The organism is Actinosynnema sp. NPDC004786, assembly GCF_053601135.1.
Map to the genome: position 1 here is coordinate 1 of NZ_JBSGBG010000033.1, position 57671 is coordinate 57671.

At 74.5% G+C, this 57671-nt stretch carries 52 protein-coding genes; 36 read left to right on the forward strand and 16 right to left on the reverse strand.

Translation table 11 applies throughout. The annotated features are described in order from the left end of the window. Positions 1–971, reverse strand: a 971-nt coding sequence (locus ACWEFJ_RS26025) for a GNAT family N-acetyltransferase (RefSeq protein WP_449715338.1), incomplete at its 3' end; no start/stop codon positions are given. 37 nt (positions 972–1008) lie between these two features. Beyond that, a complete protein-coding gene (locus ACWEFJ_RS26030; RefSeq protein ID WP_378091233.1) occupies positions 1009–2415 on the reverse strand; it encodes a bifunctional phosphatase PAP2/diacylglycerol kinase family protein in 1407 nt (468 codons plus the stop codon). A gap of 107 nt (positions 2416–2522) precedes the next feature. Between ACWEFJ_RS26030 and pafA the strand changes: the two genes are divergently transcribed. The 3 genes from pafA (at position 2523) to ACWEFJ_RS26045 (ending at position 5400) form a co-directional block, all read left to right on the forward strand. After that, positions 2523–3881 carry a Pup--protein ligase gene (pafA, locus tag ACWEFJ_RS26035; protein WP_378091174.1) on the forward strand — a complete coding sequence of 453 codons (1359 nt, stop codon included), beginning with the start codon at positions 2523–2525 and terminating at the stop codon, positions 3879–3881. Between the two features lie 90 nt (positions 3882–3971). After that, positions 3972–4532 carry an ArsR/SmtB family transcription factor gene (locus ACWEFJ_RS26040; RefSeq protein WP_449715339.1) on the forward strand — a complete coding sequence of 187 codons (561 nt, stop codon included), beginning with the start codon at positions 3972–3974 and terminating at the stop codon, positions 4530–4532. Then, positions 4525–5400 (forward strand): SRPBCC family protein, encoded by an 876-nt coding sequence (locus ACWEFJ_RS26045; RefSeq protein WP_378091179.1) that lies wholly within the window; start codon positions 4525–4527, stop codon positions 5398–5400. Before ACWEFJ_RS26040 ends, ACWEFJ_RS26045 begins: the two co-directional genes overlap by 8 nt. Here the strand turns inward: ACWEFJ_RS26045 and ACWEFJ_RS26050 are convergent. Continuing rightward, positions 5387–6016 carry a response regulator gene (locus ACWEFJ_RS26050; protein ID WP_449715340.1) on the reverse strand — a complete coding sequence of 210 codons (630 nt, stop codon included), beginning with the start codon at positions 6014–6016 and terminating at the stop codon, positions 5387–5389. The two genes, ACWEFJ_RS26045 and ACWEFJ_RS26050, sit on opposite strands and share 14 nt — an antisense overlap. After that, positions 6013–6978, reverse strand: coding sequence for a sensor histidine kinase (locus ACWEFJ_RS26055; RefSeq protein WP_449715341.1), 966 nt, complete (start codon positions 6976–6978; stop codon positions 6013–6015). Before ACWEFJ_RS26055 ends, ACWEFJ_RS26050 begins: the two co-directional genes overlap by 4 nt. 138 nt (positions 6979–7116) lie before the next feature. On the opposite strand from ACWEFJ_RS26055, the gene ACWEFJ_RS26060 reads away from it, so the two are divergent. The 7 genes from ACWEFJ_RS26060 to ACWEFJ_RS26090 all read left to right on the forward strand — a co-directional run bounded on the left by ACWEFJ_RS26060 (position 7117) and on the right by ACWEFJ_RS26090 (position 12439). Next, a complete protein-coding gene (locus ACWEFJ_RS26060; protein WP_449715342.1) occupies positions 7117–7623 on the forward strand; it encodes a GlcG/HbpS family heme-binding protein in 507 nt (168 codons plus the stop codon). 248 nt (positions 7624–7871) lie between these two features. Continuing rightward, complete coding sequence (locus ACWEFJ_RS26065; RefSeq protein WP_449715343.1) at positions 7872–8858, forward strand: helix-turn-helix transcriptional regulator; 987 nt, start codon at positions 7872–7874, stop codon at positions 8856–8858. Continuing rightward, a complete protein-coding gene (locus ACWEFJ_RS26070; RefSeq protein ID WP_378091189.1) occupies positions 8855–9826 on the forward strand; it encodes a helix-turn-helix transcriptional regulator in 972 nt (323 codons plus the stop codon). Before ACWEFJ_RS26065 ends, ACWEFJ_RS26070 begins: the two co-directional genes overlap by 4 nt. A 19-nt stretch (positions 9827–9845) precedes the next feature. After that, positions 9846–10112, forward strand: coding sequence for a bacteriophage holin (locus ACWEFJ_RS26075; protein WP_378091191.1), 267 nt, complete (start codon positions 9846–9848; stop codon positions 10110–10112). A gap of 34 nt (positions 10113–10146) precedes the next feature. After that, the gene (gene tatA, locus ACWEFJ_RS26080) at positions 10147–10473 is read left to right on the forward strand and encodes a Sec-independent protein translocase subunit TatA (protein WP_378091193.1); all 327 of its coding nucleotides are present in this window, start codon (positions 10147–10149) and stop codon (positions 10471–10473) included. A gap of 119 nt (positions 10474–10592) precedes the next feature. Next, a complete protein-coding gene (gene tatC / locus ACWEFJ_RS26085) occupies positions 10593–11510 on the forward strand; it encodes a twin-arginine translocase subunit TatC (RefSeq protein ID WP_378091235.1) in 918 nt (305 codons plus the stop codon). A gap of 44 nt (positions 11511–11554) precedes the next feature. Beyond that, on the forward strand, positions 11555–12439 hold the full coding sequence (locus ACWEFJ_RS26090; RefSeq protein ID WP_378091195.1) for a diacylglycerol/lipid kinase family protein: 885 nt from the start codon (positions 11555–11557) through the stop codon (positions 12437–12439). On the opposite strand, the gene ACWEFJ_RS26095 is transcribed toward ACWEFJ_RS26090, so the two are convergent. Then, positions 12423–12908 carry a hypothetical protein gene (locus tag ACWEFJ_RS26095; RefSeq protein ID WP_378091197.1) on the reverse strand — a complete coding sequence of 162 codons (486 nt, stop codon included), beginning with the start codon at positions 12906–12908 and terminating at the stop codon, positions 12423–12425. The two genes, ACWEFJ_RS26090 and ACWEFJ_RS26095, sit on opposite strands and share 17 nt — an antisense overlap. A 128-nt stretch (positions 12909–13036) precedes the next feature. Here ACWEFJ_RS26095 and ACWEFJ_RS26100 point away from each other — a divergent pair, with 128 nt between their 5' ends. The 3 genes from ACWEFJ_RS26100 to ACWEFJ_RS26110 all read left to right on the forward strand — a co-directional run bounded on the left by ACWEFJ_RS26100 (position 13037) and on the right by ACWEFJ_RS26110 (position 18125). After that, the gene (locus ACWEFJ_RS26100) at positions 13037–15802 is read left to right on the forward strand and encodes a DEAD/DEAH box helicase (protein WP_449715344.1); all 2766 of its coding nucleotides are present in this window, start codon (positions 13037–13039) and stop codon (positions 15800–15802) included. 111 nt (positions 15803–15913) lie between these two features. Continuing rightward, a complete protein-coding gene (locus tag ACWEFJ_RS26105; protein WP_378091201.1) occupies positions 15914–16603 on the forward strand; it encodes a DUF4333 domain-containing protein in 690 nt (229 codons plus the stop codon). A 307-nt stretch (positions 16604–16910) separates the two neighbouring features. Beyond that, positions 16911–18125 carry a GNAT family N-acetyltransferase gene (locus ACWEFJ_RS26110; RefSeq protein WP_449715345.1) on the forward strand — a complete coding sequence of 405 codons (1215 nt, stop codon included), beginning with the start codon at positions 16911–16913 and terminating at the stop codon, positions 18123–18125. A 222-nt stretch (positions 18126–18347) separates the two neighbouring features. Here the strand turns inward: ACWEFJ_RS26110 and ACWEFJ_RS26115 are convergent, their stop codons facing one another. Then, the gene (locus tag ACWEFJ_RS26115; RefSeq protein WP_449715346.1) at positions 18348–19289 is read right to left on the reverse strand and encodes a 5'-3' exonuclease; all 942 of its coding nucleotides are present in this window, start codon (positions 19287–19289) and stop codon (positions 18348–18350) included. Between the two features lie 471 nt (positions 19290–19760). Here ACWEFJ_RS26115 and ACWEFJ_RS26120 point away from each other — a divergent pair, with 471 nt between their 5' ends. Together ACWEFJ_RS26120 and ACWEFJ_RS26125 are read left to right on the forward strand one after the other, a co-directional pair. Further along, complete coding sequence (locus tag ACWEFJ_RS26120) at positions 19761–20888, forward strand: M24 family metallopeptidase (RefSeq protein ID WP_449715347.1); 1128 nt, start codon at positions 19761–19763, stop codon at positions 20886–20888. Next, positions 20885–21334, forward strand: coding sequence for an Lrp/AsnC family transcriptional regulator (locus tag ACWEFJ_RS26125; protein ID WP_378091209.1), 450 nt, complete (start codon positions 20885–20887; stop codon positions 21332–21334). Before ACWEFJ_RS26120 ends, ACWEFJ_RS26125 begins: the two co-directional genes overlap by 4 nt. Before the next feature lie 6 nt (positions 21335–21340). Here ACWEFJ_RS26125 and ACWEFJ_RS26130 read toward each other — a convergent pair whose 3' ends face one another. Next, on the reverse strand, positions 21341–22108 hold the full coding sequence (locus ACWEFJ_RS26130; RefSeq protein WP_449715348.1) for an aminotransferase class IV: 768 nt from the start codon (positions 22106–22108) through the stop codon (positions 21341–21343). Positions 22109–22186: 78 nt separating this feature from the next. On the opposite strand from ACWEFJ_RS26130, the gene ACWEFJ_RS26135 reads away from it, so the two are divergent. Further along, positions 22187–23296, forward strand: a complete 1110-nt coding sequence (locus ACWEFJ_RS26135) for a GlxA family transcriptional regulator (protein ID WP_449715349.1) — start codon at positions 22187–22189, stop codon at positions 23294–23296. Between the two features lie 17 nt (positions 23297–23313). Beyond that, positions 23314–23940, forward strand: a complete 627-nt coding sequence (locus ACWEFJ_RS26140; RefSeq protein WP_378091215.1) for a DJ-1/PfpI family protein — start codon at positions 23314–23316, stop codon at positions 23938–23940. Positions 23941–24149: 209 nt separating this feature from the next. On the opposite strand, the gene ACWEFJ_RS26145 is transcribed toward ACWEFJ_RS26140, so the two are convergent. Then, a complete protein-coding gene (locus ACWEFJ_RS26145; RefSeq protein WP_378091217.1) occupies positions 24150–25094 on the reverse strand; it encodes an RNA polymerase subunit sigma-70 in 945 nt (314 codons plus the stop codon). A 98-nt stretch (positions 25095–25192) separates the two neighbouring features. Here ACWEFJ_RS26145 and ACWEFJ_RS26150 point away from each other — a divergent pair, with 98 nt between their 5' ends. The 4 genes from ACWEFJ_RS26150 (at position 25193) to ACWEFJ_RS26165 (ending at position 32657) form a co-directional block, all read left to right on the forward strand. Beyond that, positions 25193–26389 (forward strand): MFS transporter, encoded by a 1197-nt coding sequence (locus ACWEFJ_RS26150; RefSeq protein ID WP_449715387.1) that lies wholly within the window; start codon positions 25193–25195, stop codon positions 26387–26389. Beyond that, a complete protein-coding gene (locus ACWEFJ_RS26155; protein ID WP_449715350.1) occupies positions 26356–27654 on the forward strand; it encodes an MFS transporter in 1299 nt (432 codons plus the stop codon). Before ACWEFJ_RS26150 ends, ACWEFJ_RS26155 begins: the two co-directional genes overlap by 34 nt. Before the next feature lie 380 nt (positions 27655–28034). Then, the gene (locus tag ACWEFJ_RS26160; protein WP_449715351.1) at positions 28035–29282 is read left to right on the forward strand and encodes a diguanylate cyclase; all 1248 of its coding nucleotides are present in this window, start codon (positions 28035–28037) and stop codon (positions 29280–29282) included. Positions 29283–29393: 111 nt separating this feature from the next. Next, a complete protein-coding gene (locus ACWEFJ_RS26165; RefSeq protein WP_449715352.1) occupies positions 29394–32657 on the forward strand; it encodes a hypothetical protein in 3264 nt (1087 codons plus the stop codon). Here ACWEFJ_RS26165 and ACWEFJ_RS26170 read toward each other — a convergent pair. The 3 genes from ACWEFJ_RS26170 to ACWEFJ_RS26180 are packed head-to-tail and all read right to left on the reverse strand — an operon-like array spanning position 32635 to position 35620. Continuing rightward, positions 32635–33207, reverse strand: coding sequence for a DUF4865 family protein (locus ACWEFJ_RS26170; protein WP_449715353.1), 573 nt, complete (start codon positions 33205–33207; stop codon positions 32635–32637). The two genes, ACWEFJ_RS26165 and ACWEFJ_RS26170, sit on opposite strands and share 23 nt — an antisense overlap. Before the next feature lie 11 nt (positions 33208–33218). Further along, on the reverse strand, positions 33219–34163 hold the full coding sequence (locus ACWEFJ_RS26175) for a P1 family peptidase (protein ID WP_449715354.1): 945 nt from the start codon (positions 34161–34163) through the stop codon (positions 33219–33221). A gap of 35 nt (positions 34164–34198) precedes the next feature. Then, complete coding sequence (locus ACWEFJ_RS26180) at positions 34199–35620, reverse strand: pyridoxal phosphate-dependent decarboxylase family protein (RefSeq protein ID WP_449715355.1); 1422 nt, start codon at positions 35618–35620, stop codon at positions 34199–34201. Between the two features lie 19 nt (positions 35621–35639). On the opposite strand from ACWEFJ_RS26180, the gene ACWEFJ_RS26185 reads away from it, so the two are divergent. After that, a complete protein-coding gene (locus ACWEFJ_RS26185) occupies positions 35640–36917 on the forward strand; it encodes a carboxylesterase family protein (RefSeq protein ID WP_378091231.1) in 1278 nt (425 codons plus the stop codon). A 157-nt stretch (positions 36918–37074) separates the two neighbouring features. Here ACWEFJ_RS26185 and ACWEFJ_RS26190 read toward each other — a convergent pair whose 3' ends face one another. Beyond that, on the reverse strand, positions 37075–38760 hold the full coding sequence (locus ACWEFJ_RS26190; protein ID WP_449715356.1) for a DEAD/DEAH box helicase: 1686 nt from the start codon (positions 38758–38760) through the stop codon (positions 37075–37077). Positions 38761–39299: 539 nt separating this feature from the next. Between ACWEFJ_RS26190 and ACWEFJ_RS26195 the strand changes: the two genes are divergently transcribed. The 8 genes from ACWEFJ_RS26195 to ACWEFJ_RS26230 all read left to right on the forward strand — a co-directional run bounded on the left by ACWEFJ_RS26195 (position 39300) and on the right by ACWEFJ_RS26230 (position 47085). After that, positions 39300–39623 carry a histone-like nucleoid-structuring protein Lsr2 gene (locus tag ACWEFJ_RS26195; protein WP_449715357.1) on the forward strand — a complete coding sequence of 108 codons (324 nt, stop codon included), beginning with the start codon at positions 39300–39302 and terminating at the stop codon, positions 39621–39623. Positions 39624–39954: 331 nt separating this feature from the next. Further along, complete coding sequence (locus ACWEFJ_RS26200) at positions 39955–40662, forward strand: AfsR/SARP family transcriptional regulator (RefSeq protein ID WP_378088890.1); 708 nt, start codon at positions 39955–39957, stop codon at positions 40660–40662. Positions 40663–40670: 8 nt separating this feature from the next. Beyond that, positions 40671–41432: an AfsR/SARP family transcriptional regulator gene (locus ACWEFJ_RS26205; protein ID WP_378088892.1), complete on the forward strand. Its 762-nt coding sequence runs from the start codon at positions 40671–40673 to the stop codon at positions 41430–41432. Positions 41433–41626: 194 nt separating this feature from the next. Then, the gene (locus tag ACWEFJ_RS26210; protein ID WP_449715358.1) at positions 41627–42613 is read left to right on the forward strand and encodes a Gfo/Idh/MocA family protein; all 987 of its coding nucleotides are present in this window, start codon (positions 41627–41629) and stop codon (positions 42611–42613) included. A gap of 499 nt (positions 42614–43112) precedes the next feature. Next, entirely contained in the window at positions 43113–44150 is a 1038-nt protein-coding gene (locus tag ACWEFJ_RS26215) for a LysR family transcriptional regulator (RefSeq protein ID WP_378088896.1), read from the forward strand. Positions 44151–44505: 355 nt separating this feature from the next. Then, complete coding sequence (locus tag ACWEFJ_RS26220) at positions 44506–44778, forward strand: phosphopantetheine-binding protein (protein ID WP_378088898.1); 273 nt, start codon at positions 44506–44508, stop codon at positions 44776–44778. 67 nt (positions 44779–44845) lie between these two features. Continuing rightward, positions 44846–45892: a hypothetical protein gene (locus ACWEFJ_RS26225; RefSeq protein ID WP_449715359.1), complete on the forward strand. Its 1047-nt coding sequence runs from the start codon at positions 44846–44848 to the stop codon at positions 45890–45892. Beyond that, positions 45889–47085, forward strand: a complete 1197-nt coding sequence (locus ACWEFJ_RS26230) for an acyl-CoA dehydrogenase family protein (RefSeq protein WP_449715360.1) — start codon at positions 45889–45891, stop codon at positions 47083–47085. Before ACWEFJ_RS26225 ends, ACWEFJ_RS26230 begins: the two co-directional genes overlap by 4 nt. Here the strand turns inward: ACWEFJ_RS26230 and ACWEFJ_RS26235 are convergent. Then, entirely contained in the window at positions 47027–47803 is a 777-nt protein-coding gene (locus tag ACWEFJ_RS26235) for a hypothetical protein (protein ID WP_449715361.1), read from the reverse strand. The genes ACWEFJ_RS26230 and ACWEFJ_RS26235 overlap by 59 nt on opposite strands. Before the next feature lie 42 nt (positions 47804–47845). Continuing rightward, the gene (locus ACWEFJ_RS26240) at positions 47846–48760 is read right to left on the reverse strand and encodes a Gfo/Idh/MocA family protein (RefSeq protein ID WP_449715362.1); all 915 of its coding nucleotides are present in this window, start codon (positions 48758–48760) and stop codon (positions 47846–47848) included. 166 nt (positions 48761–48926) lie between these two features. On the opposite strand from ACWEFJ_RS26240, the gene sbnB reads away from it, so the two are divergent. From sbnB to ACWEFJ_RS26260, 4 genes are all read left to right on the forward strand, one after another. Then, positions 48927–49946, forward strand: a complete 1020-nt coding sequence (sbnB, locus tag ACWEFJ_RS26245; RefSeq protein WP_449715363.1) for a 2,3-diaminopropionate biosynthesis protein SbnB — start codon at positions 48927–48929, stop codon at positions 49944–49946. 36 nt (positions 49947–49982) lie between these two features. After that, positions 49983–51002: a 2,3-diaminopropionate biosynthesis protein SbnA gene (gene sbnA / locus ACWEFJ_RS26250; RefSeq protein ID WP_378088911.1), complete on the forward strand. Its 1020-nt coding sequence runs from the start codon at positions 49983–49985 to the stop codon at positions 51000–51002. A gap of 309 nt (positions 51003–51311) precedes the next feature. Then, positions 51312–52562, forward strand: coding sequence for a cation:proton antiporter (locus tag ACWEFJ_RS26255; protein WP_449715364.1), 1251 nt, complete (start codon positions 51312–51314; stop codon positions 52560–52562). 207 nt (positions 52563–52769) lie between these two features. Further along, on the forward strand, positions 52770–53360 hold the full coding sequence (locus ACWEFJ_RS26260; protein WP_449715365.1) for a hypothetical protein: 591 nt from the start codon (positions 52770–52772) through the stop codon (positions 53358–53360). A gap of 186 nt (positions 53361–53546) precedes the next feature. On the opposite strand, the gene ACWEFJ_RS26265 is transcribed toward ACWEFJ_RS26260, so the two are convergent. Together ACWEFJ_RS26265 and ACWEFJ_RS26270 are read right to left on the reverse strand one after the other, a co-directional pair. Further along, complete coding sequence (locus ACWEFJ_RS26265) at positions 53547–54590, reverse strand: LCP family protein (protein WP_449715366.1); 1044 nt, start codon at positions 54588–54590, stop codon at positions 53547–53549. Beyond that, the gene (locus ACWEFJ_RS26270) at positions 54587–55096 is read right to left on the reverse strand and encodes a SigE family RNA polymerase sigma factor (RefSeq protein ID WP_378088918.1); all 510 of its coding nucleotides are present in this window, start codon (positions 55094–55096) and stop codon (positions 54587–54589) included. The genes ACWEFJ_RS26265 and ACWEFJ_RS26270 overlap by 4 nt, the downstream gene beginning before the upstream one ends. 200 nt (positions 55097–55296) lie before the next feature. Between ACWEFJ_RS26270 and ACWEFJ_RS26275 the strand changes: the two genes are divergently transcribed. After that, complete coding sequence (locus ACWEFJ_RS26275) at positions 55297–56550, forward strand: DUF4032 domain-containing protein (RefSeq protein WP_378088920.1); 1254 nt, start codon at positions 55297–55299, stop codon at positions 56548–56550. Between the two features lie 27 nt (positions 56551–56577). Further along, a complete protein-coding gene (locus tag ACWEFJ_RS26280) occupies positions 56578–57576 on the forward strand; it encodes a YdcF family protein (protein ID WP_449715367.1) in 999 nt (332 codons plus the stop codon). The last annotated feature ends 95 nt before the right edge of the window (positions 57577–57671 follow it).

Genomic DNA, 57671 nt, shown 5'->3' on the forward strand with positions numbered 1-57671 from the left:
CGTGGTGGTGGGCGCGGTCGCGATGGCGGTGATCGCGTTCCTGCTGTTCCCCATGGTGGACAGCGGGAACGCGGCGTTGTTGACAGCGCCCAGGTCTGCGCCTCGACGTCACGCCCGAACAGGTGCTCGGGCGCGCTCGTCTCCAGGGTGAACCCGGCCCTCTCGTAGAGGTGCCGCGAGGCCGCCAGCCCCGCCACGGTCCACAGCACCACCCGCTCGTACCCGGCGCGGCGGGCGAAGGCGAGGCACTCGTCCACCAGCCGCCCGCCGATGCCCAGGCCGCGCGCGGCGGGCTCGACCAGCAGCAGGCGCAGCTTGGCGGTGCGGTCGTCCACCCGCACGCAGAAGACCGATCCGACCGGCTCGCCGTCGACCTCGGCGATCCACGCCGCCTCGCGGTCGGGCAGGTGGCGCTCCCCGAACTCGCCCGCGACCCGCGCCACCAGCGCCTCGAAGGTCCGGTCGAACCCGCACTCCTCCGCGTACCGCACGCCGTGGCGGTTCACCACCCACCCCAGGTCGCCGGGCCGCAACGGCCGCAGCAGGTACGCCCGGGGCGCGCCCGTGAGCAGCCGTTCCACCTTCCGCATGGACGCCACCAGCGCGTCCCGGTCCGAGGGCGGCACGCCGTCGAGCAGCTTGCCGATCTCGACGTCGGAACGGGCGTTCAACTCGGCGAACACCGACTCGCCGCGCGGGGTGAGGGCGACGACGTGGCGGCGCTGGTCGCGCTCGGCCGGCGTGCGGGTGACCAGGCCGTCGCGGTCGAAGGCGGTCAGGATGCGGCTGAGGTAGCCGGCGTCCAGGCCCAGCGCGGCGCGCAGGTCGGGGACCTCGCACGGCCCCGAGGCCAGCTCGAACAGCACCCGGGCCTCGGTCACCGAGTAGGGCGAGTCCAGGTAGCCGCGGTCCAGCAGGCCGATCACGCGGGTGTAGAAGCGGGTGAACCCGCGGACGTCCGCGACCGTCATCGTTGACTCCCTCAACAGAACCGTTGACGGAGTCAACCTATCCTCGGGGTCGGTAGACGGCCAGGGCGGCCGGCCGGGACCGGAACTCGAAGACCGCGCCGGTCGGCCCCACCTCGCCGTCCGTCGCGATCGCCACCTCGCCGTCGCGCAGCCGCACGTCCAGCCACCGCGTCTCCAGGTGCCGGTAGGTGCGGCTGCGGTGCAGGGACCCGAGCAGCGCGCCGAGGAAGAACCGGGCCCGCGAGAACCGGGTGTCGGCGCGGATGTACCGCACGTCCATCAGGCCCGCGTCGAGGGCCGGCCGCATGGTCGGCGCGAAGCCCTTCGGCCGGTACGGGCCGTTGCCGACGAACAGCATCCACACCAGGTGCGGCTCGCCGTTCAGCTCCACCCGCAGCGGCCGGGACGTGCGCAGCACGCGGGCCAGCGCGATCGCCGCCGCGGGCCACTTGCCCCACCGGTCCTGGAGCTGCTCGCGCAGCCGCACCATGTCCGGGTAGCCGCCGAGGCTCGCGGTGTTGACGAACCAGCGCGGCCCGGAGCCGTCCACCGACACCGCGGCCAGGTCGACCAGCACGGCGTCGCCGTCCGCGACGGCCCGCGCGGTGTCCGCCAGGCCCCGCACGCCCACGTCGCGGGCGAAGTGGTTCAGCGTCCCGGCGGGCACCAGGGCCAGCGGCAGCCGGTTCGCCGCCGCCAGCGCCGCGACCGCGGCCACCGACCCGTCACCGCCCGCCACCCCCAGCGCACGCGGAGCGTGATCGGCGATCACCGTGTCGAGATCCTCGATTCCCACGATCGTGGCCTTGGGCCAGGTGCGCAGCAGATCCTCGGTCGGGTCGTCCGCGCCCAGCCCGGCGCTGGGGTTCACCACGACCACCAGCCCCTCGCCGTCGACCAGGGCGTCCGCCGCGTGGTGCTCGCGCGCCGACGCGGGCTCGGTGCGCCCCAGCGGCCACCAACGCCTGGTCAGCAGGGCCGCGCCCGCCCCGATCGCGGCGCCCGCGGCCACGTCGGACGGCCAGTGCACGCCCGTGTGCACCCGCGAGTACGCCACCGCCGCCGCGACCGGCGCGACCGCCGCCGCCAGCGCGGGCGACTCCATCGCCACCGCCGTGGTGAACGCCGCCGCCGACGCCGCGTGACCGGACGGGAACGACGACGACGTGGGCCGACGGGTCAGCCGCCGGGGCACGAGCAGCAGGTCGGCGGCGGGCCGGCGGCGCGGGAACAGGCGCTTGGCCACGAGGCTCGCGGTGAAGCTCGCGCCGCCGATCGCGGCCACCCCGCGCAGCGCCGCGCGCCTGGTCACGCCCTTGCGCACGGCCAGCACGGCGGCGATCACGAGCCACAACGCGCTGTGGTTGGCGGCCCGGGACAATCGCTTCAAACCGGCGTCCACCGGTGAGGCGCGCAGCGCCGCGGAACGGCTCATCAGGGTCATGTCCAGGCGGTTCACTCGTCGGAGCACATGAGAACGTTATCCGCGAAAACGGCGTGACGCCCGATTGGATCACTGAGGAAAGCTCCGAATGCGCCTACTGTTGAGGGATGCAGCGGCGGATCTTCGGCATTGAGACTGAGTTCGGGGTGACCTGCACCTTCCACGGGCAGCGCAGGCTGTCCCCGGATGAGGTCGCGCGTTATCTGTTCCGCCGGGTCGTCTCGTGGGGACGCTCGTCGAACGTCTTCCTGCGCAACGGCTCTCGGCTCTACCTGGACGTGGGCTCGCACCCCGAGTACGCCACGGCGGAATGCGACGACCTCGCCCAGCTCGTCACGCATGACAAGGCTGGTGAGCGGATCCTCGAGGACCTGCTCGTCGACGCCGAGCGCAGGCTCGCCGACGAGGGCATCGGGGGAGACATCTTCCTGTTCAAGAACAACACCGACTCCGCGGGCAACTCCTACGGTTGCCACGAGAACTACCTGGTCGCGCGGGCGGGGGAGTTCTCCCGCATCGCCGACGTCCTGCTGCCGTTCCTGGTGACCAGGCAGCTCATCTGCGGCGCGGGCAAGGTGCTCCAGACGCCGCGCGGAGCGGTCTACTGCCTGTCGCAGCGGGCCGAGCACATCTGGGAGGGCGTGTCCAGCGCCACCACCCGGTCCCGGCCGATCATCAACACCCGCGACGAGCCGCACGCCGACGCCGAGCGCTACCGCAGGCTCCACGTCATCGTCGGCGACTCGAACATGTCCGAGGTGACCACGCTGCTCAAGGTGGGCAGCGCCAACCTCGTGCTGGAGATGATCGAGCAGGGCGTGCAGTTCCGCGACTTCAGCCTGGACAACCCGATCCGCGCCATCCGCGAGATCAGCCACGACCTCACCGGCAGGCGCACCGTGCGGCTGGCGGGCGGCAAGGAGGCGTCGGCGCTGGACATCCAGCGGGAGTACTACGAGCGCGCGGTGGAGCACGTGGCCAAGCGCGCGCCGGACCCCATGGCGGAGCGGGTGCTGGAGCTGTGGGGCCGCACGTTGGACGCGGTCGAGTCCGAGGACCTGTCCAAGATCGACCGCGAGATCGACTGGGCCATCAAGTACCGGCTGATGGAGCGCTACCAGGCCAAGCACGGCATGGACCTGTCCAACCCGCGCATCGCCCAGCTCGACCTCGCCTACCACGACATCCGGCGCGGCCGGGGCATCTTCGACCTGCTCCAGCGCAAGGACCAGGTCGAGCGGGTCACCGACGACGGCGAGATCGAGGCCGCCAAGGACACCCCGCCGCAGACCACGCGGGCCAAGCTGCGCGGCGACTTCATCGCCGCCGCGCAGGCCGCGGGCCGCGACTTCACCGTCGACTGGGTGCACCTGAAGCTCAACGACCAGGCGCAGCGCACCGTGCTGTGCAAGGACCCGTTCCGCGCCGTGGACGAGCGCGTGGAGCGGCTCATCTCCTCGCTGTAGGGCGAGCGGCGGACCCCGGGCCGAGGGCGGCCCGGGGTTTCCCCGGCCCGATTGACAAAACAGTTTTTTACGTACAGGATGATTTTTGCGATGAGAGACGTCCTGTACCTGGAGCAGATCGAGCAGGCCGAGGCGCTGCTCAAGCCGCAGCGCATCGAGGTGCTGCGGCAGTTGGCCGAGCCGAAGTCGTGCACCGAGGTGGCCGCCGCGCTCGACCAGACCCCGCAGCGGGTCTACTACCACGTGAAACGCCTGGTCGAAGCCGGTCTGGTGACCCGCGTGGACGAGCGGCGGGTGCGCGGCATCACCGAGGGCGTGTACCAGGCCGGCGCGCGGTCGTACTGGCTGTCGCCCGCGCTGGTCGGCCGGCTCGGGCTGCGCCGCGCGCAGGACGAGCTGAGCCTGGGTTACCTGCTGGACCTGGTGGAACGGGTCCAGGCGGACATCGCGGGCCTGGACCGCACCAGGCCCGAGCTGCCGTCGCTGGGGGTGTCGGGCGAGATCCGGGTCCGCCCCGACCAGCGGCAGCGGTTCTTCGACGAGCTGAGGACGACCCTGCAGGACCTGTTCAGCCGCTACGGCGGCGCGGAGGGCGACGCCTTCCGCCTGGCCGTGGCGTGCTACCCGAAGGAGGAGGAGACCGATGAGTGAGACCGTGGTCCTTCGCGCCCGCACCACCGCGCCCGTCGACCGGGTGCGCCGGGCCGTGACCGACGCCGCCGAGCTGCGCGCGTGGCTGGCCGAGCACGCGGCCGTGGAGCTGCCCGACCGGTTCGAGTTCTGGGGCCGCCACACCCCGGAGGGCGACGCGCCGCACCAGGTCCTGCGGCACGTGGACGAGCACTCGCTGCGGTTCGACTGGCACGTGGGCGGCGAGGACACCTCGGTCGCGATCGGCTGGTCCGCGACCGACGACGGCACCGTGGTCACGCTGTCGCAGAGCCACTTCCCCGGCTGGGAGGCGGCCGTCGCCGAGGTCGGCGTGCTCGGCTACCTCTACACCTACTGGTGCCTGGCGCTGGCCAACCTGGTCGACCACCTCGAAGGCCGCCCGCTCACCCCGAAGGTCGACTTCACCACGGTCGAGATGCGCGGCGAGGTGCTCATCGACGCGCCGGTCGCCGCGGTCGCCCGGTCCCTGGTCGACGCCGAGCAGTACTCCCGCTGGTTCGGCGCGAAGATCGACATCGAGGCGTGGGAGGGTGGCCGGGTCGCCATGGGCGGCTTCGACGCGAACCCGCAGCCCGCGAAGGTGGTCGACTTCGAACCCGACCGGCGCATGGGCATCGACTGGGGCGGCATGGTGTCGACCTGGGAGCTGGCCGAGTCCGGCGGCGGCACCCGGCTGACGTTCGTGCAGAGCGGGTTCGACACCGGCCGGCCGCCGTACGGGGCGTGGGCGGGCTGGCTGTCGGGCGTGGCCGAGCTGCGCCGCTACCACGAGCTGCCCGACTGGCGGCCGATCTGGCTGCGGCCGGACGTGCCCGGCCTGCCCGACGGCGTGCTCACCGGGAGCTGAGGCGGATCAGCTTCAGCTCCACGGCGGTCCGCACGGCCGCCGTCCGGGTGTCCACGCCCAGCTTCGCGAAGATCCGCACCAGGTGCGTCTTCACCGTCGCCTCGCTGATGAACAACGCCCTGGCGATCTCCCGGTTCGACAGGCCGCGGCCGAGGTGGTCGAGGATCTGCACCTCGCGGCGGGTGACGGCGGGCGCCTGCTCCGGCCGCAGCAGCCGGCGGGCGATGTCGGGCGACAGCACGGTCCGGCCCGCGGACGCCTGGCGGACCGCGGCCGCCAGCTCCTCGGGCGGGCAGTCCTTGAGCAGGTAGCCCGTCGCGCCCGCCTCGACCGCCCGCACCACGTCCGCGTCCGAGTCGTACGTGGTCAGCACCACGACCTGCGGCGGGTCCGGCAGCGCGCGGACGCGCCGGGTGGCCTCCACGCCGTCGATCCCCGCGCCCAGCCGCAGGTCCATCAGCACCACGTCCACGTCCCGCGTCGCGGCCAGCCGCACCGCGTCCTCGCCCGTGGCCGCCTCGGCGACCACCTCGAAGTCGCGGGCCAGCAGCCCGGCCAGGCCGAACCGGACCACCGGGTGGTCGTCCACCACCAGCACCCGCAGCCGCCCGGTCACGGCGTCGGCACGCTCACGGCCAGCGCCGTGCCCTCGCCCGGCGCGCTCTCCACCGTCATCGTGCCGCCCAGCTCGGCGACCCGGTCGCGGATCGCGTCCAGCCCGTAGCCGCGCCCCGGCTCGGGGCGGACCGCCGCCGGGTCGAACCCGCGGCCGTCGTCGCGCACGTCCAGCGTCACCGCGTCGCCCAGGTACGTCAGCGTGACCACGGCGGTGGTGGCGTCGGCGTGCTCCCGCACGTTGGCCAGCGCGCCCTGCGCGACCCGCAGCAACGCCACCTCCACCGGCACCGGCAGCGGGTACGGCTCGCCCTCCACCTCGACCCGGTCGCACAGGGCGCGCAACGCCCCGGTCAGCGTGCGGCCCTGCAACGGCGACAGGTCGCGGACGAACCGGCGCGCCTCGGCGAGGTTGTCCCTGGCCACCTCGCGGGCCCGGGCCGTGTCGCCCAGCTCCAGCAGCAGCACGATGCTGGACAGGCCCTGCGCCAGCGTGTCGTGGATGTCCCGCGCCAGCCGCTGCCGCTCCTCCAGCGCGCCCGCCCGGCGCAGCAGGCGGCGCCGGTCGAAGAACACCGCCGCGGTGATCACCGCGACCCCGACCGGGCCGAGCACCAGGCTCGGCTCCACCACGTCGGCCAACCGGACCTGCGCCGACACCACCGCGACCGTCAGCACGGCGGCCAGCGGGACCACCACCCGCGGCCGGAGCTGCCGCAGGCACTGGAAGAACAGCGGGATCGCGCACCAGCCGAAGCTCGGGGCCGCCCACGACACCACCAGCCACAGCGCCAGCACGGCCGGCAGCGCGGCCGTCCACCGCACGCCGAACGGGTAGGCCACGCCCAGCAGGACGGCCGTGACCAGCACGGCGGGCGCGACGCCGTGGTACGCGACGTACCGCGCCGCCGACGCCGTCAGCAGCACGTAGAAGCCCGCGTGCATCGCCCGGTGCAGCCACACGGGGCCGACCCTAGGCCAGGCCGCGGCGCGCGGGGTCAACCGATGGGTTGAACCCGGTTCAACCGGAACCACCAGGTCGCGGCGGCGCGGGGCGGCGAGGCTCGAACCCGGAAGGAACCGGACGAGGAGGGTGTGGCGATGCGCAGGACCACGATCGCGGTGCTGGTGGCGGTGTCCCTGGCGGGCGCCGGCGGGTACGCGGTGGCCGACCAGCAGCACGGGCGCAGCCGGGTCGCGGTGCGGACGGCGACGACCATCACCGTCGACGCCGCCGTGCGGGCGGCCCGGGCGGCGCTGGACGCGGCCGAGAAGGAGGGGCAGCGGGTCACCGTCGCCGTGGTGGACCGGGGCGGCGACGTGGTCGTGCTGCTGCACGGCGACGGCGCGGGGCCGCAGACGGAGGAGTCGGCGCGGCGCAAGGCGTTCACGTCGGTGTCGTTCAACGCGCCGACGTCGGAGCTGGCCGGGCGGGTGACCGGCGCGGGCGCGACGCTGCGGGACATCCCCGGCACGTTGTTCCTGGCCGGTGGCGTGCCCGTGGTGGCGGACGGCACGCCGGTCGCGGGCATCGGGGTCGGCGGCGCGCCCAGCGGGGACCTGGACGAGCGCTTCGCCCGGGCCGGCCTCACCGCGATCGGCGGCTGACCGGTCGGCGGCGGTCGGGAGCCGCGACCGGCCCCGACCGCCCCCGACCGACCCACCCCCACCGGCCTGACTCGGACTTCACCGCGCGACCGGACATCGGCTGATCAATCGTTTTCCCTGCTCAGGACATCGCAGAGCCACCTGACCCGGAATGCGGCACCCCTCGGCAATCGGCTGAATGGACCATTCACCCGCGTTCCGGACGGGGACGGCGTCATCCGGCGTTCGTCCGGGGTTAGGGTTCCGGTGTGGCCATCGCACGTGCCGAACGGCTCGTCAACCTGGTGCTGTGCCTGCTGTCGACCCGGCAGTACCTGACCGCCGAGCGCATCCGCGCCATCGTCCCCGGCTATGCCGACGCCCCGACGGACGAGGCGTTCTTCCGCATGTTCGAACGCGACAAGACAGAGCTGCGCGACCTCGGCGTGCCGCTGGAGACGGGCCGCAGCGCGGGCTTCGACGCGATCGACGGGTACCGCATCGCCCGCCGCGACTACGAGCTGGGCGACATCGACCTGGAGCCCGACGAGGCCGCCGCCGTGGCCCTGGCCGCCCGGCTGTGGGACTCGCCCCAGTTCACCGGCGCGGCCCACGGCGCGCTCATCAAGCTCCGCGCCGCGGGCGTGGACGTCGACCAGGACGTGCACGTGCCGGTCGAGCCGAAGGTCCGCACCACCGAACCGGCGTTCCCGCCGCTGCTCGCGGCCGTGCGGGAGGGGCGCGTGGTCGAGTTCGACTACCGCCGCCCGGCCCCGGTCGAGGTCCGCACCCGCACCGTCGAGCCGTGGGGCGTGGTCGCCTGGCGCGGCCGGTGGTACCTCGTCGGGCACGACCGCGACCGCGACGCGCCCCGCTGCTTCCGGCTGTCCCGGATCGTCGGCGACGTGCGCGCCCTGGGCAAACCGGGCGAGGTGCGGTCCCCCGAGCAGTTCGACCTGCTGTCGTTCGTGGTCCGCAACCAGCCCGCCGGCGACCAGGCGCCCGCCACGGCGCGCCTGTGGGTGGCCAAGGGGCGGGCGCAAGGGGTGCGCCGGCGGGCCCGCGTGCTGGGGGAGCGGACGTTCGACGGCGAGCCGGGCGACCTGCTGGAGATCGAGCTGCGGTTCCCCGACTCGGCGGCGACCTGGATCGCGGGCTTCGGCCCGGACGTGGTGGTGCTGGAGCCCGAGGTGCTGGCCAAGACGGTGCGGGAGAAGCTGCTGGGCGCGCTGCGCGGTGCGGGGGTGCGCGCGTGAACGCCGCCACCGACCGGCTGCCCCGGCTGCTCGCCCTGGTGCCCTACCTGCTGGCCCGCCCCGGCATCCCGATCGACGAGGTCGCCGCCGACTTCGAGGTCACGCCCAAGCAGATCCGCAAGGACCTCGAACTGCTGTGGATGTGCGGCCTGCCCGGCTACGGGCCGGGCGACCTGATCGACCTGTCGTTCGAGGGCGACACGGTGACCGTGACGTTCGACGCGGGCATGAGCAGGCCGCTGCGGCTGACCGCCGCGGAGGCGACGTCGCTGCTGGTGGCGCTGCGCGCGTTGGCCGAGACGCCCGGCGTCGCCGACCAGGCCGCGGTGCAGCGCGCGGTGGCCAAGATCGAGGCCGCGGTCGGGCAGGCGCAGCCCGCCGGCGTGGCCGTGGGCCTGGCCCTGCGCGAGGCCCCCGAGACCGCCCGCGTGCGCGACGCGGTGTCGGACGGCGTCCGCCGCGGTCGCGCCCTGCACCTGCGCTACTACACCCCGTCCCGGGACGAGGTCACCGAACGCGTCGTGGACCCGATGCGGATGCTGCTCGTGGACGGCCGCGGCTACCTGGAGGCGTGGTGCCGCGCGGCGGACGGCGTGCGGTTGTTCCGGCTCGACCGGATCGACGCGGTGGACGTGCTGGACGAGCCGGCCGCCCCGCCGCCCCACGCGACGCCCACCGACACCTCCGAGGGGCTGTTCCAGCCCGACCCGTCGCAGCGCACGGCCGTGCTGGTGCTCGAACCCGACGCCCGCTGGGTGGCCGAGTACTACCCGACGGACGGCCTGGTCGAGCTGCCCGAGGGCCGGGCCAGGGTGCTCATGCGGTACGCCGACACCGCCTGGATGGTCCGGCTGCTGCTCGGCCTGGGCGGCGAGGTGCACGTGGAGCAGCCGCCCGACCTGGTGGCGGAGGTGGCCCGGCAGGCGGAGGCGGCGTTGCGCCGGGCGGATCACCTCCCGGCAACCTAGGGCAAGTACGGTGGGTCCCGTGCCGTACTTGCCGATCCTGGTGTTGATCGTCCTCGGGGTGGTCGTGCTGGTCCTGACCGCGTTCCGGGTCATCGGGTCCTTGCGCCGCTTCCGCGCCGCCAGCAGTCTGGTGGGTGACAGGGTCGGCGACGGCGTCGGTCTGCTGCGGGCGCGGTTCGCCGCGCTCGGGGTGGCCGTCGCGCAACGGCGTCCGGATCACGCCCGCCAGGGCAAGCCCCGCGTACCATCGGTGGACCGGGGGAGACAGGAGGACAACGGTGCCTAACCTCGGACCTACCGAGCTGATCATCATCGCCGTGGTGATCATTCTGCTCTTCGGCGCGAAGAAGCTGCCCGACATGGCGCGCTCCCTCGGCCGTTCCGCGAAGATCCTCAAGGCCGAGACCAAGGGTCTGCGCAGCGACGACGAGCCGCAGCAGCAGGCCGCCCAGCAGACCGCCGTGCCGCAGCCCGCGCCGCAGCAGCTGCCGCCGGCCCAGCCGCAGGTGGTCCAGCAGCCGGTCGCCCAGCAGCCCGTCGTCCAGCCCCAGGTCGCGCAGCCCCAGGTGGCCCAGCCGCAGCCGGTGCAGCCGCAGGTGGCCCAGCCCGTCGAGCAGCCCGCGCAGAACAAGCAGAACACCAACTAAGCCGCGTCAACGAGAGCGTAAGGACGGTCCGCACGGTGGGGGCAAGTCCGGCCCGGTGGTGGGCCCAGCGCCGGGAACGCCGCAAGATCACGAGTCGTCGGGGCAACCCGGACGGCACCATGTCGTTGAAGGACCACCTCTACGACCTCCGGCACCGCCTGGGTCTGGCGCTGCTGTTCATCGTGCTCGGCGCGATCTTCGGCTTCATCTGGTGGGACGTGCGGTTCTTCGGCCTGCCGGACCTCGGGGCGATCGTGGTCGACCCGTACTGCGGGATCCCGGAGACCCAGCGGCTGACCCAGGCGGGGCAGGGCTGCCAGCTGCTCCAGACCAAGCCGTTCGAGGTCTTCATGATCCGGCTGAAGGTCGGCGCCGGCGCGGGCATGGCGCTGACCGCGCCGCTGTGGCTGTTCCAGGTGTGGCGGTTCATCTCGCCGGGCCTGTACGCCCGGGAGCGGCGGTTCGCCATCGTGTTCGTGGCGTGCGCGTCCGTGCTGTTCGTGGCGGGCGCCACGCTGGCGTTCTACGTCGTGCCGCAGGGCCTGGCGGTGCTGGTGAGCTTCGGTGACGAGCAGTTCATCACCGCGCTCACGGCGGGCGAGTACGTCAGCTTCGTCATGGCGCTGCTGCTGATCTTCGGCGTGAGCTTCGAGCTGCCGCTGATCGTGGTGATGCTCAACCAGGTCGGCGTGCTGAGCTACGAGAAGCTGAACAAGTGGCGGCGCGGCATCGTGTTCGGCCTGTTCGTCTTCGCCGCGTTCGCGACGCCGGGCACCGAGCCGATCTCGATGGTGGCCCTCGCGGTCGCGCTCGTGCTGCTGTTCGAGGTGGCCATCCAGATCGCCCGGGTGCACGACCGCCGGGTCGAGCGCCGGCGGAAGGCGGAGGGCCTGGACGAGCTGCCGGACGACGTGGCCGCGCCGTTCGACTACACGCCCTCGGTCGTGGAGGATCCGTCACCCGATCCGGTGCCGAGTTCGGGCACGCAGCCCACGCCGGAGCCTCCGGGGCGGGTGCGCTATGACGACGTCACCTGAACGGAACCGCTCGATCGGGTGAAGCCTTTGTAGGCTTCCCGACCATGTCGACGTCAACGCGGGCGGCCCTGCTGGTGTGCCCCGCCTCGGGCAAGGGCAGGGCCGCGCGCATGGCGGGCACCGTCGCCGAACGGCTGCGCGCCGTGGTCGACCGGCTCGACCTGCACGTGGGGGCGACCGCCGAAGGCACCGCCGAGGCCGCGCGCCGCGCCGTGGACGACGGCGTGGACGTGCTGGTGGTCCTCGGCGGCGACGGCGGCGCGCACCTCGCCGTGCAGGCGTGCGCCCAGTCGCCGACCGCGCTCGCCGTCGTGCCCGCCGGCACCGGCAACGACCTGGCCGGCGCCCTGGGCACCCACTCGGTGGACGACGTGGCCCTCGCCCTCGCCGGCGGCGCCCGTCGCACCCTCGACCTCGGGCGCGTGGAGGGCGGCCCCTGGTTCGCCACCGTGCTCTGCGCGGGCTTCGACTCCGCCGTCAACGAGCGCGCGAACGCGATGCGCTGGCCCGCCGGACCGCGCCGCTACGACCTGGCGATCCTGGCCGAGCTGGCCGCGCTGCGCCCCCGCCGGCTCACCGTCGAGACCGACGACGACGTGCTGGAACTGGACGCGCTGCTGATCGCGGTCGGCAACACCACCAGCTACGGCGGCGGCATCCCGGTGTGCCCCGACGCCGACGCGACCGACGGCCTGTTCGACCTCACCGTGGTGCGCGCCGCGCCGCGGCGCACCCTGCTGCGGATGCTGCCCACGCTGCGCACCGGGCGGCACGTCGACCACCCGGCCGTGCGCACCCTGCGCGCCCGGTCCGCGCGCCTGTCCGGGCCGCCCTGGACCGCCTACGCCGACGGCGAACGGCTGTCGGCCGTGCCGCTGACCACGACGTGCGTGCCGAACGCCCTCACCGCCGTCACCGGTGGTGGCTGAGCACGTCCCGCCTGCGCCACGACGCGTGCGGCTCGGACGTGCCGCGGTCCCACAGCCACCCGGCCACCGCCAACACCCCGTCGGCCGCGGCCAACGGCGTGTCGTGCGCCGACTCGACCGTCTCGATCTCGTGCCTGCCGCAGTCCCGGATCGCGTCGCAGCGGACCGAGATCTCGCCCTCCACCTGCCACGGCGGCGGCGGGGAGACCACGTCGCGGTGCGGGTCGCGCGGCAGCGACACGTGCACCCGGAACGCCACCTCGTCGATCTCGGCCAGCGCCGACAGCCCGGCGTAGGGCGCGCCGGGCAGGTGGTCGAACACCAGGCCGGTGCCCGGTCTGCCCAGCCGGACCGCCAGCCGCTCGACCCGCGCGCCCGCCCGCCGCAGCCGGTCCAGCACGGGGTCCACGTCGACCAGGTCCGGGAACACCCACCGGAGGTCGCCCTCCGCCAACGGAATCGCCTCCACGTCGGACGAGTGTGCCGCACCCCGAGTACCGGTGGTCTTTATAGCTTCAGTGTTGATTAAAAGAAGCTCGTCCGATCCCGGTGCGGATCTGAAGCGATTTTGTCGGCCCCGTGTGACAGCCTGGACAGGTGTCAAGCACTTCGCGGTCTCCCGCCGACTCGTACGCGGACTTCCGCCGCCGCGCCTCCCGGCCCAGGCTGGCCGACTTCCTGGGGGTCCTCTCCTTCGAACTCGACCCGTTCCAGCAACGCGCCTGCGAGGCGCTGGAGGACGGGCACGGCGTGCTGGTCTGCGCGCCCACCGGCGCCGGCAAGACCGTCGTCGGCGAGTTCGCCGTGCACCTCGCGCTGTCCGAGGGCAGCAAGTGCTTCTACACGACACCGATCAAGGCGCTGTCGAACCAGAAGTACGCCGACCTCGTCGCCCGCTACGGCGCCGGCAAGGTCGGCCTGCTCACCGGCGACACGTCGGTCAACGGCGACGCGCCCATCGTCGTCATGACCACCGAGGTGCTGCGCAACATGCTCTACGCCGGCTCCTCCACCCTCACCGGCCTCGCCTACGTGGTGATGGACGAGATCCACTACCTGGCCGACCGGTTCCGCGGCCCGGTGTGGGAGGAGGTGATCCTGCACCTGCCCGAGTCCGTCCGCCTCGTCGGCCTGTCCGCCACCGTCAGCAACGCCGAGGAGTTCGGCGAGTGGCTCGTCGAGGTGCGCGGCGACACCACCGTCGTCGTGGACGAGCACCGGCCCGTGCCGCTGTGGCAGCACATGCTCGCCGGCGGCCGCATGATGGACCTCTTCGCGGGCGACGGCCCCGACGGGCACAACCGCATCAACCCGCAACTGCTGCGCCACACCGACGACCTGTCCCGCTTCCACGTGCCGTGGAGCCGCGGCCGCAACAACAAGGACCAGCGCGGCCGGCCACCCCGCGGCTCCGGCTTCAAACCGCCGTCCCGCGTCGACATCGTGCAGCGGCTCGACGGCGCGGGCCTGCTGCCCGCCATCGACTTCGTCTTCAGCCGCGCCGGCTGCGACGCCGCCGTCACCCAGTGCGTCCGCGCCGGCCTGCGCCTCAACTCCGCCGACGAGGTCGAGCAGATCCGCGAGGTCATCGAGGAGAAGACCAAGGACCTCCCGCAGGGCGACCTCATGGTGCTCGGCTACTGGGAGTGGCGCGAGGCGCTGGAACGCGGCATCGCGAGCCACCACGCCGGCCTGCTGCCCGCGTTCAAGGAAACCGTCGAGGAGCTGTTCGTGCGCGGCCTGGTCAAGGTCGTGTTCGCCACCGAAACCCTCGCGCTCGGCATCAACATGCCCGCCCGCACCGTCGTGCTGGAGAAGCTCGTCAAGTACAACGGCGAAGCGCACGTCGACCTCACCCCCGGCGAGTACACCCAGCTCACCGGGCGCGCCGGGCGGCGCGGCATCGACGTCGAGGGCCACGCCGTCGTCGTGTGGCAGCCCGGCGTCGACCCCAAGGCCGTCGGCGGCCTCGCCTCCACCCGCACCTACCCGCTGCGGTCCTCGTTCCGGCCCGGCTACAACATGGCCGTCAACCTCGTCCACCAGCTCGGCGCGGCCGCCGCCCGCGACCTGCTGGAGCAGTCGTTCGCCCAGTTCCAGGCCGACCGGTCGGTGGTCGGCCTGGCCCGCCGCATCGAACGCAACCGCGAGGCGCTCCAGGGCTACGCCGAGGCCATGACGTGCCACCTCGGCGACTTCACCGAGTACGCCTCCCTGCGCCGCCGCGTCGCGGAGCGGGAGAAGGCGCTGGTCCGCCAGAACACCTCCGCCAAGCGCGCCGAGGCCGCCGCGTCGCTGGAACGGCTGCGCAAGGGCGACGTGATCGCCGTGCCGTCCGGCCGCCGGTCCGGGCTCGCCGTCGTGATCGACCCGGGCCTCGAACCGCTCGGCGAGGCCCGGCCGTTCGTCGTCACCGAGGACCGCTGGGCCGGGCGGCTGTCGTCGGCGGACTTCCCCGTCGCCGTCGAGGTGCTCGGCAAGATGCGCCTGCCCCGGCAGGTCGACACCCGGTCCCCGAAGTCCCGGCGCGACCTGGCCGCGTCGCTGCGCGCCACCGGCATCGTCGCGCCCGCCACCCGCCGGCGTCGGTCCAACGCCGACGACGACGCGGAACTGGCCACCCTGCGGCGGGCGTTGCGCGCACACCCGTGCCACGCCTGCGAGAAGCGCGAGGAGCACGCCCGCTGGGGCGAGCGCCACCACCGGCTGCTCGCCGAGACCGAGCAGGTGGAGCGCAAGGTCGCCGCCACCACCCACTCGCTGGCCCGCGAGTTCGACCGCATCCGCGGCCTGCTGCGCGAACGCGGCTACCTGCACGCCGAGGAGAGCGGCCCCGGCGAGGAGGTCACCGCCCACGGCAAGCGGCTCGCGCGGCTCTACAGCGAGTCCGACCTGCTGGCCGCCGAATGCCTGCGGCACGGCGTGTGGCGCGACCTCGACCCGGCCGAACTGGCCGCCGTCGTGTCCGCGCTGGTGTACGAGGCCCGGCGCGACGGCCCGCTGGAGACGCGGCTGCCGCCCGGCAAGGTGTCCGACGCGTTGACCGCCACCGCCCGGCTGTGGGCCGAGCTGGAGGACGACGAGCGCCGGCACCGGCTCGACCGCACCCGCCAGCCCGACCCGGGGTTCGCGTGGGCGGTGTACCGGTGGGCGCGCGGCGAGTCGCTGGAGAAGGTGCTGTCCGCCGCCGAGGAGAACGGCGCGGAGCTGGGCGCGGGCGACTTCGTCCGGTGGTGCCGCCAGGTGATCGACTTCCTGGACCAGATCCGGGACGTCGTCGGAGGGGGCGATCCGGTCGGCGCGGCCGCCCGGAAGGCGGTCGACGCGCTGCGCCGCGGGGTGGTGGCGATGGCCACCGTTTGACAAAGCTTTGCGGGGCGGGTGCGTACGGTGCGCACTCCTGTGGTTTGATCGCGCCCGCAAGCCGTGAACAGCTTGTCCAGACCGTTCCAGACCTACCGTCGGAGGCCGAGCATGACCAGTCCGTACGGACCGTCCGGAGGGAACGACCCGCAGCAGCAGTGGGGCCAGCAGCAACAGCCCTACGGCGGTGGGTACCCCGGCACGCCGTCGGGTGGTTTCCCCGCTCAGCAGCCCAACCCCTACGGGCAGCCTGACCCGTCGCAGCAGCAACAGCAGTGGGGTCAGCAGCAGCCGTACCCGCAGCAGTACCCCGGCGGATACGACCCGAACAACCCGCAGTCCAACCCGTACGGGCAGCCGCAGCAGAACCCGTACGGGCAGCCGGGGCAGTTCGGCCAGCCGGGCCAGCCGGGGCCGTACGGGCAGCAGCCGGGGCCGTACGGGCAGCCCGGCCAGTACGGCCAGCAGCCGCCGCAGAAGAAGTCGAGCGCGGTGCTGTGGGTCGTGGTGGCGCTGGTCGTGCTGGTGGTCGCCGCCGTCGGGATCACCGGTTTCGTCACGCCCGGGTTCTTCAACACCAAGGTGTTCGACCAGACGGCCGTGCAGAACGGTGTCGTCGGGGTGCTGAAGGACGACTACAAGATCTCCGACGTGGAGGGCGCGACGTGCCCCGCGGAGCAGGAGGTCAAGCCGAACACCACGTTCGAGTGCACGGTGAAGGTCGGCGGCAAGGACAAGAAGGTCAAGATCACGGTGAAGACCGAGGACGGCGAGTACGAGGTCGGCCAGCCCGCCGGCTGACCCTTCGTCCCACCGGGGCCACCCGCGCTGATGGCGCGGGTGGCCTCGTCGTACCCCGCTCTTGCCGTCTTGCCGTCTTGCCGTCCTGGCGGCTTCGCCCCTCGCCGCCTCTGCTCGCCGCCTCCGCTTCTGCCTCCGCTTCCGCCTCCGCAGTCCGCTCTTCGCTGCCGCTTGGCGACCGGGTGGCCCGGGTCCGTCGTCGCCCGCGCTCCCCGCGCTCCCCGCGCTCCCCGCGCTCCCCGCGTGACCGCCGGTTGTGACCAAAACTCGTTAGCGAAGCAAGCGATCTGTCGGGCACCATGCGGAGGTGACCGACCACGACATCCGCGTCCTGGACGACTCCCAGTACCGGACCGCCCACACCCTGTTCCGCGGCACCCTGCACCACCCGCCGGCCCCGGACGACACGTGGAAGTTGGCGCAGGAGTCGTACGAGGAGGGCCGCGCGCTCGGCGCGTTCGCCGACGGCGAGATGGTCGGCACCGTCCAGTCCTTCCCCTCCCACCTGGCCGTACCCGGCGGCGGCGTGGTGCAGCACGGCGCGGTGAGCCGCGTCGGCGTGCGCGCCGACTGGACGCGCCGCGGCGTGCTGAGCGCGTTGCAACGCGCCCAGCTGCGCAATATGCGCTCGACGGGCGACGTGGTCGCCACCCTGCGCGCCTCGGAAACCGCCATCTACGGCCGCTACGGCTACGGCGTCGCCACCAGGTACCGGTCCCTGACTATCGACCGCCGCCGTGCCGCCCCCCGCACCCACCCCGTCGGCCGGGTGCGCCTGGTCGAGAGCGAGGTGGGGGAGCGGATCGCGCGCGAGCTGTTCGACGACCTCTCCCCGCGCCGGCCGGGCACGATCTCCCGCTGGCCCGCGTGGTGGAGCCTGAACTTCCGCCGCTCCACGGCCGAGGACAACTACCGCATGGCCGTGCGCTCGGCGTCCCCCGGCGCGCCGGACGACGGCTACGTCGTGTTCAAGGTCGTACCCCGCGACTACGGCTCCAGTGACAGCAAGCCGACCACCCTCGCCGTCACCGACCTGTGGGCCCGCACCGCCGAAGCCTGGGCCGACCTGTGGCTCTTCGTCCTCGGCATCGACCTGGTCGAAAAGATCACCGCCCACGGCCGCCCGCTCGACGAACCCGTGCCGTGGCTGCTGGGCGACCGCCGAGCGTGCCAGGTGGCCGACGAGGACGACGAGACCTGGCTCCGCCTGCTCGACGTCCCGGCCGCCCTGGCTGCTCGCACGTACCGCCCGGCCGAGCCCGTGGTGATCGGCGTGCGGGACACGTACCTGCCGGACAACGCCGGCTCGTACCGGATCGCGCCGGACGGCGTGACGCGGGTGGACGACGCGCCCGAGCTGGTGCTGGACGTGGACGTCCTGGCCTCCACGTACCTGGGCGACGTGTCGTTCACGACCCTCGCCGAGACCCGACGCCTCGACGTCGTGGACCAAGCCGCGTTGGAGCGTGCCGACGCGCTGTTCGCGGTGCCCCAGGCGCCGTGGTGCGGCACGTACTTCTGACACGCCACCACACACCGGCTTGCCCACGCGGCTGTTCGCCCGCACCAACGCGTTCAGCGAGCACCCGCACCGGCGTGGCCGCGCCGCCAGCCTGCACATGCGCCCGCCTGCGGTCCACCGATCTCGCAGCCGGTCGATCCCACAGCGCCGGTGGGTTCCGCTGACAGGGCGGGCCGCGACCGGTGGGGCGCGTCGTGCTGCGAGCGGTGTGCGGTCCGGTGGTTAGCGGCGTTCCAGCGCGGCCACCAGCCGGGGCAGTGAGCTGCCCAGGCCCCAACGGCGCGTCAGCTCGGCGACCCGGTCGGGGTCGACGGGTGCGGTGGGCACGGGGTCGGGGCGGTCCATGACGACCTTCGCGTCGGTCGCCACGTTGACTACGGTCGGCGCGACGGCGAGGTAGTCCTGGGCGTTGAGCAGCGCGGTGCGGGCGCGGGCGGTGAGCTTGCGGTCGCGGCCGTCGTGGACCGCGTCGAGCACGGCTTGCAGGGAGCCGAACTCGCTGATCAGCTTCGCCGCCGTCTTCTCGCCGATGCCGGCCACGCCGGGCAGGCCGTCCGACGGGTCGCCGCGGAGCACCGCCATCCCGGCGTACGCCCGGCCGGCGTCCTGCACGGGCAGCGCGTACTTGGCGGCCAGCTCCTCCGGCCCGAGCAGCTCGGCCTTCGCCCAGCCGCGGCCGAGGTAGAGGACGCGCACCGGGGTCGGCTCGTCGCGGACGACCTGGAACAGGTCGCGGTCGCCCGTGATCACCTCGACCGGGTCGGTGGTCTCGCGGGCGGCGAGGGTGCCGATGACGTCGTCGGCTTCGTAGCCGTCGGCTTCGGCGGTCGCGATGCCCACCGCGTCGAGCACGTCGAGGATGATCGGGACCTGCGGGGTGAGGGTGTCGGGGACGTCCTCCTCGCCGTCGACGCCCTCGGCGGCGACGCGGTGGGCCTTGTACGACGGGAGCGCGGCGACGCGGAACTCCGGGCGCCAGTCGGCGTCGAGGCACGCGACCAGGCGGCTCGCCTTTCGGTCGGTGATGACCTTGGCGATCGTGTCGACGAACCCGCGCACCGCGTTGACCGGGGTGCCGTCCGGTGCGGTCATCGACTCGGGCAGCGCGTAGAACGCCCGGAAGTACAGGCTGGCGGCGTCCATCAGGACCAGCGGGTTGCTCACCCTGGACAGCTTGCCAGAGAGCACCGACGGGGCGGGTCGCTCGGCTCGGTCCTGTGGATAACTCCCGATGTGGGCGGCGGCGAGGTCAGCGGTGAGCCCGGTGGCGGCGGGGAGAGCGAGGGTGGCGGGGAGCCCAGGGGTGGCGGGGAGAGCGGGGGTGGGGAGAAAGCGGGAGGGGCAGGTGCGGGGTGGGGGTGAGGGGGTGGGGAAGGGATGAGGGAGGGGAGTGGGTGGGCGGGTTGTGGGTGTGGGAGGTGGTTGGCGCGGCCTCGTTGTTCCAACCGACGTTCGAGGTTGTGGGAAACGGCGTTATTTTTCATGGCAATTCGGTGACACGGCCAAGATCACCCATTGGGGTGACGGGGTGTGGAGTGTGTGAGAAGGGGAGGAAGGGGTGCCGGCCTGGGGAAAGAGTGCTGTGGTGGTCGGATGTGGCGTGCGGCCGGTCGGGCACCACTAGGCTTCACTTCCATGTCGACCCAAGTCGTGCCCGGCGACGTGGACGCCCTGCGCGCCCGCCTCGACCGGGCTGCCGCAGCGGCCGCCGTGGCCGGTGTGGACGCGTTGCTCATCTCGCCCGGCTCGGACCTGCGGTACCTCCTCGGCGCGGGCGGGACGTCGTTCGAGCGGTTGACGTGTTTGGTGGTGCCCGTCGGCGGGGTTCCGGTGTTGGTGGTGCCGAAGCTGGAGCACCCCGGCTACGCGCACACCCCCACCGCCGAACTGGGCGTCGAGGTGGCCACCTGGGTGGACGGCGAGGACCCGTACGCGCTGGTCAAGAAAGCCCTGAAGGGCAACCGCACGGCGGTGTCGGACATGATGCCCGCGCTGCACGCCCTCCGGCTCCGCGACGCCCTCGACGGCGACCAGGTGCTGGCCGGCCCGATCCTCCGCGAACTCCGCATGCGCAAGGACGTCGCCGAGGTGGCGTCCCTGCGCGCGGCCGGCGCGGCGATCGACCGGGTGCACGCGCGGATGGGGGAGTGGTTGCGGCCCGGGCGGACGGAGGCCGAGGTCGGCGCGGACATCGCCGCCGCGATCGTGGCCGAGGGGCACGCGTTGGCCGAGTTCGTCATCGTCGGCTCGGGGCCGAACGGGGCGTCGCCGCACCACGACGTGTCCGACCGGGTGATCGAGGCCGGTGACGTGGTGGTCGTGGACATCGGCGGCCCGCTGGCCGACGGCTACAACTCCGACTCCACCCGCACGTACGTGCTGGGGGAGCCGCGCGACGCCGACGTGTGGGAGACCTACGCCGTGCTCCAGGCCGCGCAGCGGGCGGCGGTCGAGGCGGTCCGCCCCGGCGTCACGTGCGAGGCGGTGGACGCGGCCGCGCGCGACATCATCGCCGACGCCGGGTTCGGCGAGTTCTTCGTGCACCGCACCGGCCACGGCATCGGGCTGGACGTGCACGAGGACCCCTACATCGTCGGCGGCAACGACCTGCCGATCGAGCCGGGCATGGCGTTCAGCGTCGAACCCGGCATCTACCTGCCCGGCCGGTGGGGCGCGCGGATCGAGGACATCGTGATCGCGACCGCCGACGGCGTGGAGAGCGTCAACAACCGACCGCACGAGCTGGTGGTGTTGCCCGCGTGACGAACCTCGAGCCGACAGACCGGGCGATCCTGCGGGAGCTGGCCGCCGACGGCCGGTGCAGCTTCACCGACCTCGCCGAACGGGTGGGGCTGAGCGTGTCGGCCGTGCACCAGCGGGTGCGGCGGCTGGAGCAGCGGGGCGTGGTGCGCGGTTACGCGGCGCGGCTGGACGGCGACGAGATCGGCCTGCCGCTGACCGCGTTCATCTCGCTGACCCCGATCGACCCGGCGGCCCCGGACGACTACCCGAAACGGCTGGAGCACCTGCCGCAGATCGAGGCGTGCTACTCGGTCGCCGGCGACGCCTCCTACGTGCTGCGGGTGCGGGTGGCGTCGCCGACGGCGCTGGAGGAGCTGCTGCGGCAGATCCGCGAGGTGGCGAACGTGTCCACCCGCACCACGGTCGTGCTGTCCACCCCGTACGAGGACCGGCCGCCCGCGGTCTGACCCCCGCTAGTCGACCGGGTCGGCGGGGATCGCGTCGTAGGCGGCGCGGACGCGGGCCGACGCGTCGTCGGCGAACCCCACGTCGAACCCCACGTCGAACCCCACGTCGTCGATGCGGGACACGCCGACCACGCCGATCGAGTTGGCCAGGAACGCGCCCCGGTAGCGGCCGACGTCGGCCAGGCGCACCACCTCCCGGCGGGACGGCAGCTCCCGTTCGAGCAGCCGCATGGTGATGCCGTGCAGCCAGTCGGCGCGCGGCCACACCACGTCGTCGCCGTCGAGGAACCCGATGTTGGCGACCGCGCTCTCCACCACCACGCCGTCGGTGGTGAGCAGGGCGTCGTCGTACCCGGCCCGCGCGGCCCGGTCGCGGTGGTGGAGCTGGCCGAACCCGCCGAGGTGCTTCACGTGCGGCAACGGGCGCGTGTAGGCGACGGACATCAGGCGTTGCGGTGTCGTCGGCGGCGGGGTGGGCGGGCGCACGGCGACCATCACCGACGGCTGGTCGAGGCCGAACACGACCACGCGCACGGCCGCGTCGCGCACGTCGTCGCGCAGGGCGTGCGCGATCAGCCGGCGGACGCGGTCGCCGTCCAGGCCCGTGCGGTACAGCTCGCGGTGGGCCCGGTCGAGGCGGCGCAGGTGCAGGTCGAGGCCCTTCACCCGGCGGTCGCGGACCTGCATCGCGGTGAAGTGCCCGTAGTTGGCCAGCAGGCCGGTGGCGAGCCGGTCGGTGGTCGGCGGGCCGCCGTCGATCTCGATCCTCAGCACGGGACCGACCGTAGCGTGGCGGGAATCGAGGGTCGGCGGTCGTTGCCGCCGGCGCGGGCGGCGGAGAGGGTGGGCGGTGTGGAACGCGAGGTGCTGGTGGTCGGGTACGACGGTGCGGCGTTGACCGACATCGCGGGCCCGGCGGACGTGTTCGCCGGCGCGAACCGGGCATGTCGGCCCGAGAGCGGGGCGCGGCAGGCCGAGGGAGCGGCGCAGGGCGGCCACGGGCCGGCGTCGGCCGCGGGCGGGGTTCGCCGGGCCGAGGGCGGGGTGCGGGGTGGCTACCGGGCGGCGTCGGCCGAGAACCAGAGCGAGGGTGGGGCGCGGGGCGGGTACCGGGTGCGGTTGGCGGGCCTGGGCGGCGGGTTCGAGGTGACCGGCGGGTTGCGGGTGGAGGCGGAGGACCTGCGGGAGGTGTCCGGCGGGGTGGACACGCTCCTGGTCGTCGGCGGCTTCACGTTCGCCGAGGCGGCGCGGGACGTGGAGTTGCTGGGCCACCTCCGCCGGGTCGCGGCGGGCGCGCGCCGGGTGGCCAGCGTGTGCACGGGCGCGTTCGTGCTGGCCTCGGCGGGCCTGCTGGACGGGGCGCGGGTGACCACGCACTGGGCCTACTGCGACCGGCTCGCCGCCGAGCACCCGTCGCTGCGCGTCGTGCCGGACGCGATCTACGTGCGGGACGGGCGGCTGGTCACCTCCGCCGGCGTCACGGCGGGCATCGACCTCGCCCTGGCGCTGGTGGAGGACGACCACGACGCGGCGCTGGCCCGGCTGGTGGCGCGGTGGATGGTGGTGTTCCTGCAACGCCCCGGCGGCCAGTCGCAGTTCAGCGTGCGGTCGCGGGTGCCGCCCGTGCGGGAGCCGGGGCTGCGGGCGGTGCTCGACGCGGTCGCCGACGACCCGGCGGCCGGCTGGACGGTCGACGGCATGGCCCGCCGCGCCGCGATGAGCCCCCGCCACTTCGCCCGGGTGTTCCCGCGCCGGGTCGGCGTGTCGCCCGCCCGGTACGTGGAACGGGTCCGGGTCGAGGCGGCGGCGGGCCTGCTGGAGTCGGGTGACGAGGGGCTGGACGTCGTGGCCCGGCGCTGTGGTTTCGGCTCGGCGGAGACGCTGCGCCGCGCGTTCCTGCGGGTGCTCGGCGTGACGCCGGGCGGTTACCGCGACCGGTTCCGCACCACGGGTGCGGCGTGAGCGAAGGGGGATCGGACATGGACGTCGCTTTCGTGCTCTACCCGCGGATGACCGCGCTGGATTTGGTCGGGCCGTACGAGGTGCTGGCCCACCAGCCGGAGGTGACGGCGCACTTCGTCGCCGCCTCACCCGACCCGGTGATCACGGACGCGGGGTTGGCGCTCGTGCCGACGACCACGTTCGCCGCGTTGCGCCGCGCCGACGTGCTCGTGGTGCCGGGCGGCGCGGGCTGGGCGGAGGTGCTGGCCGAGGGGGTGGTCGCCGACTGGGTGCGCGCGGTGCACCCGACCGCCACCTGGACCACGTCGGTGTGCAGCGGCTCGACGGTGCTGGCCCAGGCGGGCCTGCTGGACGGCCGTCCCGCGACGACGCACTGGGCGTTGCGGGACGAGCTGGCCGCGCTGGGCGCGGTGGTGAGCACCGACCGGGTCGTCGTGGACGGGTCCGTCGTCACCGGCGCCGGGGTGTCCGCCGGGATCGACCTGGCGCTCGCCCTCGTCGGCCTGATCTGGGGCGACGAGCGGGCCCGGTTCACCCAGCTGTTCATCGAGTACGACCCCGACCCGCCCTACGACGCCGGGTCGCCCGAGCGCGCGCCCGCCGACCTCGTCGCCTTCGCCCGCGGCGTGCTCACGGGGCGCTGACCGGGTCACCGCGACCAGCACGGCGGGCCGCCCGCCGTGCTGCCGCAGCTCCGCGACCGCCAACCCGGCCAGCGCGAGCACCGAGCCCTCCCCGAACCGCACGCCGGCCACCTCCAGCTCGCCGCCGACCACCACCACGAACGCGTCGCGCCACTCGTCGGGGTCGTAGGGCAGGGATCCCGTCACGACGACCACGCGGACGTCGAAGCTCACAGCGACGGGGGGAGGCCGAAGAGCGGGAACCGGTCCGAGGGGAACGTGATCACCTCGGCGATCCCGTCGCCCTCGACGCGCAGCACGTCCAGCGACACCGGCTCGAAGCGGTCCGCGCCGGGCTTGCGGACGTAGTTGGCGAGGGCCGGCTGCCGGTTCGCCCGGGTCTCCAGCACCTTCCACTCGCCGAACGCGTCCGGGCCCACCATCACCGGCGTCCACAGCTCGACCAGGACGTCGCGGCCGACGTGCCACTCCGGCTGCGGCGGCATGGTCCAGGTGACGTCCTCGCGCAGCGCCGCGGCCATCAGCTCCATGTCGCCGCGCTCGGTGGCCTCCACGATCCTGCGGACCACGGCCTTCTCGCGCGGGTTCGGCTCGCCCGACCAGTCGGCCCGCCGCGGCGGCAGGTGCTTGCGCAGGGTGACGCGGGCGCGTTGCAGGGCGCTGTTCACCGCGGGCACGGTGTCCTCCAGCAAGGCCGCCGTGTCGCTCGCGGGCCAGCCGAGGACGTCCCGCAGGACGAGCACCGCCCGCTGCTTGGCCGGCAGGTGCTGCACCGCGGCCAGGAACGCCAGCTCGATCGTCTCCCGCGCCACCACCTCGGCGTGCGGTTCGGCGTCGAGGAGGGCGTCGGGGAACGGCTGCAGCCACGGCACGTCGGCCGCGGGCATCTCCTCGGTCGTGGTGTGCGGGGGCCTGCGGTCGATCGCGTCCAGGCACGCGTTGGTGGCGATCCGGTACAGCCAGGCGCGGAACGACGAGCGCCCCTCGAACGTGTCGCGGGCCCGCCACGCCTTGAGGAACGTCTCCTGCACCAGGTCCTCGGCCTCGTCGAACGAGCCGAGCAGCCGGTAGCAGTGCACCCGCAGCTCGTGCCGGTACCGCTCGGTCTCCCGGGAGAAATCGACCGCCATCCGCGCATCCTCGCTCATGCTCACCCTCCGGGCTTGTACGGTGACGTGCCGGACGCACGTCGCGCACCATGTGACGTGCCGGGCCCGGGGAACTCATCGGTCGCGGCGGATCGGGGGTGCGCGTGGTCGGGGGCACGGGGTTCCGCGCGGTGTTCGCGGTGCCGGAGTTCCGGGTGCTGTGGTCGGCCGCGGTGCTGTCCACGGTCGGCGACCAGCTGGCCCGGGTGGCGTTGTCGGTGCTGGTGTTCCAGCGCACCGGGTCGGCGGCGTGGACGGCGTTGACCTACGCGTTGACGATGCTGCCCGCGCTCGTGTCCGGGGTGCTGCTGTCGGGTCTGGCCGACCGGTACCCGCGGCGGACCGTGATGGTGGTCGCGGACGCGGTGCGGGCCGTGCTGCTGGCCGTGATGGCGGTGCCGGGCGTGCCGTTGCCGCTGGTGGCGGCGTTGCTGGTGGTCGCGCAGCTGGCCGAGGCGCCGTTCGCCGCCGCCCAGGGCGCGCTGCTGCCGACCGTGCTGGGCGAGCAGTACGAGGCCGGGCAGTCGGTGCACCTGATCACGCACCAGGCGGGGCTGCTGCTGGGGTTCGTCGGCGGCGGTCTGGTGGTGGCGTGGCTGGGCACGTCCGGCGCGCTGCTGGCGGACGCGGCGACGTTCGCGGTGTCGGCGGTCCTGCTGCGCCTGGGGTTGCGGGCGCGGCCCGCGCCGGCCGCGGTGGCCGCCGCGCACGTCCGGATCCGGGCGGGCGCGGCGCTGGTGTGGCGGGACCGGCGGCTGCGGCTGCTGGTCGTCCTCGGGTGCCTGGCGCTGTTCACGGTGGTGCCGGAGGGGCTGGCCGCGCCGTTCTCGGCGGAGGTCGGGGCGGGCGCGGCGGGCGTCGGCCTGCTGCTGGCCGCCGACCCGGCCGGGATGGTGCTGGGCACCGTGCTGCTGCGGTTCCTGCCCGCGTCGACCCGCGTGCGGCTGCTGGGGCTGCTGGCCGTCGCGACCGCCCTGCCGCTGGTTGGGTACCTGCTCGCGCCGAACCTGGTGGGCGCGGTGGCGCTGCTGGCGGTGAGCGGCGTGTTCAGCGCCTACCAGGTGACGGCGGGCGCGACGTTCGTGCGGCTGGTGCCGGACGGGCAGCGCGGCCAGGCGCTGGGCTTCGCCCGCAGCAGCCTGGTCGCCGCGCAGGGCGTCGGCGTGGCCGCGGGCGGCCTGCTGGCGTCGGCGACGGGCTCGCCGACCACCGCCATCGCCGTGGCGGGCGTCGCGGGGGCGGTCCTGGCCGTCACCGCCACCGCCGCGTGGTCCCGCGTCGCCCCGGCCGCCGCGGCCTGAGCCGCCCGATCGGCCGACGCCGGGCCGCCGGGGACACCGGCATCCTGGACGTCGCCGGCGCCGACTGGGGGACGCCGACGGGCCGGTCGCCGGAGGGGGTCTGCCGCCGGGTGCTGTGGCGTGACCGGTCGTTCGTGCTGCTGTGGGCCGGGCAGACGGTGTCGCTCATCGGGTCGCAGGTCACGGTCGTGGCGGTGCCGCTGGTGGCGGCGTTGGCGCTGGGCGCGGGGCCGTGGGAGGTCGGGGTCGTGGCGGCCTGCGGCCGGGCGCCCTACCTGCTGTTCGGGCTGCCCGCCGGGGTGTGGGTGGACCGGTCGCGGCGGCGCGTGGTCGCCGGGGTGTGCGCGGTCGGGCAGGCGGTCGCCCTGGCGGTCGTGCCCGCCGCCGCGGCGGCCGGGGTGTTGACCGTGTGGCTGTTGGCCGCGGCCGCGGCGGTGGCCGGGACGTTCGCCGTGTTCGGGGACATCGCCGGGTTGGCGCTGGTGCCGATGGTGGTGCCGCGCGCGTCGCTGACCCGCGCCCAGGGCGCGGTGGAGGCCGGGCAGGCCACGGCGCAGGTCGCCGGGCCCGCGCTCGGCGGGTGGCTGGTCGAGGCGGTCACGGCCGCGGGCGCGGTGCTGGTCGACGCGGTGAGCTTCCTCGTCGCGGCGGTCGCGCTGGCGTGGGTGCGGGTGGTGGAACGGCCGCGGCCGGGCGGCACGGTGCGGGCCGGGGTGCGGGCGGTGTTCGGCCACCAGGGGTTGCGGCGGGTCACGCTGTGCACGGCCACGCACGTGTTCTGGTTCAACGCCTTCACCGTCGTGCTGCTGCTGCACCTGGTGTCGGCGTTGGGGTTCTCCGCGGCACGCGTCGGCGTGACGCTGTCCGTCGGCGCGGTCGGCGGGCTCGTCGGCGCGCTGGTCGCGGCCCGGCTGGGCGAGCGGTGGGGCCGCCGCCGCACGATGGTCGCCGCGGTCCTGGCCACCGGGGCGGGTCAGGCGCTGGTCGCGGTAGACGCCCTGCTGGTCGGCGCGGTGGCGCTGATGTGGTTCGCGTTGCAGGTCTACCACGTGCACCAGGTGCCGGTGCGGTACGAGGCCGCGCCCGCCGCCCTGCACGGGCGGGTCAACGCGACCATCCGCACCGCCGTGTGGGGCACCGCCCCGCTCGGCGCGCTGGCCGGAGGGCTGCTCGGCGACGCGGTCGGGCCGCGCGCCACGCTCGTCGTCAGCGGGCTGGGCGCGGCGACCGCGTGCCTGTGGCTGGTCCGGGCCCGGGTCGGGTGACCACCACCCGCCCGGGGCCCGCCGGCACCGCTTCACCAGATCTTGTCGCGCATGGCGGCGCACCTCCCTCCACGTAGCCGACCGGACGACCCCGGATCACCGGGTCCCGTCGCGCACAACCACACCTGCGCTCGGTCCCGGCACTGCTGTGACCGGCGGTTTCACCAGATCTTGTCGCGCACCGCGCTCACCTCCAGTGGGTCTCGTCACCCCGGTAGCGGCTGACATCGACGCAGGTCACCATTACTGTGACCCTCCGTCCGGACGCGATGACAGTCCGGACAAGACAGTCGTGAGGAACCATGGGCAGAGCGGGTTCGACGTCGTCGGGCGATCGACGCTGGTCACTATGGTCCCTGCCGCGCCCGGCCCTGGTGCACGTGCTGTCGGTGGACCTGCTCGCCGTCGTCGCGCTCGCCGCCGCGACCGCGTGGCCCGTGCCCGCCGGCTCGTGGACCCGGTTCGCGGTGCTGGCCGGCTGCGCCGCGCTGCACCTGCACTGCTCCCGCTGGATCGAGCGGATCCGCCGCGACCACAGCCACCTGCCGCACGTGGACCTGTGCAGCATCTGGATCCTGGCCGGCGCGCTGGTGCTGCCGCCGGCGCTCGCCGTCGCGCTGGTCGTGCTGATGTACGCGCACCGCTGGTGGGTCGTCGGCCGCTGGGACGCCTCGCGCCCACCGCACCGCAACGTGTTCACCACGTCGATGATGGTGCTGGCCACGCTCGCCGCGAGCGCCGTGGCGGGCGTCACCGGCCTGCGCGACCACCTGCACGCCGGAACGCCCGGCGGCGCGCTCGACCTCGTCGGCCTGGTCGGCGCGGGCGCCGCGCAGTGGCTCGTCAACACCGCCCTGGTGGCCGCGGTGATCCTGCTGACGGTCCGGCCCCGGTCGGTGCGCGACGCCGTCGGCAGCGCCGCGGACAACCTGCTCGAAGCGGGCCAGCTGGCCCTGGGCGGGTTCGTCGCGCTGGCCGTGGCGTGGTCGCCGCCGTTCGCGCTGCCGATGGTGGTCGCGGCCGTCGCCCTGCACCGCACCGTGCTCATCCACCAGCTGGAGCTGGCCGCCCGCACCGACGCCAAGACCGGCCTGCTCAACGCCGAGGCGTGGCACCTGCAGGCCACGCTGGAGCTGCGCCGCACCCGTCAGCAGCCGCCCGGCGCGCGGGTCGGCCTGTTCATGGTCGACGTCGACCACTTCAAGGACATCAACGACACGCACGGCCACCAGACCGGCGACGTGGTGCTGCGGCGCATCGCGGCGGCGCTGGCGGGCGCGGTCCGGCGCGGCGACGCGGTCGGCCGGTTCGGCGGCGAGGAGTTCGCCGTGCTGCTGCCCGGCGTCGAGCACGACGAGGCGGTCGCGATCGCCGAGCGGATGCGCGCCGAGGTGCACCGGGTCTCGGTGGACGACGGCCACGGCGGCACGGTCGGCGGGCTCACCGTCAGCATCGGCATCGCGGTGTGGCCGGAGGTCGCCGAGGACACCCTGGAAGGGCTGCTCGCGGCCGCGGACTCGGCGCTGTACGAGGCCAAGCGGCTCGGCCGCGACCAGGTGCAGGCCGCGGGCGGGCGGCGACGCGCCCGGTGGACGCCCGCGGCCCGCGCCGAGCGGCCCGGGGTGTAACGAGCGCGACTGGCGCGGCGGATCTGCTACAGGTCGGGGCCGCGGTGGCGTAGTTTCTGCCCGCCACCTCCGACACGGTGGACACTCCTCGCTTGCAAGGGTCGTGAGCCAGTGGACCTCGGTGCCCCGCACGGAATCCGCTTCCGCTTCGAAGCGGGGCTGCTGCGCGCCGTCCTGCTCGACGTGCACCGCAAACCGCCCGTGGCCGCCGCCGAGGAGCTGACCGCCGAGGCCGGCGCCCGCGACCTGCTGGTGGACGAGACCCGCGACGGGCACGTGCGCGCCGTGCTGCGGCAGCGCTTCGACCTGCCCCTGCCCGCCCGCTGGCGGCTCGCGGTGGACGCGCCCGCCACCCCGACCGGCGACGGCGTGACGTTCACCCTGCCCGGCTCGGTGACGCTGCGGGTGTCCGGCTCGTCACCGTGCGCGTTGGAGGACGGCGGCGTGTCCGTGCGGCTGCCCGCGGGCCGCTCGGAGCTGGACCTCACGGTGACCAGCGAGCCGGTGTTCGACGTCGGCGACACCGTCGTGGTGTGCCGCCCGGACCAGGCGCGCGAGGCCGCGGTGGTCGTGTCGTGCCTGCCCGCCGACCGCTTCACGCCCGTCGTCGCGCTCGCGCCGGGCGACGCGTCGGCGCACCGGCGGGACCGGCTGCTCGGCGAACTGCTCGTCGCCACGGGCGTGCGCCGGGCGGTGTTCCTCGCCGAACCCGACGCCGCCGAGGCGTTCGCGGGGGTGCCCGAGCACGTGCACCTGCCGTGCGACGACCCGGTCGGCCTGACCGACAAGGCGTGGGAGCTGCTGCGCGGCGACGGCGGACCCGAGCGCACGCTCGACGTCGCCCCGGACGCCGACTTCGTCACCGCCCTGTTCACCGCCCTGCGCACCGGCGCGGCCCTGCGCGTGCACGACGACGCGCCGCCCGTGCCGTTCGAGGGGAACAACCCCGACGACGGCGACGAGGCCGTGCTGGTCGAGCGCACCGGCACCGCGGACGACCTGACCGCCGCCGGCTACGCCCACCACCGCGGCGCGCGGCTCGTCGTCACGCCCGCGCCGGACCTCACCGCGGTGCGCGCCGTCGTGGCCGAGGAGCAGGAACGGGTCACCGCCGCGGCGGGCGCGATCGGCGACGCGGTCAAGGGCATCGGGTTCGTCGAGGCGCTGTGGCGGTACCTGTCCACCGGCGGGCACGACCCGTACGCGGCGGTCGAGGCGGTGGTCACCGCGCAGGTGCCCGCCGAGGCGGTCGCGGAGGTGGGGGAGCGGGCGCTGACCGCGTTCACCACCGGCCTGCCGTACTCGTTCGTGCGCACCGCCGACGTGACGTGGGCGCGCAAGCCGATCGGGCACGTGGTGGCCGACCCGGCGCTGGTCGTGCTCACCGAGCTGCACCGCGCCGGCGCGGCGCGCGAGCCCGCCGCGTTCAGCCTGGTGTTCGACTCCGGCGCGTTCCGGGACCAGCCCGACACCGCCGCGCCGCCGGGCCACCACACGCACCCGGTGGTGCTGTCCGACCGGGACGCCTCCCCGGAGGTCCTGCGGGACCTGGTCGCGGACCTGCCGGTCGAGCTGGTGTTCTTCAACTGCCACGACGCCGACGACGCGATCGTGCTCGGCGGCCGGGCGCTGCCCGACACCGACCCGCCGGTGGCGCTGCGGCACCGGCCGATCGTGTTCAACAACTCGTGCCGCTCCTGGACCGACCTGGGCCGGGAGTTCGTCCGCGCCGGCGCGCGCGGCTACATCGGCACCCTGTGGACCATCCCGCCGAACCTCGCCGCCGGGTTCGCCCGCACCGTCGTGCGCCGGCTCACCGCGGACGAGACGCCCGCCGCGCGGGCCATCGTCAACACCGGCACCCCCGGCGGCGTCGAGCGGTCCTACCTGTACGTCGGCACGGTCAACGGCCGGCTGGACGAGTGGCGCGACCGGTCCACCACGGACGCCGAGGCGGCGCTGACCGCGTGCGAGGTGCTGGCCGCCGCCGCCCGCGGCTGCGACGCCGCGCTGGCCCCGGTGCTGCACCGGGAGATCTCCGCGCTGCGCCGCGTCGCCGAGGCGGGCGGGCTGACCGACACCCCGTCCTACGCCGACGTGCTGCTGGCCGAGCTGGCCCTGGAGCCCGACGACGCCCGCGCCGCCGCGCTGGTCGAGCGGGTCGACGCGCTGCTGGGCGGGCTCGACCTGCCCGAGGACGAGCTGGAAGCCCTGTGGGCGACCAGGTTCGAGCTGACCGGCGCCCGGTGCGAGCGGCGTGGGGAATACGGGGCCGCGCTCGCGGACTTCGAACGGTGTGTGGGCCTGGGCGACGCGTGCCGCGACCGGGCGGGCGTCCTGCTGCGGATGGCGAGGCTGCTGATGGGTGAGGGCAGGACCGAGGAGGCCGGGCAGGCGGCGCGGCTGGCGTACGAGGAGCAGCTCGCGCGGTCGGACAGACCCGGGCTGCTGGAGTCGGTGACCGTGCTCCACCAGCTCGGCGACGCCGACCCCGACACCGCGCTCGAGTACGCCGTGCTGGGCGGCGACCTGGCCGAGGAGCTGGGCGACCCGGCCGCGCGGGCCGCGTTCGCGCTCGCCGAGTGCGACCGCCGCCGCGACACCGGCGACCTGACCGGGGCCATCGAGGCCGGGTCGCGCGCGGTGGAGCTGTTCCGCGACCTCGGCGACGACCGGCAGGAGCTGGCCGCGCTGCGCCGGCTCGGCGCGTGCCACCGCGACCGGGGCGACCTGGAGACCGCGCAGCACTACGCCGCCGTGGGCCTGGCCCGCGCCGAGCAGGTCGGCGCGGCGGCCGAGGTGGCGTCGTTCCACGACGACCTCGGCGGCGTGCTGACCGCGCGCGGCGAGCACGGCAGGGCGCTGGAGCACTACCGGCACGCGGTGGAGAAGCTGGTCGCCACCGGCGCGTGGGAGCGCGGCGCGGAACTGCTGCCGCACCTGGCCGTCGGCGCGGTCCGGGCCCGCGACCCCGAGGCGCTGTGGACCGCGGCCCTGTCCGGCGGCCTGATCTGCGAGGTCGCGCCGCGCGAGGTGTGGGCGTCGGTGCTGCCGCTGGTCGTGGACTCGATGAAGCGGGCGATCGAGACCGGGCCGCTGCCGCTGACCGAACGCGGCATGACCGACTTCGCCAGCGCGGTCACCGCGGGCCGGCGCGAGGACATGCCGTTCCAGGTCGGCCTGCTCGCCGACGTGGTGGTCGTGCTGCTGGCGTGGCTGATGGACCGCGTCGACGCGGGCATCCGCGCGTTCGCCCGCGAGCTGGACCGCACCAGCGGCGGCGTGCTCGACTTGGTCAACTACGTGTCCGTGCCGTACGCCGACCGCGTCCGCGACCCCGGCCGGTCCCGGCCTACCAGTGGCGGCCCGCGCTGAGGTCGTCCACCTCCGGCCGCGACAGGTGCGGCACGCGGTAGCGCACGACGTCGTCGTCACCGTCCGGCAGGGCGCTCCACAGGCTGAAGTGCACCAGCTCCCAGTGCCGCGGGTCGATCGCCAGCGCGGTGCAGTACAGCGCCGGGTCGTCGGCGAGCGGCCGGAGCGCGTCCAGCGCCCGGTCGACCGCCTCGGCCGGGTCGGCGTCGGCGGGCAGGCGCCACGTGCGCTTCGTGGCCGCGGTCGCCGTCTCCGCGCCGCCCCGCTCGAACGCCAGCCCCGCCCAGTGCTGCACGGCCGGCCGGCCGAAGTCCGCGCTCAGGCCCCGGAACCCCGGTCCCCACAGGAAGCTGTTCATGCCCTCGGCGGTGCGCCACAGGTAGAACGGCGAGTACTGGTTCACCGGCGAGCCGTCCACCCCGCGCTCCCGCACGCAGTACGCCTTCAGCCCCAGGCCCGCGAACGCGTCCAGCGCCGAGCCGCGCGTGGCGACGCGGGTCCGGATGACGTCCATGTCGTAGTCGGCGGGCAACGTGATCTCGTACTGCATCGCGTGCATGGTCAGATCCCCCGGTAGGCGGCGGCGGTGAGCGGGTAGCGCTCGCGGTAGGCCGCGAGGTGGCCCCACGGCGTGGTGACGGACTCGGCCCGCAGCAGGCCGTGCACGAGCGCGCGGGCGAACACCGCGCGGGCCGCGGCCAGCACCTGCCCCGGGTCGGCGTCGTGGGTGCCGGTCGAGGCGGCGAACGCGGTGTCGCCGTCGGTCAGGCCGTGCGCCGGGCGCACCGCCGCCGCCAACCCGTCCTGGGCGGCGTTGGCCAGCGCGAACAGGTGCGGCAGGCGGGCGTTCGTGGCGACCACGCCGATGACGGTGTTGAACGGCTGCGCGTGACCGGTCGCGGCGCGGGCCGCGTCGAGGTCGTCGCCCCCGTAGGCGGGGAACTCGCCGGGCAGGCCGAGGCGCGCGGCGAACGGCAGACCGGTGTCGGGGTCGACCGACGGGCCGACCGCGTTGAGCGCGGCGACCGCGCCGACGACCACGCCGCCGGGCAGCGCGGCGCTCGCCGTGCCCAGGCCGCCCTTCAGGGTCGCGTTGAGCGCGCCCGTGCCCGCGCCGACGTTGCCCTGCGCGCACTCCACCCCCGCGGCCCGCACCGCCGCCGCGCCCTCCGCGGCCCCGGGCCGCGCGTGGAAGTCGCCACCCCGGCCGAGGTCGAACAACGCGGCGGCGGGCACGAACGACCCCAGCTCCCGCGCCGCGCCGTCGGCCGCCGACAGCCCGTACGCGCTGCCGCCCGTCAACACCACGCCGCGCACCTCCCGGCCGCCGTGGCGGGCGTCGAGCGCGGCCGTGTCCCGGGTCGCCGGCGCGCCGCCGCGCACGTCCACAGTGGACCAGGTGCCGGGCGGGAACAGCACGGCCGTGGTGCCGGTCAGCGCGCCGCCACCGATCAGCGTGGCGTGCCCGACCAGCACACCGGGCACATCGGTGATCGAGTTCCGCACACCGCCGATGCTACGTCCCCCGGCCCGCCGGCCGGCTAGCGCAGACGCGCGCCCAGCTCCCGCACCACCGACGCGAGCAGGTCCACGTCCTCCTCGGTGGTCCGCCAGTTCACGATCGCCGGCCGCAACGCCACCCGGCCCCGGTACACGGTGGTGCCCGCGTACACCCGGCCGTCCTCGATCAGCGCCTCGCCCAGCCGGCGGTTGAGGTCGTCCAGCTCCTCCTCCGGCACGCCCGGCGGCCGGTAGCGGAAGCACACCACGAACAGCGTGACCGGCGCGAGCAGCTCCAGGTCCGGCGCCTCGGCGATCCGGCGGCCCAGGCGCAGCGCCAGGTCCTGGTGCCGCTCCACCATCGCCCGGTGCCCGTCCCGGCCGTAGGCGCGCAACGTCGCCCAGATCGGGAACGCCCGCGCCCGCCGCGACGACTCCGGGCCCAGGCTGTTGTAGTTGACGAACTCCTCGTCCGGCTCGGGCAGGTACGCGCTGTTCCAGCTGCCGAACGCCCGGCCGAGCAGCGAGCGGTCCCGGACGAACGCGACACCGCTCTCGTACGGCACGTTGAGCCACTTGTGGCAGTCCGCGGCGACCGAGTCGGCCCGCTCCACGCCGCGCACGAACCCCGCGGTGCGCGGCGACAGGGCGGCGAACAACCCGAACGCGCCGTCCACGTGCAGCCACGCGCCGTGCCGCTCCGCCAGGTCCGCCATCTCGTCCAGCGGGTCGTAGTCGCCGCCGTTGACCTCGCCCGCGTTCCCGATCAGCACCGCCGGCCCCGACGACGCCAGCTCGCGGTCCAGGGCGTCCACGTCGAGCCGGCCCGCGTCGTCACGCGCCGGCACCCGCACCGAGTCGCGGCCCAACCCGAGCAGCTGCAACGCCTTGCGGCTGCTCGGGTGCACGTACCCGCTGGAGAACACCGGCAGCCGCGGCAACCCGACCAGGCCGTCCGCCGTCACGTCCACCCCGTGCTGCCGCGCCCACCAGTACCGCGCGCACGCCAACCCGGTCAGGTTCGCGAACGTCGCGCTCGGCGTGAGCACCCCGCCGTGCGACGCGGGCAGCCCGAACAGCTCCTTCAACCACCGCAGCACCACCGTCTCCGCCCGCGCGGCCAGCGGCGAGGCCACCCACAACCCGCCCGCCTGGTCCAGCAGCGACGTGACCCAGTCCGCCGCCTGCGCGGCCGGCGTCGCGCCACCGACCACGAAGTGGAAGAACCGCGGCCCGGACGAGTGCGTGGCGGCCCGCGTGCCGATGCGCAGCAGGTCCGCGACCGCGGCGATCGTGCCGTCACCGGACTCCGGCAGCGGACCGTCGAGGTCGTCCAGCAGGCGGGCGTGCGCGGGGTCGCGCACCGGCAGGTGGGGCAGCGCGTCGAGGTACGGCCCGGCGGCCCGCGCGACCATCCCCAACGCCTCGGCGGCGTCGTCTCGAGCGTTCAGCGGATCACCCATCGTGAGAGGGTATGCCGTGATGGCGCGACGTGGCAGGTTCCGGGGCCGGGCGGTCGGCGGCGGGGTGACCGCGTTCCTCGGCATCCGGTACGCCGAACCGCCGTTCGGCGCGCGTCGCTTCGCCGCGCCCGTGCCCGTGGACGACGCGGGGGACCGGTCGGGGTTCGGTCCCGTCGCGCCGCAGTCCGCGCGGCTGCCCGGCGCGCCGGTGTGGCGGCCGGGGGACGAGGACGTGCTGACCCTCAACGTGTGGGCGCCGTCCACGTCGGACGGTCCCCGGCCCGTGCTGTTCCACGTGCACGGCGGCGCTTACACGTTCGGGTCGTCGGCCCAGCCGGACTACGACGGCGCGGCGTTGGCGCGGGCCGGGCTCGTCGTGGTCACGTGCAACTACCGGCTCGGGTTCGAGGGCTTCGGGCACGTGCCCGGCCGGCCTGACAACCGCGGGCTGCTCGACCAGCGGGCCGCGCTGAGGTGGGTGCGCGACACCGTCGCGGTGTTCGGCGGCGACCCGGACAACATCACCGTCGCCGGCCAGTCGGCGGGCGCGGCGTCGGCGTTGTTCCTCGCCGCCCGGGAGCCGGTGCGCCGCGTCATCGCGCACAGCGTGCCCAACCGCTGCTACACCACGGGTTTCGCCCGCCGGGTCGCCCGGTGGATCGACCCCACCACCCCGGAGTCGGCGGTGGCCTCGGCCGACGCGCTGGCCGCCGCGCAGCGCACCGGGCCGCTGTCGTACGACCCGGTGCTGTTCGGACCCGTCGCCGACGCCCTGCCCGCGCTGCCGCCCGACGTGGACGCCCTGCTGTGCCACACCGACGTCGAGTACGCCCTCTTCCGGGAGGTGGGCACGTTCCGGCCGCCGGCCGACCTGCGCGCGTTCGGCCGCGACTGGGGCATCCCCGACCACGTCGTGACGGCCTACGAGCACTTCGAGGACGCGCCCGTGCGGCTGGCCGGCGACTTCGTGTTCGCCGAACCCACCGCGCGGATCGCCGAGGCGCACGGCCGGGCGTTCCTCGCCCGGTTCACCCGGCCGCCCGCCTGGCACACCGTCGACGTGCCGTTCTGCTTCGGCACCCTCGACACCGCCCACTTCCTGATCGGCGGGCCGCCCGGCCCGGCCGACCGCGCCCTGTCCCGGCGGGTGCTCCGGTCCTGGGTCGACTTCTGCGCCACCGGCGACCCCGGCTGGACCGGCGTGCGGCACTGGGGCGACGAGACGCCCGCCCGGCGCGCGCCCTGGCGCGGCGTGGACCTCTCCGCGCCCGTCGACCACCCGGTCGACCGCCCCTGACCGAGGCACCCGCGGACCGGAGCGTCGAACGGCGCGACGCGGGCCCGGACGACACCGGGCGCGACACCGTGGCCGCCCGGCCCGGCCGCGAGGTGCGGGACGACGAGGCGGCGACGAGCAGGCGTCGCGGCCACCGCCGCGACGCCTGCCGGACGGGTCAGCGCGGGTCGTCGCGCTCCCGCCGCACGGTGACCTTGCGGCCCTTGATCGTCGCGCCCCGCAACGACGAGATCACCTGCTGCGCGGCCGAATCCGGCACCTCCACCAGCGAGAACCGGTCGGCGATCTCGATCGCGCCGATGTCGCGGCCGTTCAGCCGGGCCTCGCCCGCGATCGCGCCGACCAGGTCCTGCGGCCGGATCCCGGAGCTGCGGCCCGCGCCGACGAACAACCGGGTCATGCCCGCCGACGGGCGGCGCGGGCGGCGCGGCTCACGGCGGTCGCCGCCGCCGTCGCGGCCCCGGCGCTCGCCCTGGCCCGACCGCGGCACGTACTCCGGGATCTCCTCCTCGTCGGCCGCCGCGCCGGTGGCCTCGTGCGCCAGCTTGACCGCCGCCAGCGCCACCTCCATCACGTCGAACTCGTCGGTCAGCGTCTCCACCACGACCCGGAAGCCCTCCAGGTCGTCCTCCAGCAGGCTCTCGTGCAGCGCCGCCCGGGTCAGCTCCAGCTTGCGCGCCCGCAGGTCCGCGACCGTGGGCACCTTCTCCACCTGGATGCGCTGCTTGGTGACCCGCTCGATGGTCTTGAGCATGCCGTGCTCGCGCGGCTCGGCCAGGGTGATCGCCACGCCCTCGCGGCCCGCGCGGCCCACCCGGCCGATGCGGTGCACGTACGACTCCGGCGCGGACGGCACGTTGTAGTTCACCACGTGGGTGAGCTGCTCGACGTCCAGGCCGCGGGCGGCGACGTCGGTGGCCACCAGCAGGTCCGCCGTGCCGTTGCGCAGCCGGGCCATCACCCGGTCCCGCTGCTCCTGGCTGATGCCGCCGTGCAGCGACTCGGCCCGGTAGCCGCGCCCGTTCAGCGTCTCGGTGAGCTGGTCCACCTCGTCACGGGTCCGGCAGAACACGATCGCCGCGGTCGGCGCCTCGACGTCCAGCACCCGGCCCAGCGCGGCCGGCTTGTGGGCGCGCGGCACGACGTACGCGCTCTGCCGCACCCGCGGCGCCTCGCCCGGCTCGGCCTGCTCGCGGCCGATCGTGATGCGCACCGGGTCGGACAGGTGCTGGCGGGCCAGCCGGTCGATCCGGCCCGGCATGGTCGCGGAGAACAGCACGGTCTGCCGCTCGGGCGGCGTCTCGGCCAGGATCGTGTCCAGGTCCTCGGCGAACCCCATGTCGAGCATCTCGTCGGCCTCGTCCAGCACGACGATCTCGAGCCGCTCCAGCTTCAACGTGCCCCGGCTGAGGTGGTCGACCGCCCGGCCCGGCGTGGCCACCACGACGTCCACGCCCTGCTCCAGCACCCGCAGCTGCCGCCCGATCGGCTGGCCGCCGTAGATGGGCAGCACCCGCGCGCCCAGCTCGCGGCCGTAGCGGTGCACCGCCTCGGAGACCTGCACCGCCAGCTCCCGCGTGGGCACCAGCACCAGCGCGAACGGCTCCCGGGCGGTCCGCTCGCCGCCCGCCATGCGCTCCAGCACGGGCAGCGCGAACGCCGCCGTCTTGCCCGTGCCGGTGGCGGCCTGCCCGAGCAGGTCGCGGCCCGCGGTCAGGGGCGGGATCGCCTCGCGCTGGATGGGGGTCGGCTCCTCGTAGCCGAGGCCGGACAGCGCCCGGAGCAGTTCGGGGCGCAGCCCGAGGTCGGCGAAGCTGGTCCGGTCGTCGGGCTCGTCGTTCATACCCCCAAGTCTTGCCGATCGCCCCCGAACCGCTCGGTGAGGGGGGTCGCGCGACCCGGTCGATCCGGCATCCCGCAGTCGTCGTCGCCCGGTCGCGGCATCCGTGCCGCCCGGCGTGGTCGTCTTCGTGACCACCGGCGTGGCCGTCTTCGCGGTCACCGGCGCGGCGCGGCGTTCGCGGCCTCCGGAACGCGGTCCCGCCGTCAAGGGTCGAACGCGCCACGCGGACGGCTCGACAGTTGACCGGTATTACCGCGAATCGGTGGTTAACGGCCGGTTACAACGCCGGGGGCGAAGTGCCGGCAAAGCGGGAATCTTCCCGGGTCCGGGTATTTCGGAACAGTGTGACGGTTCGGTCGGTGGCGCGCCCGTCCGACCGGTTGCGGAGCCGGGATCGCGATTTGCCGAAGGCCCCGCCGCGACCGCCCGCTATACCTCGCCTATACTTCCCGATCGCCATCCCCGCCGAGGCGGACTCCCCGGTAGCGTGCCGCGACATCGATACCGAGCGTGAGGGTCCGACGGGGGATGTGGTGCGCGTGGCGGTGGACGACCTGGACGGGCACACCGGGCGCGACGTGCGGCCGGTGTCGTTCGGCCTCGACGGCGTGTGGTTCGAGATCCACCTCGGCGCGGCCAACGCGGCCAGGTTGCGGGCCGTGCTCGACCGGTTCGTGCGCGCCGCGCGCCGCGGTCCCGGCACCCCGCCCTCCCCGGTACGCAGCACCGATGCGCACCCGCCCGAGGCGGTGCGGCGGTGGGCCCGCGCGCACGGCTACCGCGTCTGCGACCGCGGCCGGATCTCCGCGATCGTGCTGGCCGCCTACGACCGGGCGCACGCCGACCGGGGCGGCGCGGGCTGAGCGCCCGGACGCCGGATCACCCGATGCGCCTAGATCGATGTCACGGAACGTGGCCGTGACCGCCGTCGGGCCCAAGTTCGCGCCGCCGGGCCACCGCAGCCGGAGTCCGGCGCTGCACCGTTCGGCCGCATACCGCGGCCGCACTCCCCGAGCGGCCTAAATGATATTTCCCCCCATCGGGGCGGCCTGGGCAACATGGCACCGCTTTAGTTGCGCGATTTTCGGGTCACTCACCGGCCACCGCGCGCGCCGCGTCGTCTAGAGACTGGGGGTCGTGACCATGCAGGTGCGGATTCTCGGTGCTGTCGCCCTCGCCCGCGGGGATCGTCGGATGGGGGTCGCCGCGCGCCAGGTCCGCACCCTCCTGGCGCTGCTGGCGCTTTCCCCGGGCACCCCCGTTCCGTTCGACCGGTTGGTGGAGGAATTGTGGGCCGGTAAACAGGTGGGAAACGCCCGCAACGCGCTGCAGGCGAATGTCGTGCGGCTGCGCAAACTCCTGGAGCGGTTCGGCGACGTGCCCGGCGACCTGCTCGTCCGCACGATGAGCAGCGGTTACGTGCTCGACCTGCCGGCCGCCGCGGTGGACGCGCACCTGTTCCGCGACCTCGCCGACCGCGGCTCCGCGCTCGTGCCGCACCGCCCCGACGAGGCGATCGGCCTGCTGGAACGCGCGCTGCGGCTGTGGCACGGCCCGGCGCTGTTCGACGTGGGCGACGGGCTGCGGTTCCGCGTCGAGGCCGCCCGGCTCGACGAGCGCAGGCTCAGCGCCCGGGAGGACCTCATCGCCGCCAAGCTCGCCAACGGCGAGGACCGCGGCGTGGTGTCGGAGCTGAAGCAGCTCGCGGCCGAGCACCCGGAGCGGGAGCGGTTCAGCGAGCAGCTGATGGTGGCGCTGTACCGCAACGGCAGGCAGACGGAGGCGCTGGACGTCTTCCACCACACCCGCAGGCGCCTGGCGAGCGAGCTGGGGCTGGAGCCCGGCCGCGCGATGCGACGGCTCTACCAGGCGATCCTCGTCCACGACCAGGTTCTGCTGTAGGAGGCGAAGTGCTGGAGTTCCGGGTCCTGGGGCCCGTCGAGGTGCGCTACGACGGGCAGGAGGTGCCGCTGGACGGCTCAAAGCCGCGCACCGTGCTCACGGCGTTGCTGCTCGCCGACGGCGCCGTCTCCGACGCGCAGATGAGCGACTCCCTGTGGGGCGACCACCCGCCGGCCACGTTCAACGCGCAGATCTACACCTACGTCTCGCGGCTGCGCAAGACGCTGCGCGGCGAGGTCGGCATCGCCCGCCGTTCCCGGGGCTACGAGCTGCGCCTCGCGGAGTGCTCGTTCGACCTCCGGGAGTTCGAGGAGCAGGCCGCCCTGGGGCAGGGGGCGCTCGCCGCGGGACGCTACGAGGAGGCGGCGCGGCTGCTGCGCGGGGCGTTGCGGCTGTGGCGCGGTCCGGCGTTGACGGGGGTGTCCGAGCACCTGGCCGACGCGGAGGCGCCGCGGCTGGAGGAGGCGCGCGTCGCCGTGCTGGAGAGCCGCATCGAGGCCGACCTGGCGCTGGGCCGGCACGCGCAGCTGTTGCCCGAGCTGACCAAGCTCGTGCACCGCTACCCGCTCCGGGAACGGTTCCGCGCCCAGCTCATGACCACGTTCTACCGCTGCGACCGGCAGGCCGACGCGCTCGTGCTGTACGAGGAGGGCCGCCGCAGGCTGGCCACCGAGCTGGGCATCGACCCCGGCTCGCTGCTGCGCGAGGTGCACCTGGCGATCCTGAGCGCCGATCCCGTGCTGGCGTCGCCGCGCCGGGTCGCGGTGTAGCGCCCGGTGTGTCCTCTGTGGACGGTGGTGGTCGTGCCGGCGGCGTTGGCGCCCCGTCCCGGCCGTCGTCGCGGCGCGGGTCGATGTCCGGTTTGCCCGGTGCGGTCGTCCTGAGCGTTGAATTCGGGGTACCTGGACGTAGGACACACGCGTTCTGGGCGTAGGACTCGCGGTGAAGCGGTTAAGCTGGCTCGGTGACGCCGTTGCGCTGGGGTGTGCTGGGGGCCACGGCCCACATCGCGAGCCGGGTGTTGCCCGCGATCCACGCGACGCCGGGCAACGCGGTGGTCGCCGTGGCGAGCCGGGCGGGGAGGCGCGCGGCGGCGGAGCAGGTGGCGCGGCCGTTCGGCGCGCGGGTGCGCGACGGCTACGACGCGCTGCTGGCCGACCCGGACGTCGACGCGGTCTACCTGGCCCTGCCCAACACCCTGCACGTGCCGTGGACGCTGCGCGCGCTCGACGCGGGCAAGCACGTGTTGGTGGAGAAGCCGATGGCGTTGTCCGAGGAGGACTGCGTCCGCATCGAGCGCGCCGCCGCCGACCTCGTGGTCATGGAGGCGTACATGTACCGCTTCCACCCCCAGCAGGCGCGGGCCGCCGAGCTGCTGGCCTCGGGCGAGATCGGCGAGCTGCGCGTGGTGCGGTCGGCGTTCGCGTACCCGACCCCGGCCGAGGGCGGCATCCGGTTCGACCCGGCCCTGGGCGGCGGCGCGACGTGGGACGTCGGCTGCTACGCGTTCGACGTGCCGCTGTGGGCGTTCGACACCGTCCCGCGCGCGGTGCGGGCGCGGTTCCACTCGCGCGAGGTGGACCTGGGCGCGGTGGCGACGCTCGACTTCGGCGACGGCCGCTGGGCCGTGCTGGACTACAGCCTGGAGTACGGGCCGCGCGCCGCCTACGAGTTCCAGGGCTCCCGCGGCTCGATCTCCGTGCGCAACGCGTGGACGCGACCCGACGAGGAAGGCCGCATCACGGTCGTCACGCTGGACGGCGTGCGCGACGAGGTCGTGCCCGCGTCCGACGCCTACGCCGACCAGACCGCCGCGTTCGCCGAGGCCGTGCGGGAGAAGGTCACGCCCCTGGTGTCGCTCGCCCACTCGGCGCGCACGGCGCGGGTCGGCGAAGCGCTGGTGCGGTCGGCCGCGACCGGGGCCGAGGTGGACCTGCGGCGGCGGCCGTGACCGTTCCGCGCGGTGGTGCGCGATGCCGAACGTGACTGAGGTAACGGTGCGACGGGTCGTCGCGGTCATTGCCGGGAAGCGCGCGGAATGCGACCGGCGCTTCCGTCCCCGCGTTGGATCGGAGATTGATTCACGTTCCCGCTGAATCGTGGTGTGCTCGCGTTTGCGGGCCGTGCGAGCGGGATCGGCTCGGGCCGCGTCGGCGCTGGTCCGCCGGCATCCGGCGTCGTCGGCGGGGGTGCGGCTGTCCGCAAGGGTGCGGAGCGCCGGGGTGAACGACGTCGGGTGCGGGCGCGCGGCGCGGGATCGTAGCCACCGTTTCCATAATTTTCGTGGGCTGCTCAACGGATAGTCGGCGGATGCGTGAACATCTCCTGCCGCGTTCTCCGGTGGGGTAGGTTGGAACGGCCGCCCGGCACGAACGAGGTGGGGCCGGGAAATCCCCGCAACCCCGCCGCAGTTAGTGGACCCCGAGTAACGACGCGAAGGGGTTGGATGCATGCACCTGGAGATACGTCATGCCAGGGTGGTCACCACCCTTGCCGAGGCCGGCAGCATCTCGAAGGCCGCGGCGAAGCTGTCCCTGCCCCAACCGAGCCTCACCGCCCAATTGAGACGGATCGAGAAGGCGGTCGGGGGAGACCTGTTCGTGCGGTCGGCTTTCGGGATCACCCCGACGCCGCTGGGCGAACGCCTGATCCCGATGCTGGCCGACCTCGCCACCCGGGCCGACGCGGTGGTCGCCGAGGCGTCGTCGCTGTCGTCCGGGATCCTGCGCATCGGCAACGCCGAGTGGACCCCGGTGACGCTGCGGCGTGCCTTGCAGTCGTCGCTGCCCTCGGTCGAGGTGCAGACGGTGACGCTGGACCCGTCGATCGGCGTGGACGCGGTCAGCCGCGGGGAGTTGACCGCGGCGCTCGTGCCGAGCCCGGAGGCGATGGACGGCGTGCGGGACCTGGATCCCTCGCTGGCCAAGGAGATCATCGTCCGCGAGCCGATCTGGCTGGCGCTGCCGCGGGACCACGCGCTCGCGCGCAGGACTACGGTGAGCCGAAGGCACATGATGTCCCTGAGCTGGGTGCACCACGTGCCGGGGCACTGGTTCCACGCGGTCGAGGAACACCTGTTCCGCAAGCTCGACCACCCCACGCCCGAAGTGATGCACTACGCGGGTGGGCACGCCGAGGCGATGAGCTGGGTGCGCGACGCGGGCGCGGCGGCGCTCGCCACGCCCACCGGGTCCACGTCGGACGTGAGCCTGGTGGCGATGACCGAGCCGTTGCGCAGCCGGCTGCTGCTGGTGTGGCGGCCGGGGTCGATCCACCCGAACACCCTGCGGCAGTTGATCGACGCGTTGCGCCGGTACTACTGCGACTACGCCCGCACGATCCCGCGTTACTGGAACTGGATGACCGAACGCCCCACCGACTTCCCGGAGCTGGCCGCGTTCCTGCCCCGGCCGAGCCGGTGGTGGCCCCGCGACTCCGCCGCGGACCAACAACAACCGGGCGTCGGCTCCCGCACCGCCGCCACCTGAGCGTCCACTGGGGATGACGGGCCACCTCGACCGCGGTCGAGGTGGCCTTTGTCTTTCCCCGCCGCCTCGCTTCGACGTGGCACGGGTCTGTTCCTGCGCGCGGGACATGTGCGTCCTGTGCGTGGGACACGCGCGTTCTGAACTTGGGGCACGCACGTTCCTCTGCGTGGAACACGGCGTTCCGAACGTAGGACATGGCTGTTCCGAACGTAGGACACGCGGTGGTCAGCCGGGTGTCAGCGCGGTGTCAGCGGGCCTTGCGAGCCTCGACCCCGGCAGCGGACCGGGCGGGCGAGGAGGACGCGCGAGGCCCCGGCCGCGCCGCCGCCACGGCCCTGACCGAAGGAACCGCATCATGACCGAATCCACCACCGCCACCTCCCGCGAACGGATCGTGGACGCCATCACCACCGTCCTGTCCGAGGTGCTGGCCTACGAGCTGCCGGAGGTGACCGAGGGCTCCCGGCTGCTCGACGACCTCGGCCTCGACTCGACCGGCGTCTACGAGCTGCTGATGGAGCTGGAGGAGGCGCTGGAGGTGGAGTTCGACACCGACAACCTGGAGCGCGCCCACTTCGAGACGGTGCGGTCCCTGACCGACTTCGTCGCCGCGGAGATGGACCGCTGACCGCGCACGGGGCGTCGCCCCTCGTGGGAGCGCCCGGCGACATGACGACGACCGCGGTGGGGGTCCGGTGACGACGTCGGTGCGGTTGGGGGCGGAGGAGCTGGCGCGCTGCCACCGGGTGGCGCGGGAGGAAGGGCCGGCCCCCGCGTTGGCCCTGCTCGGGTCGCTCGTGCTGCCGGGTTCCCTGCCGGCCGGCCCCGGCGGGCACGCGCTCGTGCCGCAGGAGGTCGCCGCGTCGGCGGACCGGGTCTGGGTGGACGGGACGGTCGTGGCGCGGCCGTTGTCGGACGAGTCCACTGTGGATATGATCGACCTCCCCGGTGGCGCGGTCGTGCTCCTGCGGGGTTTGGGTACACGATCGGGTGAAGTCGGCCCGAAAATGTACGGAAACGCTGTTACCGATCCTCGGTTGAGAGCAGCGGACCCCGAGACCAGCCCCGGCACGTCCGACCAGCGAGCCGCCTGGGCACTGGGACTGGTGTGGCTGCGGCTCGGGCTGTCGGAGGCGTTGCGCGAGACCTGCGTGCGACACCTGAACGGCAGGCGCGTCGGGGCCACCACGCTGTTGCAGCAGCAGGTGGTGAAGTCGACCGTCGCCGACGGGTTGATCGAGCACCTCGAGGTGCGCGCGGTGCTGACCGGCGTGGCGGCGGGCGGCCTGCCGGGCGTGGTCCTGGCCCACCTGCACGCCCGCATCACCGCCGCGGACCGGTGGCTGGTGAGCCTGCTGGGCGCGGGCGGGTACCTGGCCGGCGGGCCCGGCCAGGTGGCGCACGTGTCGGAGCTGCTGGCCGAGGCGTACGTCGCCGCCGACGCGGACGGCGACCGGAACGACGCCGAGCCCCGTGCCGACGCCGAGCCCCGTGCCGATGACGGAACACGTGCCGACGGGACCGGTGCCGCCGCGAGGACCCGTGCCGACGAGAGGATCCGTGCCGCCGAGGGGGTCGGGCCTGGCGTTGGGGGCGAAGTTGATCACCACGACGGCCGCGTGGCCAAGCCCGGAAGGCCACGGCTCGGCGGCGGTGCGGGGTGGGGTGGTGGCGAGCGACGCGTTGGGCGCGAGGTGGAGGGTGGGTCGGGCCGTGGATGGTCCGGGGGTGGGGAGGCGTGAGCGCGGTGGAGGGGAGGCTCGTTGCGTTGCGGGAGCAGGTGCGTGAGTGGGGGGTGGATTTTCGCCGGCTCGGGCTCGCGCTCGATCGTGACCCCGAGCTGATCCGCGCCCACCTCGACCTGCCCGCCGTCCGGTACCTCGCCACCATGGGCGTCCCGCCGGAGTACGGGAACCTGCCCGAACCCGTTGCGGGCACCCGGTGTTACGGCACCCGGGCACTCGAACGGGCGATCATCTTGGAGGAGTTGGCCTTTGCCGACGTCGGCATGCTGGTCGCCTCGCCCGGTCCGTTGCTGGTCGGGGTGCTCATCGACCTGCTCGCCGACCGCGAGCAGAAGGAGTGGTTCTACGGCCGGCTGCTCGCCGAACCGCTGTGGACGTTCTTCGCGCTCGCCGAACCGGACGGCGGCACCGGCACCGGCACCAGTGGGACCGCGGCGAACTCGGGCACCACGTTGACGCAGGTCGGCGGCGATGTGCGGCTGTCCGGGGAGAAGCGGTACGTCGTCAACGCCTGCCGGGCACGGCTCGGGGTCGTCTTCGCGCGGGTCGGGTCCGGGATGCTCGGTGTCAACGCCGTCCTCGTGGAGACCCCCACGCCCGGCTTCTCGGCGACCCCGCTGGAGAGCATCGGCCTGCGCGGCGCGCGGATCGGGGCCATCACGATGGACGACGTGCACGTGCCGGCCGCGCGGTTGGTCGGACGGCACCTCCCGCCGGCGCAGCGTGGCACGTGGGCGTCCGTGCAGACGTTCAACCTGCTCCGGCCCGCTGTCGCGGCGATCGCGCTGGGCATCGCGCGGGCGGCGCACGAGTACGTCGTGGACCACCGCACGACGTTGCGGCGCGACGAGCGCGACCGGCTGGACGAGCTGGGTCGGCGCGTCACGGCGGCCCGAGCCCTGGTGCACCTGGCCGCCCGCGCGGTGGACGCCCGCACCTCCGACGGCCACCTGGCGTCGGCGGCGCAGGCCCGCGCGTGCCGGTTGGCCGTCGACGCCACCCGCGCGGCGTGCGGGTTCTTCGGCGTCGGGGCGCGCTTCGACCACCCGCTCCTCGACAAGTTGGTGCGCGACGCGCGTGGGTTGGAGGTGGTCGAGGGCACGGCGAAGCTGAACCTGTTCCAGGGCCTGTTCACCGGGAGGCTGGACCGGGACGACCCGTTCCGGGTGGGCGTCGGCTCGCCGCGCTGAACTCCACCGCGCTGGCACCTACCGCGCCGAACTCCGCCGCGCCGAACTCCGCCGTGCCGGACCTCACCGCGCCGGACCCCGCTGCGTTGGCCGCCGCTGCGTTGGCCGCCGCCGCGTCGGCCCTTGCCGCGCTGAACTCCGCTGCGTCGAACTCCGCCGTGCCGGCCCTCGCCGCGCTGGACCGCACGGCGCTGAAGCCGGCGAACCACCGGGTCACGTCGGCCGCCGACCGCAGTCGCACCCACGGCACCCCGGCCCGGGCCAGCCTGTCCGGGTACTCGGCGTGGTGCCTGCGCCGCGCCCGCACCGCCCACGCCACCACCGAATCCCGGCCGACCAGGTGGTCGAGCCGTTCCCGGTTGCCGTTCCACAGCGGGGTCCGGCGCGCGATCCGGACCGCGCTGCGGCGCAGCAGCCGCGGCACGACCACCCACAGCGGCGGGTCCAGCCACACGATCAGGTCGGCCCGGTGCCACAGCACGTCCGCGGTCACGGCGGCCAGGTTGCCGTCGACCACCCACGCCGGACCCTCGGTGGCCGCCGCGACCCGCGCCCGGATCTCCTCCGCCGGCGGTGTCGTCCAGCCCGGCCCGTGCTGGAACGCGTCCAGCTCGACGTGCGGTCCGCCCACCACCCGCGCCACCGCGCGGGACAACGTCGACTTGCCCGCGCCGCTCGTCCCCGGCACGACGATCCGGCGCACCGACCACCCGTCCACGGCACCACTCGACCACACCGCCGCACCGCCGTCCAGCGTGATTCAGCGACCCGCGCCGGCGTGCAGGCGGGTGAGCGCGGCGGCCGCGGCGAAACCGAGGACCGGGTCCGGGCGGTCCGACAGCAGGCTCGCGTACAGCGGCCGGTAGTGCGCGACCTTGCGCGGCGTCCGGCCGTCGTCGCCGTGCTCGGCCAGCAGTTCGTCGCCGCGCCACGCGAATCCCGTCATCGCCGTGTGGTCGAGCCAGACCTCCACGTCGCCGCACGTCACCGTGCTCGACTTGCTGCTGGCCCCGGTGCGCCAACTGGTGTGCAGCCGGGCCGTGCCGACCGCGCCGCGCGACCGGAACGACACCACGGCCCAGCAGCTCGCGCCCTCGTCGCGCAGCGACCGCACCGCCGTGACGTCCACCAGCCGCGACAGCACGGTGAGCTGGTTGATGCCCGAGTCCGCCCACGCCGAGGCGTAGGTGGCGAACGCCTGCTCGCCCTTGAGCGCGTACGGGTCGCGGAACGCCGACGTGATCGCGGTGACCGGTCCCCACTCCGGGTGCGCGGCCAGCAGCTCGGCGGCCCACACCACCTCCGGCGAGAACGCGAAGTGGTGCGCGGTGAACAGCCGGTCCGGCCCGAGCCCGCCCAGCACGTCCAGCGACGCCGGGTCGAGCACGAGCGGCTTCTCCACCAGCACCCTCGCGCCCGAGCCGGTCAGCGCCTCCGCCGCGAGGTCCGCGTGCGTGTCGGTCGGCGTCGCGATCACCACCAGGTCCGGCCGGTGCTCGGCGAGCGCGCCGGCGAGGTCCCGGTGGTGCGGGGGCGTCGTGCCGCGGAACGCGGTCGGCCCGGCGTGCGGGTCCGCGGTGAACACCAGGTCCACATCGGACCGTTCCGCCAGCACCTCCAGGTGCGTGCGGGCGATCGTGCCCACCCCCACCAGCCCCACCCGCGTCTTCTCCACCCCGCGAGTATCCACGATGGACGGCGGGCGGGAACTATGCGATTCCTATATCCCGGTCGTCAGCGCCGTGTCAGCGGCTCGTCAGCCGTGCTCGCGACCATGGGTGCGATCGCTGCCCGAACGGGTCGGCGCTGCTAGCACACCCGCTCCAGAAAGGGACGGTAACGTGGCACCTGCCTTCGCGGTGATTTCCGGCGCTCAGGTGGACCAGGTCGTGCGCGGCCGGGAGAAGCACGTCGTCGAACTCGTCGAGGCCGCCTACCGGTGGCACGGTGAAGGCGACACGGTCAACCCGCCGTCCTACTTCCTGCGGTTCCCCGACGACCCGTCGTCGCGGATCATCGCGCTGCCCGCGTCGATCGGCGGCGACGTCGGCGTGCACGGCGTGAAGTGGATCTCCAGCTTCCCCGCGAACGTCGCCGCGGGCCTGCCGCGCGCGTCCGCCGTGCTGATCCTCAACGACCGCGAGACCGGCTACCCGATCGCCTGCCTGGAGAGCTCCATCGTCAGCGCGGTGCGCACCGCCGCGTCGGCGGCCCTGGCCGCCGACTGGCTCAGCCGCCACCGGGACCGGCCGACCCGGGTCGGGTTCGTCGGCACGGGCCTCATCGCCCGCTACATCCACACCTACCTGGCCGGCACCGGGTGGACCTTCGACGAGGTCGGCGTGCACGACCTGAGCGCCGAGTCCGCGCACGGGTTCCGCGGGTACGCCGAGAGCACCGGCGACACCGTGACGGTCCACGACAGCGCCGAGTCCCTGATCCGGTCGAGCGACCTGGTGGTGTTCGCCACCGTGGCGGGCACGCCGCACGTCTCCGACCCCGGTTGGTTCGACCACAACCCGCTCGTGCTGCACGTGTCGCTGCGCGACCTGTCACCCGAGGTGATCCTCGCCTCCACCAACGTGGTGGACGACGTGGAGCACTGCCTGAAGGCCAACACCTCGCCGCACCTGGCCGAGCAGCTCACCGGCGGCCGGGACTTCCTGTCCGGCACGCTGCACGACGTCATGACCGGCGCGGTGACGCCACCGGCGGACCGGCCGCTGGTGTTCTCCCCGTTCGGGCTCGGCGTGCTGGACCTGGCGGTCGGCAAGCACGTCTACGACGAGGTGTCGCGGGCGGGCGAGCTGGCCGTGGTCCCGGACTTCTTCTTCGACCTCGACCGCCACGGCAAGCGGTGAACCGTCTGACCGTGCACCTCGCCTAGGAGTCGGCGCATGCCAGTCATATCGACGCCCCAGGAGTTCAACGTGGACGACCTCTACGTGGACCTCCGGCGGATCTCGGGCCACCCGCTGTACCTCAAGTGCGAAGGGTTCAACTTCGCCGGGTCCATCAAGCTCAAGGCGGCGAACGAGATGGTGTCGGCCGCCGTGCGCGACGGGACGCTGCGCGAGGGCTCCACCCTGGTGGAGAGCTCGTCGGGCAACCTCGGCGTGGCGCTGGCCCTGGTGGCGGCCAGCCGCGGCTACCGGTTCGTGTGCGTCACCGACCCGCGCTGCAACCTCGCCACCCGGCAGCTGATGGAGGCGCTGGGCGCGCGGGTGCACGTGATCACCGAGCCCGACCCGGAGACCGGGTACCTCGGCGCGCGCATCCGCCACGTCCGGCGGCTGTGCGAGAACGACGACCACGTGTGGCTCAACCAGTACGCCAACCCGGCGAACTGGGTGGCGCACCACCGCAGCACCGGCCCGGAGATCCTCAGGAGCTTCCCCGACGTGGACGTGGTGTTCATCGGCGCGGGCAGCACGGGCACGCTGATGGGCTGCGCGCGGTTCTTCCGGGAGCACAAGCCGTCGGTGCGGGTCGTGGCGGTCGACGCGGTCGGCTCCGTCACCTTCGGCACGCCCGCGCAGCCGCGGATGGTGCCGGGCCTGGGCACCAGCGTCCGGCCGCCGCTGCTGGACGAGTCGTTCGTGGACGAGGTGCTGCACGTCGCCGAGCGCGACACCGTGCGCGCGTGCCGGGAGCTGCTGCGGCACGGGTTCCTGTTCGGCGGCTCGACCGGCACGGTGCTGTCCGGCGCGACGGACTGGCTGACGCGCAACCGGCCCGGCGGGGACGTGACCGCGGTCGCGATCGCGCCGGACCTCGGCGACCGCTACCTGGACACCGTCTACCACGACCAGTGGGTGGCGGACATCTACGGCGCGGACCTGCTCGGCGACCCGCTCGACCCGTTGGGCCCGCTCGACGCGGTCGATCCGGCGACGTTCGCGCGGAGGGCGCCGTGACCGCGGGCCGGGGGTAGCCGGGACCGGCCGGACGACCCGACGCAGTCGGTCCGGCCAGGTGCCGGAGTCGCCGGCGCGCCGCCGCCGCGCCGGACCCCGGCCGGCCCGGGGCGTGACCATGGGGCCACCGCGGTAGGTCCCGATCCGCCCGAGGCGCACGGAGAGCCGAATGACGAATCCCCTGGACGACAAGGAAAGCGTGGCCGGCGCGAGCCGGCCCGTCGCGGCGCGCGGGGGTCGCGCGAACCCCTCGCGCGTCCCCGGCTCCGCGGCCCGTCCCCACGCCTTCCGGCCTTCGGGGGCGGGACGGTGATCGACGTGGTGGTGCGCGTCGGGCACGTGGCCGTCGTCCTGGCGGTCGTGCTCGTCGCGGCGTGCCTGGGGAGGGCCGCGGCCCGCGCGGCGCGGCAGCCCGAGGTCGTCGGCGAGATCCTGGCGGGCGTCCTGGTGGTGCCCGCGGTGCTCGCGGTCGGCGGCGCGCCGACCCTGGCGGCCGTGCTGCCGGCCGACGTGGTCGGTCCGCTGAAGGTGGTCGGGCAGGTCGGCCTGGTGCTGTTCCTGGTCGGGGTGGCGCACGAGCTGCGGCACGGCGGCACGGTCACCGGGGCCCGCGCGGCCGGGTGGGTGACCGCGGGGTCGTTCGTGCCCGCCCTGGTCACCGGTCTGGTCATGGCCGCGTGGGTCGTGTGGGCCGCCGACGCCGGCGTGCGCGGCGACGCGCCGACACCCGCGCTCGTGCTGATGGTCGCGGTCGCGTTGAGCGTCACCGCGGTCCCCGTGCTGGCCCGGCTGCTGGAGGACCGGGGCATGGTGGACACCCCCGCCGGCAAGCTGGCCATGACCGCGGCCGTGGTCGCCGACGCGGCGGCGTGGGTGCTGCTGGTGCTGGCCATCGGCGTCTCCGGTGGCGTCGTGGTGTCGTTGGCCCTCGTGGCGGTCGGCGTCGGGCTGACCGCGGCCGGCCGCGTCCTGCTGCGCGGCCGGATCCCGACGCTCGCCGCGCAGCGCCACCCGCGCGTCACGGGGGTGGCCGTCTCGGCGGTGGCGCTGCTGGTGGCGTTCCAGTTCGAGCACTGGGGCCTGACCGCCGTGTTCGGCGCGTTCGCGGTCGGCCTCGCGCTGCCCGGCGGCGCGTGGCGGGAGGCCGTGCGCCCCGCGATGGCGCTGGGCAGGCTGCTGGTGCCGGTGTTCTTCGTGGTGGCGGGCATGGGCGTGGCCCACGCGCCGCACGGCTCGGTGCCGTGGGCGGCCATCCTGCTCGCCACCGGGCTCGCCGTCGTCGGCAAGGTCGGCGGCGGCTACCTCGGCGGGCGGCTGGCCGGGGTCGACCGCCGCACCGCGGTGACGGTCGGGGTGCTGGTGAACACCCGCGGCCTGACCGAGATCGTGGTGCTCCAGGCCGGCTACAGCGCCGGCCTGCTCTCCGTGGAGCTGTTCCTGGCCCTCGTGGTGATGGCGTTGGCGACCACGGCCATGACCGGCCCGCTGCTCTCCCTCGTCGAACGCACCGCCGCCCCCGCGCCGGTGCCCGTCCCCGGACTGCCCAGGAGCACCCCATGACCTCGTCACCGCCGACGCGGCCCGCACCCGCCACCAGCGGATCCACGGCGAAATCGCTGCCCGGGACCGCGAGGACGGCGACGGCCGCAGCCGCTCCGGGCAACGCGCGCCGGGCAGTCGCCGGATCCGCCTTACCGGCAGTCGGCGACCCCGCGATCGCCCCGGCGGCCCCTGCCGCCGCGGCGGTCCGCCACTAGCCTCGACCACGTGGCCCGGTTCTCGCCCGTCATCGCCAGGCACGTGCCGGAGGGCTTCGACCTGTGGCCGGTGTCCGGCGGTGGCGACACCTGGCTGCGCCTCGACGGCACGGCGGGCCCGGACGACGTCGGCACGGCCCTCTGCACGCTGTACCTGCACAGCGGTGGCGGGGAGGCGCGCACGGCGGCCGACGCGGTCCACGAGCTGATCGGCTTCGACACCCTGTTCGGGTCCGGCGGCCTGCTGCTGGAGGGCGGCGACGGCGTGCGCGTCGAACCCCGCGGCGGCGAGCTGTTCGAGTGGCGGGACTGGGTGAACGCGCTGCACCGCGCGCCGGTCGACCTCGGCCGGCCGCCCGCGCCGTGGGTGGAGTACGTCGGCGACGTCATCCGCGTGTGGGCGGACCGGGGGCGCGACGTGCCGCACGTGGACCTGTCGCGCGGCGCGCTGCCGGCGATGCTCAGGGCCGCGCAGCGCGACCTGGCCGACTTCCTCGGCCCGCTGCGGCGCTGGGCCGGCGTCCACTCGCCGCGCCAGGTGGAACTCCTGGTCGCGAGCGTGGACGCCGGCCTGCAGATCACCGAGCCGCTGCCGCTGTAGCCGCGGCCACCGCACGCGGCCCCGGCCCGCCGGGCCGGCCGGTGGTCACCGCACGCGGCCGGCTTGTCAGTCGGCCACTACCGCGCGGCCCGACTTGTCCGGTCGGCCGGTCGCCACCGCACGCAGTCGCGGTCCGTCGGGTCGGCCGGTCACCACCGCACGCGGCCCGGCTCGTCGGGTCGGTCGCTACCGCACGCAGTCGCGGTCCGTCGGGGCGGTCGTGGCGGTCTCCGAGGCGGGCGCGGTGACGGTGAACCCGCCGCTGGGCTCGCCGGTCGCGCCGTCGGCGAAGAACTCCGCCGCGAACGCCCGTACCGCCGCCGGGTCGACCAGCCTGGCCGCGCCGCCGTCGACCTCCGGGCCGAGCGGGATGATCGCGGTCCGCACGGTCGAGGTGAGCCGCCCGACGAACTCCGGCAGCCGCAGGTCCGGGTCGGTGCGCACGGTGGACGCCGCCGCCGCGGCGAGGCGGGCCACCAGCGCCGGGTCGCCCGCGCCGATCACCTTCGCCGCCAGGGCTTCCAGGAACACCTGCTGCCGCACGACCCGGTCCAGGTCGCCGTTGGGCAGCCCGGCGCGCTGCCGCAGGAACGCGGCCGCCTGCTCTCCCGCCACCGTGACCGGCCCGGACGGCAGGTCCACACCGGACAGCGGGTCGCGGGCGGGCTGCCGCAGGCACAGGTCCACGCCGCCGACCGCGTCGGACAGGGCGGCGAACCCGGCCGCGTCCACCTCGGCGTAGTGGTCCACCCGCACCCCGGTCAGCGACCCGACCTCGCGCGCCAGCGCCTCCGCGCCCGCCCGCTCGCCCCCGGTCCGCGCGTCGGCGTAGACCGAGGTCAGCCGGCCCCGGCCGCCGCCGGGCAGGTCGACCACCGAGTCCCGGGGCAGCCAGACCGCGGCGACCGGGGTGTCCGGGGCGACCCGCACCAGCACGATCGAGTCGGCGCCGCCCGCGCCGTCGGCGCCGATCAGCAGCACGGTCCGCGCGACCGGCGTCGTGGGCGCGACCTGGTCGGCGGGCGGAGCCGAGGCGGTCCGGTCCACGGTGAGCGGCACGACGACCGCGACGGCCGCGGCGGCGACGGTCAGGCCGGCCGCGGCGAACAACGCGAACGGCCGCCGCCGCGCCCGCCCGCGCCGCAGGTTCGCGAGCACCACGCGGTGGTCGACGGCCTGGGCGGCCTCGGCCGCGATGGCCTCCCGGATCAGCGCTTCCTGCTCGGTCACCGCAGCACCTCCGACGGCGTGTTCTTCTCGTGCACCCGCAACGTCCGCAGCGCGCGGGAGATGTGGCTGCGCACCGTGCCCTCCGCGCAGCCGAGGACGGCGGCGATCTCGGCGTCCGTGCTGTCCTCGTAGTAGCGCAGCACGAGCGCCGCCCGCTGCTTGCGCGGCAGCACCGCGATCCGGGCGCGCATCGCGTCCCGTTCCGCGTGCCGGTCCGCCGGGTCGGCGACGACCGGCCCCACCTCGTCCAGCGCCGCGTGCGTCGAGGACACGTCCCGCGCCGCGCGGCGGCGACGCCACGACAGGTACTCGTTGGTCACCATCCGCTTGACGTAGAGGTACGGCGCGTCCACCGCGCCGATCCGCCCCCACCGCTGCCGGGCGCGCAGCAGCACGTCCTGCACGATGTCCTGGGCGAGGTGCCTGTCACACGTCAACGCCGTGGCGTAGCGCAATAGTCGATCAAGACGTTCGGTGACGAACTGGTCGTAGTCGTCGTCCGGCACGTCGCCCCCTTCTGCCGCAGTCGGTCTGTCCGTTGCGGACGGGAAACCCCCCGGAGGACGTGCCACGTTGAGTCCGGTGCGTGTGATCTGCGGCACAGCGGCCCGGTTCTTGATCGTGCCGACCAGGCCACATCGCATGGCTGGACGGCGGCCCGACGAGGTAGCTTCGGCACCGTCCGCGCACCAGCCCTGGGGAGCACATGCGATTCCTGTTCCGCCCACCCGCCACCGAGGCCGGCGGGCTGCTCGCCCTGCCGTGGGCGCAGCCCCTGGAGGAGTGGGACGACAAGCTGCTGCTGAACGTCCCGCAGCGGGGCATCTCGCGGCACGTCGTGCGGTTCGTGGCCAGCGAGGGCCGCGTGTACGCGCTCAAGGAGATCGCCGAGTCGCTGGCCCGGCACGAGTACGCCGTGCTCGGGGAGCTGGAGCGCGAGGGCATGCCGTCGGTGTCGGTGCTCGGCCTGTGCGTCGACCGGCCCGACGACCAGCAGGCCATCCTGGTCACCCGCTACCTCGACCACTCCATGTCCTACCGCTACCTGTTCTCCAGCCCGCGCGGCGAGCACTCGGCCGAGCGCCTGGTGGACACGCTGGTCTCGCTGCTCGTGCGGCTGCACCTGTCGGGCACGTTCTGGGGCGACTGCTCGCTGTCGAACACCCTGTTCCGGCTGGACGCGGGCAACCTGGCCGCCTACCTGGTCGACGCCGAGACCGTGGAGCGCCACCCGCAGCTGTCCGACGGCCAGCGCACCTACGACGTGGACCTGGCGCGCGAGCGCATCGGCGGCGAGCTGATGGACCTGGAGGCGGGTGGCCTGCTGCCGCCCGACATCGACCCGGTCGAGGTGGCCGACAGCGTGCCCCGGCGGTACGCCGCGCTGTGGGAGGAGGTGACCCGGGAGGAGTTCTTCCGGCTCGACGAGCAGCGCTATCGGGTCGCCGAACGCCTGCGCAGGCTCAACGACCTGGGCTTCGACGTCGGCGAGGTCGAGCTGGTCACCTCCGACAGCGGCGCGCGGCTGCGGGTGGACGTCCGGGTCGCCGAGATCGGCCAGAGCCGCCGGGAGCTGTTCAAGCTCACCGGCCTGGAAGTGCAGGAGGGGCAGGCGCGGCGGCTGCTCAACGACCTGCGCTCGTTCCGCGCGTACCTGGAGCAGCGCGACGGCGCGCCGGTGCCGGAGACCACCGCCGGGCACCTGTGGCGCAACGAGGTCTACGACCCGGTCGTCGCCGCCGTGCCGCCCGACCTGCTGGGCGTGCTCGCGCCGGCCGAGCTGTTCCACGAGGTGCTGGTGCACCGCTGGTTCCTGTCCGAGCACGCGGGGCGCGACGTCGGCACCACGGCCGCGCTGCGCTCGTACCTGGCCACCGTGTTGCCGGACCGGGAGGCGTCCGATCGGGAGGCCGCGGACCGGGAGGCGGCGGACCGGGAGGACGAGCTGGACGCGTTCTGACGTCCGGGTGGGCCTAGATTGACCGGCATGGTCTTCGGGATCGCGGCGATCGTGCCCGCGCTGTTCTTCGTAATCGGCATGATCCGGGACCGGCGGCGGCTGGGCAACGCGGTGTGGCTCGGCGTCACGCTGGTGCTCCTGCTGCTGTGGCTGGTGTTCCGGGCCTCCGCGCTCGGCGGGTGGGCCGCGGCCCTGGTCGGCTACGCGATCGCGGCCGTGCTGCTCGGCCTGGGGTTCGTCCTGCCGGTCGCGCTGATCGCCAACGGCGTGCTGATGCTGCGCCGGGAGGGTTTCAGCCCGGCCAACGTGCTGTCGCTGCTCGCCGGGCTCGCGATCGTCGGCGTGGTGGCCGCGTTCTGGCTCGCCACCGCCCGCACCGGTCCCGTGGTGGACGCCGTGATCGGGTCGCTGCTGGTCGTCGCGGCCTACGTCGCGTTCCTGTTCGTCAGCCTGCTGCTGTACTCGATCGTCTACGGCAGCGTCGGCCGCCGGACGGGTTTCGACGCCGTGGTCGTGCTGGGCGCGGGCCTGATCGGCGACCGCGTGCCGCCCCTGCTCGCGTCCCGGCTGGACCGCGGCGTGCACCTGTACCGCCGCGAGGTGGCCGCCGGCCGCACGCCGCTGGTCGTCGTCTCCGGCGGGCAGGGGCCGGGGGAGGCCGTGTCGGAGGCGGCGGCGATGCGGGAGTACCTGCTGGGCCGGGGCGTGCCGGACGAGCTGATCGTCGTGGAGGACCGGTCCACGACGACCGAGCAGAACCTGGCCTACAGCGCGGAACTGCTGCGCGCCCGCGAGTGGACCGGGCGGGCGGTCGCGGTGACCAACAACTTCCACGTGTTCCGCGCCGCCGTGCTGGCGCGGCGGCTCCGGCTGCGGATGCAGATCATCGGCGCGCCCACGGCGTGGTACTTCCTGCCCAGCGCGTTCCTGCGCGAGTTCGCCGCGCTGCTCACCCACAACCCGATCGCGCACACCGCGACGTGCGGCGCGCTGGTGGCGCTGCACCTTGTGCTGACGCTGTCCTGACCGGACGTCCGGTCACGCCCCGGGTGCGGCCGCCCCCCACCCCGGCCGGACCCGCCGCGGACCCAGGCCGGCGTCGCCGCGGACCCGGTCCGGAC

Coding starts and splice junctions, on each gene's coding strand:
- ACWEFJ_RS26030 (WP_378091233.1), bottom strand. CDS start 2,415: ATGACCCTGATGAGCCGTTCCGCGGCGCTGCGCGCCTCACCGGTGGAC.
- pafA (WP_378091174.1), top strand. CDS start 2,523: ATGCAGCGGCGGATCTTCGGCATTGAGACTGAGTTCGGGGTGACCTGC.
- ACWEFJ_RS26040 (WP_449715339.1), top strand. CDS start 3,972: ATGAGAGACGTCCTGTACCTGGAGCAGATCGAGCAGGCCGAGGCGCTG.
- ACWEFJ_RS26045 (WP_378091179.1), top strand. CDS start 4,525: ATGAGTGAGACCGTGGTCCTTCGCGCCCGCACCACCGCGCCCGTCGAC.
- ACWEFJ_RS26060 (WP_449715342.1), top strand. CDS start 7,117: ATGCGCAGGACCACGATCGCGGTGCTGGTGGCGGTGTCCCTGGCGGGC.
- tatC (WP_378091235.1), top strand. CDS start 10,593: ATGTCGTTGAAGGACCACCTCTACGACCTCCGGCACCGCCTGGGTCTG.
- ACWEFJ_RS26090 (WP_378091195.1), top strand. CDS start 11,555: ATGTCGACGTCAACGCGGGCGGCCCTGCTGGTGTGCCCCGCCTCGGGC.
- ACWEFJ_RS26105 (WP_378091201.1), top strand. CDS start 15,914: ATGACCAGTCCGTACGGACCGTCCGGAGGGAACGACCCGCAGCAGCAG.
- ACWEFJ_RS26120 (WP_449715347.1), top strand. CDS start 19,761: ATGTCGACCCAAGTCGTGCCCGGCGACGTGGACGCCCTGCGCGCCCGC.
- ACWEFJ_RS26140 (WP_378091215.1), top strand. CDS start 23,314: ATGGACGTCGCTTTCGTGCTCTACCCGCGGATGACCGCGCTGGATTTG.
- ACWEFJ_RS26170 (WP_449715353.1), bottom strand. CDS start 33,207: ATGCAGTACGAGATCACGTTGCCCGCCGACTACGACATGGACGTCATC.
- ACWEFJ_RS26180 (WP_449715355.1), bottom strand. CDS start 35,620: ATGGGTGATCCGCTGAACGCTCGAGACGACGCCGCCGAGGCGTTGGGG.
- ACWEFJ_RS26185 (WP_378091231.1), top strand. CDS start 35,640: ATGGCGCGACGTGGCAGGTTCCGGGGCCGGGCGGTCGGCGGCGGGGTG.
- ACWEFJ_RS26190 (WP_449715356.1), bottom strand. CDS start 38,760: ATGAACGACGAGCCCGACGACCGGACCAGCTTCGCCGACCTCGGGCTG.
- ACWEFJ_RS26200 (WP_378088890.1), top strand. CDS start 39,955: ATGGGGGTCGCCGCGCGCCAGGTCCGCACCCTCCTGGCGCTGCTGGCG.
- ACWEFJ_RS26215 (WP_378088896.1), top strand. CDS start 43,113: ATGCACCTGGAGATACGTCATGCCAGGGTGGTCACCACCCTTGCCGAG.
- ACWEFJ_RS26220 (WP_378088898.1), top strand. CDS start 44,506: ATGACCGAATCCACCACCGCCACCTCCCGCGAACGGATCGTGGACGCC.
- sbnA (WP_378088911.1), top strand. CDS start 49,983: ATGCCAGTCATATCGACGCCCCAGGAGTTCAACGTGGACGACCTCTAC.
- ACWEFJ_RS26275 (WP_378088920.1), top strand. CDS start 55,297: ATGCGATTCCTGTTCCGCCCACCCGCCACCGAGGCCGGCGGGCTGCTC.
- ACWEFJ_RS26280 (WP_449715367.1), top strand. CDS start 56,578: ATGGTCTTCGGGATCGCGGCGATCGTGCCCGCGCTGTTCTTCGTAATC.